This is a genomic window from Akkermansia sp. N21116 (assembly GCF_029854705.2).
Taxonomy (GTDB): Bacteria; Verrucomicrobiota; Verrucomicrobiia; order Verrucomicrobiales; family Akkermansiaceae; genus Akkermansia.
This window is the reverse complement of sequence record NZ_CP139035.1, coordinates 865,071-922,741: the sequence shown is the minus strand read 5'-3', so window position 1 is coordinate 922,741 and position 57,671 is coordinate 865,071. Positions and strand designations below refer to the sequence as shown.

General features: G+C 56.3%; 21 protein-coding genes (2 of these 21 cut by a window edge). 13 read left to right on the top strand and 8 right to left on the bottom strand.

Going from position 1 to position 57,671, the window contains the following annotated elements:
• Positions 1-557: the 3' portion of an AraC family transcriptional regulator gene (locus QET93_RS03400; RefSeq protein WP_280131411.1), read on the top strand. It extends 388 nt beyond the left edge of the window; 557 of the gene's 945 nt are visible here — the last part of the coding sequence; the start codon falls outside the window, past its left edge; its stop codon occupies positions 555-557.
• Between the two features lie 25 nt (positions 558-582).
• Here QET93_RS03400 and QET93_RS03395 read toward each other — a convergent pair whose 3' ends face one another.
• A complete protein-coding gene (locus QET93_RS03395) occupies positions 583-1,605 on the bottom strand; it encodes a LacI family DNA-binding transcriptional regulator (protein WP_280131412.1) in 1,023 nt (340 codons plus the stop codon).
• 567 nt (positions 1,606-2,172) lie between these two features.
• On the opposite strand from QET93_RS03395, the gene QET93_RS03390 reads away from it, so the two are divergent.
• From QET93_RS03390 to QET93_RS03380, 3 genes are all read left to right on the top strand, one after another.
• Entirely contained in the window at positions 2,173-4,434 is a 2,262-nt protein-coding gene (locus QET93_RS03390) for a glycoside hydrolase family 95-like protein (RefSeq protein ID WP_345786068.1), read from the top strand.
• A gap of 125 nt (positions 4,435-4,559) precedes the next feature.
• Positions 4,560-7,799, top strand: a complete 3,240-nt coding sequence (locus QET93_RS03385; protein WP_280131414.1) for an SUMF1/EgtB/PvdO family nonheme iron enzyme — start codon at positions 4,560-4,562, stop codon at positions 7,797-7,799.
• Between the two features lie 30 nt (positions 7,800-7,829).
• Positions 7,830-8,327: an acyl-CoA thioesterase gene (locus QET93_RS03380; protein ID WP_322190103.1), complete on the top strand. Its 498-nt coding sequence runs from the start codon at positions 7,830-7,832 to the stop codon at positions 8,325-8,327.
• A 3-nt stretch (positions 8,328-8,330) separates the two neighbouring features.
• Here QET93_RS03380 and QET93_RS03375 read toward each other — a convergent pair whose 3' ends face one another.
• Positions 8,331-10,667, bottom strand: a complete 2,337-nt coding sequence (locus QET93_RS03375) for a heavy metal translocating P-type ATPase (protein WP_280131415.1) — start codon at positions 10,665-10,667, stop codon at positions 8,331-8,333.
• Positions 10,668-10,740: 73 nt separating this feature from the next.
• Here QET93_RS03375 and QET93_RS03370 point away from each other — a divergent pair, with 73 nt between their 5' ends.
• The 3 genes from QET93_RS03370 (at position 10,741) to QET93_RS03360 (ending at position 14,550) form a co-directional block, all read left to right on the top strand.
• Positions 10,741-10,911, top strand: coding sequence for a hypothetical protein (locus QET93_RS03370; RefSeq protein ID WP_280126896.1), 171 nt, complete (start codon positions 10,741-10,743; stop codon positions 10,909-10,911).
• Positions 10,892-11,887: a D-isomer specific 2-hydroxyacid dehydrogenase family protein gene (locus tag QET93_RS03365; RefSeq protein ID WP_280131416.1), complete on the top strand. Its 996-nt coding sequence runs from the start codon at positions 10,892-10,894 to the stop codon at positions 11,885-11,887. Before QET93_RS03370 ends, QET93_RS03365 begins: the two co-directional genes overlap by 20 nt.
• Before the next feature lie 65 nt (positions 11,888-11,952).
• The gene (locus QET93_RS03360) at positions 11,953-14,550 is read left to right on the top strand and encodes an alpha-galactosidase (RefSeq protein WP_280131417.1); all 2,598 of its coding nucleotides are present in this window, start codon (positions 11,953-11,955) and stop codon (positions 14,548-14,550) included.
• 362 nt (positions 14,551-14,912) lie between these two features.
• On the opposite strand, the gene QET93_RS03355 is transcribed toward QET93_RS03360, so the two are convergent.
• The 6 genes from QET93_RS03355 to QET93_RS03330 form a co-directional block, all read right to left on the bottom strand.
• Complete coding sequence (locus QET93_RS03355; protein WP_322190102.1) at positions 14,913-16,601, bottom strand: trehalase family glycosidase; 1,689 nt, start codon at positions 16,599-16,601, stop codon at positions 14,913-14,915.
• A gap of 209 nt (positions 16,602-16,810) precedes the next feature.
• A complete protein-coding gene (locus QET93_RS03350; protein ID WP_280126892.1) occupies positions 16,811-17,524 on the bottom strand; it encodes a prepilin-type N-terminal cleavage/methylation domain-containing protein in 714 nt (237 codons plus the stop codon).
• Positions 17,525-17,626: 102 nt separating this feature from the next.
• Positions 17,627-17,980 carry an arsenate reductase (glutaredoxin) gene (gene arsC / locus QET93_RS03345; protein WP_280126891.1) on the bottom strand — a complete coding sequence of 118 codons (354 nt, stop codon included), beginning with the start codon at positions 17,978-17,980 and terminating at the stop codon, positions 17,627-17,629.
• 155 nt (positions 17,981-18,135) lie between these two features.
• Positions 18,136-30,090 (bottom strand): hypothetical protein, encoded by an 11,955-nt coding sequence (locus QET93_RS03340; RefSeq protein WP_322190101.1) that lies wholly within the window; start codon positions 30,088-30,090, stop codon positions 18,136-18,138.
• A gap of 548 nt (positions 30,091-30,638) precedes the next feature.
• Positions 30,639-40,586, bottom strand: a complete 9,948-nt coding sequence (locus QET93_RS03335) for a hypothetical protein (protein ID WP_322190100.1) — start codon at positions 40,584-40,586, stop codon at positions 30,639-30,641.
• Positions 40,587-40,894: 308 nt separating this feature from the next.
• On the bottom strand, positions 40,895-50,992 hold the full coding sequence (locus QET93_RS03330; protein ID WP_322190099.1) for an autotransporter-associated beta strand repeat-containing protein: 10,098 nt from the start codon (positions 50,990-50,992) through the stop codon (positions 40,895-40,897).
• A 288-nt stretch (positions 50,993-51,280) separates the two neighbouring features.
• Between QET93_RS03330 and QET93_RS03325 the strand changes: the two genes are divergently transcribed.
• The 6 genes from QET93_RS03325 to QET93_RS03300 all read left to right on the top strand — a co-directional run.
• Positions 51,281-52,141, top strand: a complete 861-nt coding sequence (locus QET93_RS03325) for a rhomboid family intramembrane serine protease (RefSeq protein WP_280131300.1) — start codon at positions 51,281-51,283, stop codon at positions 52,139-52,141.
• 74 nt (positions 52,142-52,215) lie between these two features.
• The gene (locus QET93_RS03320) at positions 52,216-53,736 is read left to right on the top strand and encodes a YifB family Mg chelatase-like AAA ATPase (RefSeq protein WP_280131301.1); all 1,521 of its coding nucleotides are present in this window, start codon (positions 52,216-52,218) and stop codon (positions 53,734-53,736) included.
• 129 nt (positions 53,737-53,865) lie between these two features.
• Entirely contained in the window at positions 53,866-55,299 is a 1,434-nt protein-coding gene (gene leuC, locus QET93_RS03315) for a 3-isopropylmalate dehydratase large subunit (RefSeq protein ID WP_280131302.1), read from the top strand.
• 4 nt (positions 55,300-55,303) lie between these two features.
• Complete coding sequence (gene leuD, locus QET93_RS03310; protein ID WP_280131303.1) at positions 55,304-55,915, top strand: 3-isopropylmalate dehydratase small subunit; 612 nt, start codon at positions 55,304-55,306, stop codon at positions 55,913-55,915.
• Between the two features lie 35 nt (positions 55,916-55,950).
• Positions 55,951-57,078 carry a hypothetical protein gene (locus QET93_RS03305; RefSeq protein ID WP_280131304.1) on the top strand — a complete coding sequence of 376 codons (1,128 nt, stop codon included), beginning with the start codon at positions 55,951-55,953 and terminating at the stop codon, positions 57,076-57,078.
• Between the two features lie 61 nt (positions 57,079-57,139).
• Positions 57,140-57,671, top strand: partial view of a S1C family serine protease gene (locus tag QET93_RS03300; RefSeq protein ID WP_280125143.1) — the 5' portion only. It continues 1,055 nt past the right edge of the window; 532 of the gene's 1,587 nt are visible here — the first part of the coding sequence; the start codon lies at positions 57,140-57,142; its stop codon lies off the right edge, out of view.

The window sequence follows — 57,671 nt, the reverse complement described above, 5'->3', positions numbered from 1 at the left end:
TGCACCACGACAGACTACCTTCCCTCCGTTCCGGCCCGACCGGCCGGGGAATCGGCGTCAGCAAGCTGACCCCGTCATTGCTCAATGCGGTAGAACGGCTTGTGGGCCTTCTGGAGACGCCCGAAGAAATTCCCATCTTCCGGAATTTGATTCAGCGGGAAATCTATTACCGGCTGCTGATGGATGAAGAACAGGGAGCCAGGTTGAGGCAAATTGTCGTGGCGGAAAGCCGCAGCGGCCAGATCGCGCGCGCCATCGACTGGATGAAGGAACATTTCGACCAGCCTCTCCATATCAAGGAGCTGGCAAAACACGCGGGTATGAGCCCCTCGGGATTCCACCAGCACTTTCGCGCACTGACGGCCATCAGTCCGCTCCAGTTCCAGAAGCGCATCAGGCTTAACGAAGCCAGACGGCTGATGCTCCAGGAAAACCTGGACGCGGGAAACGCCGCTTTCCAGGTAGGCTATGAGAGCCCGACCCAATTCAACCGGGAATACAAGCGCATGTTCGGGAAACCTCCCCGTACCGATATCAAAAGCTTGCAGGAAGTGTGAAGGGGAATAGAAGGAATGGAGCGGGTCAGCACTGGGACGATTCCCTGGAAATGAGACGGGTTGTCAACACCCGTTCTTCGGGAACGAACTGGACTTTGGGATTGATCATGCGTTTGAGCAGGAATTCAGCCGCGGTTTTGCCGAGAGCAACGGCATCCTGGAAGACGCCGGTAATGGGAACTCTCGCAATTTCCATTTCCAAGGTACCGGAGAACCCGGCCAAAGCTATTTGCCCCGGGATTTCGATCCCGTGTCCGAGCAGTCCCATTTCAACACCGATCGAGAGGGAATCATTGAAGCAAAGGACCGCCTCCGGCCTTTCCTCGCAGGCAAGGATCTGGTCGGCGGCCCTTTTCCCGGCCGCGATATCGGATCCTCCCCTCATCACCCATTCATCACGGACAGGCAAGCCGCCTTCCTTCATTCCAGTCAGGAAGCCGTTTCGCCTCTCCCTCTCGGCGTAGGAATCCAGGGCGGATCCGACATAGGCGATTTTCCTGTGTCCCTGGTCGAGGAAGTGCTGCGTCAACTTCAAGGCGCTGCCGAAGTCATCCACCATGACGACATCGGCTTTCCAATTGGGGATTTTCCTGTCGACAAACACCAGGGGACAATGGTGCTTCCTGATGGCTTTTGCCGCCGGAAGGCTGTCCCTCAAATGCAGGGGGGACCAGATGATGCCGTCCACCTGCCTTTCGAGCAAGGCGGAGATATCGTGGAATTCCTTGATGAGATTATTGTAGGAGCAACACAGGAAGATGCGGTACCCGTAGGAAGAGAGGACGGTCTCAATGTTTTCCAGAATTTCGGCAAAGATGGTATTGCCCAAATAAGGAAGGATCACACCCACCGTCATGGTCGGCTCTTTGTGACCCGTCTCCTGGGTGCTCCGGTTGGGAACGTAGCCCATGGATAAAGCCAGATTGGTAATGTCACGCTGCAATTGCTCACTGACTCCAGGCAACCCTCGAATGGCTCTGGACACGGTCATCTGTGAAACATTTGCAGCTTTTGCTACATCGCGAAGAGTAATCTTATTGCGCCTCATGAAATCATTCCCTTGGGGAAAAGTTGTGGGTTTACGTTAAAAGAAAAATTATCTAGAATCAAGAAAATACTCTATCTTCAACAATTTCAGTAAGAAAAACGTTACATATCGTTAGATACATACCGGGCAGTCATTCTGCGTAAATGCCATAGAAACGCAAAAATAACTCAATATCAATTGGAAACGATTCACCTCCCTCCGGAGCGATCCGATCCACCCGACTCCCGGTCCGTCTACCGTACGCCTGACGCTACGTCATACGATCGCTTCCCCGGACGGCTGCCTCCCGGATTGTCCGGATATCCGCTCCAAACGAGTGCCCGCATCAGCTTGAGGCAGAGAGAAAATACGTTAAAAACGCGATAAAAAATGCGCGTCCTCCGGATTCCCCCACCCCTTCTTTTGATCTCCCCGGATTGATTGTCAATCGATGACGCATATTCTCCCGCGTCCATGAAACCGGGAGGGGATGAAAAGCCGTCTGAAATACCGGCCGCTCGGCCGACGTATATCCCTTCTATGAAGATTCCCCCATCTCTCGCCGTCCTGGGCCTGTTCGCCGGAAGCATGATTCCTCTGTCTGCCGGAGAAATGCTCCCTACCACGGAATCCGTCCACGACCTTCAATTTCCGGATCTGGCCTCTTCCTGGGATGAGGGCATGCCGCTTGGCAATGCCACGGTCGGGGCCATCATCTGGCAGAAAGGCAATTCCCTGCGTTTCGCACTGGACCGTACCGATCTTTGGGATCTGAGGCCCACGGAGTTCGTCGAGAGCGATATCTTCCGGTTTTCCTGGGTCAGGGAACATGTCCTGAACAATGACTACGGCATTGTCCAACAGAAATTGGACGCTCCCTACAATGCTCTTCCCGGCCCCTCGAAAATCCCCGGGGCCGCCCTCGAATTCGACATCTCCTCGCTGGGCAAGGTCAAACAATCGCACCTTTATCTGAAAGACGCCGTTTGTGAAGTGACCTGGGAAAACGGAACTTCCATGCAAAGCTTCGTCCACGCCACGCGCCCGGTGGGCTGGTTCGCGTTCGACAACGTCCCGGAGGATTTTGTTCCGCGACTCGTCCCCCCCGCCTACCGCAAGGGAGAATCCGCCTCCCATGACAATTCCCACGCCGGGGCCGACCTCGACCGCCTCGGATACAAGCAGGGCCGGGTTGCCGTCACGGGCAACACCGCGGACTACCACCAGCAGGGTTGGGGGGACTTTTCCTATGACGTTTCCATCCGGTGGAAGCGCGAGGGCAAACGCCTGACGGGAGTCTGGGCCGTCACCTCGTCCTTGAGCAAGGACCAGGCCTCGAATCTCTGCCGCCAGGCCATGGCGGAACCCGGCAGTCAGCTGTACGCCACCCACCAGGACTGGTGGAACACGTTCTGGAAAAAATCTTCGGTTTCCCTTCCCGATCCCGTTCTGGAAAAACAGTACTACAACGAAATCTACAAGCTCGGATCGACAACCCGCAGCAACTCCTACCCGATCTCCCTCCAGGCCGTCTGGACTGCCGACAACGGCAAGCTCCCCCCGTGGAAGGGAGACTACCACCACGACCTCAATACCCAGCTCAGCTATTGGCCTTGCTATACGGGCAACTATCTGGACGAAGGGCTCGGCTACCTGAATACGCTCTGGAACCAGAGGCAAACGCACAGGCAATACACGAAACGCTATTTCGAAAAGGACGGTCTGAACGCGCCGGGCGTCTGTACGCTGACCGGCGTCCCCATGGGAGGGTGGGTCCAGTATTCCTGTTCCCCTACGGTTTCGGCGTGGCTCGCCCAGCATTTCTACAAGCACTGGCAGTATTCGCGCGACAAGAAGTTTCTGAAGGAGCGCGCCTACCCTTATCTGAAAGACGTGGCGACATTCCTCGAACAATTTTCCACGGTCGAGAACGGCGTACGCAAGCTCCCTCTGAGCTCCAGCCCGGAAATCCATGACAACAGCATCAATGCCTGGTTCCGCGACACGACGAACTACGACCTTGCCCTGATGCGGTTTGCCTTCAAAGCCAGCGCCGAACTCGCGACAGAACTGGGGTTGAACAACGATGCGGCACACTGGAAAAAACTGGAAGGGCAGCTGCCCTCGTTTGCCGTCGACGACGGGCAGGCTCTCGCTTTCGCCCCCGGAGAACCCTACCGTGGTTCTCACCGCCATTTTTCGCACGCCATGGCCATCCACCCTCTGGGCTTGCTGGATTGGGACCGGGGAGAGCAGGACCGGCAAATCATCCGCAGCACGATTGCCGGACTCGACCAATATGGTCCGGGTGCCTGGTGCGGCTACTCCTACAGCTGGCTCGGCAATATGAAGGCCCGCGCACGCGACGGAGAAGGAGCCGCACGCGCCCTCCGCGATTTTGCACAATGCTTCTGCCTGCGGAATACCTTCCATGCCAACGGCGACCAGACGGGCAGCGGCAAATCCGGCTTCACGTACCGTCCTTTCACGTTGGAAGGCAACTTCGCTTTTGCCGCGGGCGTTCAGGAAATGCTGCTCCAGAGCCACTCCGGTACCGTACGCGTCTTTCCCGCCATCCCCGCTGACTGGAAAGATGTCCGCTTCGGCACCCTGCGCGCCAACGGAGCCTTCCTCGTCTCCGCCGAGCGCCGCCAGGGAGAGGTGGGTCATGTTTCCATCTACTCCGAGCAGGGCGGAAAACTCCGTCTGGAAAATCCCTTCCCCGGGAAAACGCCCGATACACACGGCAAACCCTTCCGGGAAGAAAACGGCATCCTCATCATGAATACCCGGCCGGGAGAAACGATCTCGCTCTCCGCCCCCCCAACCGCCGGCCGCGCAGTCAAATAAGAACACATCCTATTCCATTCCTATACATCATGTCTTCACATTTACTTCTTCGACATAACCGCATTTTCCAAAAATTATGCATTCTGTTCGTTTTCGGATCCATTCATTCAACCGAAGCAGTCCTTGTGAAAGATGATATCCTGCAACGGTTGAACGACTTTGATTCACAGGCCTGCCTCCTCGCCCTGAAGGATCAAAGCCCCCATCCGGATACCTACACCCTACCGCCCGAACTAGCGGCGCAAATGAAAGAATTGGAGCAACTGCGCACTCAGCTCCAGGACATGTCACCCCCCGATAACAATGATGGTGCTATAGCCCGTGCCGCCGAGTTGTTGAAGTCGGTCGACAACGCCTTGTTGTCCAATCCGCTGATTCGAGGGAAAAAAGTCCTCGCTATCAAGCGCCACTTTCCGGGAAGTGCCCGCCAACGTACCGGAGGCGGTCTTGGTCTAGCACCCTCCAACTTCCAAAACAACTCCGAAATCGGTAATCCTGCCAAGGGTTGGGACAACGAATTCGTGTTCTTTGAAATCGGCAACAGGGAAATACGAGAACAAAATGCCTACAAGCCCGCTCCAGGCATGATCATCTCGGATCCGGAGCCGCACTGGTCCGGCGAGAAAGTCATGTTTTCATCCATTGGGACGGAAAACAGATGGCACCTCTTCGAGTTGAATTTCAATGACGAGACAGTCACTCAGCTCACGCCTCCCGAATACAAGGACTTTGATAGTTTCGATGGTTGTTACTCGCCCGATGGTTCTTATATTTTCTGTTCCACGGCCACCTTTCTGGGCCTTCCCTGTACCAATGGAATGAACAAAATGTGCGGACTGTTCTCCTACAATCCAGAAACGAAAAAGTCCAGGCAACTCACATTTGACCAAGACAGCAACTGGAACCCCGTCGTCATGGACAACGGGATGATTCTCTACCAACGGTGGGAATATGCGGATCTTCCCCACTCGAATAGCCGCATACTATTCACGATGAACCCTGATGGGACAAGCCAGCTCGCCTTCTACGGTTCTAACTCTTACTTTCCTACGGCCTTGTTTGGAGCCCGGCCCATACCTGGGAAATCGGGTAAATTAGTCGGTATCGCGGGAGGGCATCATAGCGTCTCACGGGGAGGACAAATGATCGTCTTGGATCCATCGGTCAGCCGCCATGAAGCCGAAGGCGTCATGGCGGAAATCCCCTTCCGTGGTAAAAAGGTCAAACCCGAAGTACGAGATAGATTCCCCGACGGTAAATGGCCTCAATTCTTACATCCTTATCCGCTCAGCGACAAGTATTTCCTTGTATCCATGAAACGTTCTCCTCATGCGTTGTGGGGTATCTATCTCGTGGATGTATTCAACAATATGACTCTTATTGCCCAACAGGAAGATACCGCCATTCTGGAACCCGTCGTCATTGAACGCCGCCCAGCTCCCCCTATTATCCCATCGCGTGTCAACCCAGAGTCCCAAACAGCTTCAGTCTTCCTGCAGGATGTTTACTTTGGCAATGGATTAAAAGGAATCCCGAGAGGAACAGTCAAAAAACTCAGAATCGGCTCCTACAGTTTTTCTCCTTGGAGCCAGGGAGGCCTGCTAGGTACCATTGGGCTGGATGGTCCGTGGGATATCAAACGTATCCTGGGAGAAGTCGATGTCGAACCGGATGGTTCGGCCATGTTCACCGTGCCTGCCAATGAACCTATATTCGTCCAGCCCCTGGATGAAAACGGCAGAGCCCTTCAGATCATGAGAAGCTGGTTCACTGCCATGCCAGGCGAGAATGTCTCCTGCATCGGCTGCCATGAAGAACGCGACGCCGTCGTCAAAGCCAGACAGACTATTTCTGCATTCAAGGCACCTCAGCCCATCCAACCGTTTTACGGCAAGGAACGGGGGTTCAGCTTCATACATGAAATCCAACCTATTTTGGATAAAAAATGTATCTCCTGCCATAACGCAGAGCGTCCCCAACTCCCTTATTTCAAAGGAGATAAAATGTTAACGGACTGGAGTTCCGGTATTTCCGGAAGAGGAGACCACGCTTATTCCGGCAAATTTACGGAATCCTACTACCAGCTCCAACGGTATGTCCGTCGTCCGGGAATTGAAAGCGACATGCACATGCTCACCCCCATGGATGTCCATGCCAGCCAAACGGAGCTCTTCCAAATTCTCGACAAAAACCACCATAACGTTCAATTGAACGATGAAGAACGCCGCAAACTGGCATGCTGGATCGACTTGAACGCTCCCTTCCATGGAAGGAGGTCCGATATCCCTTGCTTCGACAGGGCCAAGCAGGCGTGTAACTTGAAAGCGCGATATGCCCCGCTTTTCCAAGTTAGGCTTCCGGATCTGGAATGGCTCCCGGAACGCCCGGTGAACATCACCCCGGAACTTCCAAAACCGCAAGCCCTCCCAGATACAACCGTTCCCTCCCTTCCAGGCTGGCCCTACTACAAAACAGGTTCCGGGTACAATGCCCAACACCAAATCGCCTTGGGACACATCAGGAAAAGCATCGATATTGCCGACGGAATCGAAATGCACCTTGTCAAAGTTCCGGGGGGGAGCTTCGTCATGGGTAGCTCTCGGCAGCCGGATGAAATGCCCATGAGTGTCCAAACCATTCACAAACCGTTTTGGATCGGCCAATTCGAAGTCACCAATGAACAATTCGCCGCCTTCTGCAGAGATCACGACAGCCGTACGGAACACCGTCACGGTTACCAGTTCGGCAGACTGGGATATCCCCTGAACAAACCGAAGCAACCGGTCGTTCGTGTCTCTTGGCAGGAAGCCTCCGCATTTTGCAAATGGTTGTCGGAAAAAACTGGTTTGAAAGTTTCTCTGCCCACGGAAGCTCAGTGGGAATGGGCATGCCGTGCCGGGAGTGGAATGGCTTATTCCTTCGGAGATCTGGGGGCAGACTTCGGTAAATATGCTAATCTCGGAGATAAACGCCTTCAGGAATTCGCAGCCTGTACAGCACACAAATTCTACGAAAGCACCCGGATTCTGGACAATCCGAATCGCTACGATGACTGGATTCCGCGCGATACAACCATTGACGACGGAGGATTTGTCTCGGAAGATACAGGCCGTTACCGTCCCAATTCATGGGATATCTACGATATGCACGGCAATGTCTGGGAATGGACACGCTCCCAGTACAAACCCTATCCATACAACCATAACGACGGACGTAACGATACAGCAGACGAGACCGCCATGCGCGTCGTGCGCGGCGGTTCCTGGTATGACCGTCCATTTAAAGCAACCTCCAGTTTCCGGCTCCCATACAGAGGATACCAGAAAGTCTTCAACGTCGGCTTCCGTATCCTCATTGAGGAATGACGGGAGTATCTCCTTGACAAGGGGGAGCGGATGGGAGAGACCCATGGACGCGGAAGCTCCCATCCGTCTCCCCACCCGGATACCCCCATTCATTCCATGCACGAAGATATCGAACTTCCCAAAGACCGCATTCCGGCCCTTCGCGTCGAGACCATGCCATCGGACACCAACCAGAACGGCGATGTGTTCGGCGGCTGGATTATGAGCCAGGTCGACCTGGCCGGAGCCAATACGGCCATGCGCTACGCTCTCAGCCGGTTCATCGTCACCCGCGCCATCAGCAGCCTGACCTTCGAAGCTCCCGTCATGGTCGGAGACGTCGTCTCGTTCTATACCGAAATTGTCAAGATCGGACGTACCTCCATCACCGTCAAAGTGGAAGTTTTTGCCGAACGCCTGACAAAACGCTGGAACAACATTGCCAAAATCACTGAGGCAGAATTGGTATACGTCGCACTCGGGCCGGATAAAAAGCCCATTCCCCTGGAGGAATCCCGCGCCAATTTTACCAAATTCTGCCCCTTGTAATCCCTAGGCTTCCCGGTTTTCCGGATGAAACCTGCGCAGCCGCAAAGCATTCAGGATGACCGATACGGAGCTGAGGCACATGGCCGCGGCAGCAATGACCGGCGACATCAGAATCCCCCAGACGGGATAGAGCGCGCCCGCCGCGATCGGAATCCCCAATCCGTTGTACACGAACGCAAACGCCAGATTGGATTTCATGTTTCCGACGGTAGCCGCCGAAAGGTCGAACGCCGTGGAGACGACCTTCAAATTGCCTTTGACCAAAGTTACGGCACAACTTTGCATCGCCACGTCGGCTCCGGTTCCCATGGCAATGCCGACGTCGGCTTCCGCCAGAGCCGGGGCATCATTGACGCCGTCTCCCGCCATGGCGACCACGTAGCCTTTTGCCTTGAGAGATTGCACAAGTTTCTGCTTGCCGGCGGGAGTCATGCCGCCATGGTATTCGACAATTCCCAGCTCACGGGCAATGAACCCGGCGGTAGCCGGAGCATCGCCGGAAGCCATGACAATATGGATGCCGCGTTGTTTCAAGGCGGCCAAGGCATCTTTCGTGGATTCCCTCAATTTGTCGGACAGGGAGAACGCCCCGGCAAGCTTGCCGTCAACAGCGGCAAAAAGGACAACTTCTCCCCTGCCCCTCTCCTGTTCCGTCCATGACGCCAGAGGAAGGACATCGACCTTGCTGTCTTGAAGCATCTCGGCAGAACCCAAGAGAACATCGCGACCCTCCACACGGCCGGATACTCCGCCTCCGGGATGGGACATAAAGCCCTCCACCGGAGAAAACGCCAACTTCCTGTGTTCGGCCTCGCGGACGAAAGCCCTGGCAATCGGGTGTTCACTGTTCCTTTCCAGAGAAGCGCACAAAGCCAGCAAGGCATCTTCTCCATCCTTCTGCAACACATTCATACCGCTCATACCGGGGCGCCCCTCCGTCAGCGTGCCTGTCTTATCAACGACCAGCATGTTCACCTTGCGAAGCGCCTCCAAAGCCGCGGCATCACGGAACAGGATGCCGAGCGAAGCGGCCTTGCCCGATGCCACCATCATCGACATGGGCGTTGCCAGTCCCAATGCACACGGACACGCTACTATCAACACGGCCACGGCATTGATAAACCCGTGCCCCCAACTCGGATACGTACCCCAGATCCCCCAGCTTAAAAACGTCAAGACGGCAATGATCACGACAGCCAGGACAAAATACCGGGCTACCCGGTCCGCGATCCTCTGCATGGGAGCTTTGGAGCGTTGCGCCTGGGCAACCTGGCCGACGATCCTCGACAGCACCGTGTCGCTCCCGACGGCCTCCGCCGTCATTGTGAAGGTGCCGGTCGTATTGAGAGTCGCCCCAATCAAACGGTCTCCGGGCCTTCTCGGCACCGGTATCGGCTCTCCCGTCAGCATGGACTCGTCCACATCGCTCTCCCCGTCCCGCAGAGTCCCGTCCACAGGTACTTTTTCTCCCGGGCACACCCGCAGAATATCTCCCGGATGCACCCCGCCGAGAGGAATATCCTTTTCAGTCCCGTCAGGCAAGACAACCCGGGCCGAAACCGGAGCCAGATTGATCAGGGAACGGATGGCTTCCGCCGTCCGCGCACGGGCCATATTTTCAAGGATCTGCCCCAGAAGGCTCAATGTCATGATAATAGCCGCGGCCTCGAAATACACCGGAATGGTGCCATGGGACATAAAGGTAACCGGAAACCAGCCCGGCGCTACCGTAGCCGCCACGCTGTACAGGAAAGAAACCACCGTTCCAAGGCCGATTAACGTCCACATGTTGGGGTTGCCCGTCCGGACGGAATCCCACCCACGAACCAGCAACGGCCATCCGGCCCACAAAACCACGGGAACGGCCAAAGCCAATTCCACCCAATTCTGAACCGAAGGTCTCATCAAATCGGTCACATGCCCTCCCATCGCCAGTACGGATAATACGACGGTAAACGGCAGGGAACCATAGAACCTCCGCTTAAAATCCGCCAGCTCCGGGTTTTCCTCCTGTTCTCCGGCTGAAGGAATCTCCGGTTCCAATGCCATGCCGCATTTAGGACAGGAACCGGGATGGTCCAGCCGTACCTCGGGATGCATCGGGCAGGTATAAAAAGTCCCTTCCGGTACGGGAACCGTGGAAACCAGCTGGGAATCACCGATATATTGTTCGGGATTTGCTTCGAATTTCTCCAGACAATGCCTGCTGCAGAAATGGTATTCCCTTCCCTTGAAAGATGTTTTCAAGGGAGAATCCGGGGAAACATCCATACCACACACAGGATCCCTGGCGCAACCGCCCGGAGCATCCTCCTGCGGCTTTGAGTGATGGCAAGACATATTCATATTGTGTAGACCACAACGATACCGTATCTGTTACAGCACTGACAAACTACAGACGAATATCTTCGGCATGGTCCGCCTGAAGGAGGAGCTGTTCCCTTTTCAAGAATGGCTTGATCCGGAAAATTGCCAAAGCGTTTTTGGAGAAACCCTTCCCGAAACCGGGGAGATGTTTATTGATGGCCCAGGCATTTCTGTTATATTTCCTCTCAATCATACCTATGAACATAGCCGCTTTTGAAGTCCGGGATGACGAGAGACCCTTCTTCGCCCGATACGGGAACCGGGAGGGGCTGACTCTGCATCTCCACCCTTGTCCTCTCTCCCCTTCCACTCTGGCTCTGGCGGAAGGATGCGAGGGGGTCACGACACTCGGACAAAGCCGGCTGAACCGCTCCCTGCTACAAGAACTCCGGAAGATGAACATCCGTTACGTTTCCTCTCGTACGGTCGGAGTCAATCATATCGATATCCGGGCCGCCGAAGAATTCGGGATCCAGATCAGCCATGCCGAGTATTCGATCCACGGCATTGCCGATTTCACCATTATGCTGATGCTCAACTGCCTGCGTAAGTATAAGCAAGCTCTGTTCCGCGGCAACGTCAACGACTATTCACTCACAGGGCTTCAAGGCCGCGAAATGAGGCATTTGACGGTAGGCGTCATTGGCACCGGTTCCGTCGGGACGGCAGTCATTCACAGCCTGAGCGGATTCGGCTGCCGCATCCTGGCCAGTTCGCGCCACGAGAATCCATCTTTGTCAGGGCTGGCGGAATACGTCCCTCTCGACGACCTGTTCCGCCTAAGCGATATCATTACCCTGCACGTGAGTTTGACGGAAAGCACTCGCCACCTCATCAACCGCGACACTCTTGCCCAGATGAAAGACGGAGTCATTCTCATCAATACGGCCCGCGGTTCCCTGATTGAGGTCAATGCCCTGATTGAAGGCATCGAATCCCAAAAGATCGGAGCCCTGGGCGTAGATGTTTTCGAAAATGAGGAAAGCATTTTCCACCAGGACCGCCGCAGCGACATCATCAGCAACCGCGACATGGCCTACATCCGCCAGTTTCCGAACACCGTCATGACCCAGCACATGGCCTTCTACACTCTGGAAGCTGTCGAGAGCATGGTCCGATGCGGCATCGAAAACATCCTTTCCATGGATGCAGCCGATTGTTCTCCGGAGAATCCTCCTCCCTGCCTCTCCTGAAAGATTCCCTCCCTCATGCCCGTATATGGAAAGAGGCGGAAGATCCGTCACCTCCCATCCTATCCATGAAAAAAACACCTTTCCTCCTGTTCCTTCTTACTTTTAGCCTTACAAGCATCTCCGCGGAAGCCGGAGAGAACGTTCCTCTCTCTTCATTAAATCTCAACATGATGACGGCCGGATTCGGTTCCGTCCGCGCCGACAGGTCCTCCTCCGGAAAACCCATCAGTCTGAAGGGCAAGGAATACAAAGGAGTAGGTACCCATGCCGACAGCAAAATGATCATTGACCTGGGCGGCAGGGGAGAACGCTTTACGGCGCTTGCCGGTGTCGATGACAACGCCGGAGGTCCGGGTACCGTAACCTTCCGCGTCACGGGAGACGGCAAAGTGCTCTTTGATTCCGGCGTCGTCAAAGCAGGTGAAGAACCCCACAAAATCGACGTATCCCTCAAAGGCGTCAACAAGCTGGTACTCGAAGCCCTGGCCGGTCCCGATGGTAAAAATTACGACCATGCCGACTGGGCGGATGCCGTTATTACGATGGAATCCGGCAAACCCGTCGCCATACCTGACGCCACCGTCATCCAGGCCGGTACCGACGATATCGGCATTTCCCTGCTGGTTGACAAGGACAACAACGTTTTCCAGCAACATATCGGCTCGGAAACGGATACGGCAGGCATGTTCCGGCATGGAGCATCCAAAAACCCCGCTTATCCTACGATCAATAGCACAAATGACTTCCAATTCTGGGGGGAACCCGCCCTGCATGCCATCCATGCGGACGGCCACATGTCCACAGCTCTCAAGTTCCAGAAATCCGACACCCGGCAACTCGACGCCAACACGACATTGACTACGGTCACGCTCAAAGACCCCAACTACGAATTTTACGTTAACCTCAATTACAAGAGCCACAAGAAGCTCAATGTCGTCGAGCAATGGACGGAAATCAGCCATCGGGAACCCGGCAACGTGACGCTGACGAATTTTGCATCCGCTGCCATGACGTTCCGTTCCGGGGATTTCCGTCTGACACATTTTGCCGGCGGATGGGCCAACGAGTTCTCCGTGTACGAAACACGGCTGACTCCCGGTTCCAAAGTCATTGAGAACAAATGGGGTATAATCAGTTCCAACGAACGGCAGCAGCACTTCATGCTCGCAATAGATGGTGAAGCTACGGAAACCAGCGGCAAGGTTCTGGCCGCCAGTCTGGCATGGTCGGGCAACTACAAGCTCCAGTTCGAATTAACTACGGACAACAAGCTGGTCGTCACTGCCGGCATGAATCCCTGGGCATCCGCCTATACGCTGGCACCCGGCAGGAAGTTCACAACTCCGCGGCTCATCTACACTTTCAGCGACAAAGGCAAGGGAGAAGCCAGCCGCCGCCTCCACCGCTGGGCTCTCGCCCATGGCCTCCGGGACGGACACACACCCCTGCGCACGATCTTCAACAACTGGGAGGCAACCGGCATGAACACGAGTGACAAAACGATCGTGCCGTTCTTCAAGCCCGCCCACGATCTGGGATTCGAACTTTTCTTGCTGGACGACGGCTGGTTCGGCCTTCCGAACAAGGCCCGTGTGCTCGGCGAATGGGAACCGACCCCCATCATGCATCCGGAGGGCATGTCCGTCCTGATCAACGAAGCGGGCAAGGCCGGTATCGATTTCGGTCTGTGGGTCGAGATGGAGATGGCCAATCCCGAGGCCCGTCTCGTCAAATCGCACCCCGACTGGCTGCTGTGCGAGCCCGATCGTCCGAAACACCTCCAGCGAGGCCAATACGTCCTTGATCTAAGCAATCCGGAAGTTCAACAGTTCTGCATCTCTTCCTTCAACAAGATCATCAAGGACAATCCCGGCATCTCTTTTGTCAAATGGGACTGCAATAGCCCGTTCCACAATCCCTATTCCAAATACCTCGGCAAGAACCAGCAACACCTCTGGATCAATTACACCCTGGGGCTCTATCGCGTCTTCCAGGAAACGGTCAAAGCCAATCCCCGCCTGCAGATGATGCTTTGCTCCGCCGGGGGAGCCCGCTCCGACTACGGCGCGTTGAAATTCTTCCACGAATTCTGGGCCAGCGACAACACCGGTCCCCTGAACCGCGTCCGCATCCAATGGGGATATTCCCATATCTTCCCTGCCAAAGCCGTTGGAGCCCATGTCACCCACTGGGGGAACCAGCCCTTTAAATTCGCTTTTGACGTCGCCATGAGCGGAACGCTCGGCATGGACGCCGATCCGACCAAAATGTCGGACGAAGAAAAGAAGATCACCAAGAGAGCCGTCGCCGCCTACAAGGATAAGTTGCGTCCCGTCGTCCAGTTCGGCGACCTGTACCGCCTTGTCTCCCCCTACGAAACCAACCGGGCATCCCTGATGTACGTCAGCCCGGAAAAACGGGATAAGGCAGTCGTCTTCTTCTATCAGACCAATGACGACCAGGACGGATTGACCGTCAAACTCCAGGGGTTGAATCCGGATGCCAATTACGTGCTGGAAGAAGTCAACATCGACTCTCCCGACAAGGCAGCCTGTGCGGAAAACGGCCAGACGCTCTCCGGCCGCGATTTGATGGAAAAAGGACTTCGTTTCAATTGCAGCAAGAGATTCGACAGTGCCGCCCTTTATCTTCAAGCCCGGTAATCGGTCGCAATTGTTTCCCTCAGGCAAGACAGAGGAACCGGAACCCCCGGTTCCTCTTTTGCTTTGATATCGTTTGTTTCATAACGATCCAATGGCCTCTTCATGAAAAATTCAACTGCTCCTGCTTGCCGAAGTGAGCCGTTTTCCAAGAAATAACCTGGTCTCCAGTCAAGTAGTACACAATTGATATCGGGAAGCGATACTACGAGGCCTATTGCCGCCTGTTCCGGAAAAACAAGGGAACCCCGTAACGTCCCCCCCTCTTCACGATAAAGACAAAACGGCACCAGAGAGACTCCCTATTATCTCTGGTGCCGTATGCTATGACAGGAGGTTGCCCCCCCGGCAAGATGTCCGGTTGATCAATTCAGAACTATTTCCTTGGTTTCCGGAGTAACCGGATACCTGTGTCCATTCACAATCAACGTAAAATTGTCATTGCTGCTGACGAGGATTTTATCATTTCCGTCAAAAACAATATCGGTTACTATATTACCGAATCGTAGATTTTTCAAGCCATGTTTCCCATTTATTTTTTTCAGGCTCCATAAAACCTCGCGGTTGATAGCATCTACATGCCGGAATCCCATGATATTTTCAATAAACAGGGAAATAGGGCCCAATGCAGACCAACCGCAGAAATTGGCACGATAACGGTGCTTGAAATCTCCGGCAGGTTCGTCGGCATCAGGGTGGTAACACTCCCAAATCGAATGAGGAGAAAAATTCTTCCAGGTTCTCAATTGCTGGCGGACGGTATTTTCCGCATTCTTGTCCGCAAGTTCGACATATCCGTAATTTTCCAGGGCTTTTGTTCCCATGTACACCATCGGCAACCAAACGCTCCCTTCCCAATAATTGCCCTGGGGATGGAACTCCGGATCGCTCCGGAGCATGGAAACCCAGGGATATTTGCCCCCGAACACTTCCGGATCCTCCGCCAGCCTGGCCATCCGTTCGGCCTGTTCCGGCGAGGCGACTTTGGCAAGCAACGGCCAGAATGAAGCGGGAGTTTTGACCCGGCACGGCTTCATCGTGGCAATTTCCACATCGTAATAGCAACCATCCTCCTCATCCCAATAAACATCGTTGATCGTTTTTTTCAGATCTTCGTATTTCTGACTCCAAACGGCTGCTTGTTCACTATTTCCCTGGGCTTCAAACAAATCTCGGATACACATGGCTGCCAAAGCCTGTTGGGAAATAGCATCCACCCAGAGGATTTTGTCATAGCCGTCCCTGAGCACTTCATGCTTCAACCGATCCAATTCCCGGTGCTTGGCAGTCCAGTATTCCTTGTCTTCACGGCTACCGGACTTCTCATGCTCGATCTTTTTAAGAATAGCCTCCCGGAAATCGCGCGTTACCATGTAATCATCGGCAGCAATCCTTTCCCCTTTGGAAGAGCGCCCCAAGCCACGGCCACGGGGCGTGTTATCCATTCCGCTCGTCAAACCGGTCCAGGCATGACCGATATGGCCGACATCCGTCACAAGCCTCTTCTGCACGGGAAAACTCTTGCCGTGGGGCAGTGCGTATCCTTTGGGAGTCGTATTAAACCAATCGAAAAATTTCTGCAGGTACTGCTTTTCATTCAATATCCGGTTCAGCCGCTCGCGATCATTGGAAAATCGGAAATAATCGCGCTCTATCCAAGCAAACAAGGGGGGGTTGTCCAACCATTCCACCTTCAGGGGAATTTCTTTCCCGTCGATTATCGGTACGTAAAAATTATCCAGGCTGGACATGCCGGGAAAGTCCTGCGGTGCATACTTGCAGAACAGGGACATGAAACAAGTATCCCAGATGAAAATCGGAGCCGAATGGGCTTCGTCCATGTAGGGCGACGAAGGAAGTCCCTCCGGACCTTTCGTCACGCGGGAATGTGCAATCGTCCACGCTTCATAATACAAATCCACCAAATCGCGTTCCGGAAAAACGGGATGAGGAATCCGGGATTTCCAGTCGCCTCCATCCGTTGCCGACAATGCAACCGTACAGCAGGCAAGCCCTATCGCCGCCACCTTCAACAACTTAGTCGTATTGCCCATTCTCACGAACATATCTCAAAATACGTGCCAAATCAGGTAATCTTTCTAAAAATAACGACTTTTAACGTAAGCGCCGAAAAAAAATCCCTCTGCCTCCCTGATCCATCCCACTTCTCAATCAACGCAAAACCTCCGTTCTTGCCCGAAGGCCGGAACGGAGGTCTTTTTCAGAAAACGGCAGATCATTCCGCCGGACAAGAAACATGAGATCAGTTTTTGTCCTTCAATCCAACGGCAACCTTCTGGAACGTCGGTTCCTCAATCTGCTTGATGGAACCGTCGGCATACAGCACGCAAATGTAGTCGGCATGGCGTTCCGTGACAGGCAGGACATATTCCTTGAAATCGGCATCGGTCCGGATGCTCTTTCTTTCCATAGCCTGGCCATCGGACAGCCATGGAATACCGGACAAGAGCTGGCCTCGGCTGATCTGGATACTGGATGAAGGATTGGAGGGATCCTGGCTGTTATCCGTCCAACTCGTATAGGAAACGGTGTCGGGAGTCGCTTCCACGTAATCGGTACGGGAATAGCGAGCCATATTGCGGTCGGCCGGGCAACGGAACGTTGCAGGCAGGGACGGCGGCACGGCAGCCGAGCTGGGTTGCTGCTCGTAAGCCGTCAGCACATACGGAGCAAGGGCAACCCACCATCCCATGCTCTCATCGTAATTTTCCGTCGTCTCATCGTCATCCATGCCGCTGCAAGGCAGAATGCCATAATGATCCTCGGCATACTGGGTTCCCAGATGCTTGAGTTCATTGAAGTTCGCCATGCACTGGGTACGGTCCGATTTACGCTGGCTTCCCAGAAACACCGTATAAGCAATACTGGCCAAAGATGCCAGAATCGCAATGACGACCAAAAGTTCGATCAAGGTAAATCCTCGGGAAGATTTTCGGGGAGAAAAGGAAATATTCATATTTTAGAATAAACTATCATACGTCTACCGCGATGCAAAGCAGAAATAGGCCGGGGTAAAAACCGTTTTACCGACCTGCTCTTCAACGACCCATTCTGGCTCTCAGGGAAGGATATCACGCAGAGCTTCCATCGGACGGCAAAGACGTACGCCCTTCTCCGTGACGACAATCGGCCTGTTGATCAATTCCGGATGTTCAATCATCACATCAATCAACTGATCGTCAGTCCATTTTTCATCATCCAAATGAAGTTCCTCATAGATATCTTCACCGGTGCGAATGAGACCACGAACGCCAAGACCTGTCGCTTGAATCAATTCCGCCAGTTTTTCATGCGTTGGCGGGGTTTCTTTGTACAAAATGATTTCGGGTTCTTCTCCGGCCTCACGAATCAGCTTCAACGCTTCACGGGACTTGCTGCAGGATGGATTATGGTAAATGGTGATCTTTTTCATGCAAATATTGCCGGGCAGGCACATCCCTCCGTATCACGGAATCGCAAGAAAAGTCCAGACAATCCAGAGGCATCTTAAAACAGTTTGGGGCGACCCCTCGTTGTGTGGAGGAGCCGCCCCGCTGTGTTTCTCTTTTATTGCGTCTTCTGTTCCTATCAGAAGTTGTACCGGTAGCCTATGCTCCCGTTGGCCGAGGTCATCCGGCTCCGCAGGTCCGCGTTGGCTTCCACAAAGATCGTGCCCTGGTCCCCGGTCGGGATGCTCAGTCCCGCACCGAATTGCAGGCCCGTCGTCCCCGCCTTGCTCCCCTTCACTCCACGGCTGAAGCCGGGCACGCCCACGAAGCCCACCTGCGCTTCGTTCCGCGTGTCTCCGAAGTCCTGCGACACCTGCGCCCGCACTTCCGCCAGGGATTCGCGACCGAACAGGTTGCCTCCCGTCAGGCCCATCCAGCGCACTCCCGCCGAGACGGTGCCCGTCGTGGCGTCCATGCCGCCGGCGCGGAGTCCCGCGCTGCCCGCACCCTCTTCCGTGTAGTCGTCCACGCTGCTCTTGAGGATGGAGACGTTGACGAGGGGCTGGAGGATCGCGCTGTTCTCTTCGTTGAGACTGATGTCGTAGGTGCCTTCGTACATCGCTCCCCACACCTGCCCCCCGGGCGTGCCGTGGCCGGTGTAGCTGCCCGAGCCGCAGGGGACGGTGCGGTCGATGTCGCTCTGGCTCCACCCCGCCGTCAGGATGACGTTGTGCCCCCACTTGCCGCTCTGGTAGCGACCGAAGAGGTTCACGTAGTAGACTTCCATGTCTCCGCTGAGGGAGTCGGCCGCCGTCGAGGTGAGTTTCCCGTAGCTCGCCGTCATGGCGAGCCCCGCGGTGAATTTGCTGCTGAGGTTGGCGTCGACCCCGAAGGTGCCTCCCCAGGTGTTGTACTGGTAGCCCGCTTCGTCCCCGTCGGTGTTGAGGCGGTTGTAGGTGCCGGTGGCCTGCAGCCAGGTGTTCCACAGGGGGAGGTCTCCTTCGTAGCTGTACCCGTCGGGCAGCCCCATGGTGGTCATCCGGTTGCGCACCAGGGTCTGCTGGTAGCGGTAGTCGGCCTGCAGCGAGCCCAGGAGGCTCGTTACCGTGCTGCCCGCGGCGGCGGCCATGGTGCGGCTGGCTCCGGCACGGTCGTGGGCCTTGATGGAGGCGTCCACGGCGTTGAGGAGGGCGGCGAGGGTGCTGTCCCTGTCGGTGGTCTGCGGGTTGACGGTGACCAGGGCGTTGTCCATGAGGGCTCCGCCGCTGCGGGCCGTCTCGCTCTGCGCCTGGTGGACGTAGAAGCCGTTGCGGTTGGCGGCGGTGGTGAGGATCATGGTGCCCTCGACGGTTTCGACGCGGGACTGCGACGGGTCGAAGTATTTGCCGAAGAGTTCGTCGAAGACGAGGTTGATGCCTCCCTGCTGGCTGACTTTGGAGGCCAGGGCGATTTGCAGGGGCATGGTGCCGTGGATGACTTCCTGGCCGTCTCCGGCCGCGAGGCGGACGGTGGCTCCCTCGGCGATGTCGAGGGTTTCCCTGCCTCCGGTGGTGACGAGGGGGCTCGTGGAGGAGAGGCTGCCGGAGGCTTCGGTGTTGAGGATGAAGCCGAGGGTGGAGTCTCCGCTGACGGTGCCTCCCCGGCGCAGGGTGAGGGTGTTGTTGGTCCCGTCCCCGTTGCCAGCGATGAGGGTGGCCGTGGAGCCGCCCGTGAGGGTGAGGCCGGAGTAGGTGGCGTCCCCGGAGGTGTAGTCGAGGGTGAGGGAGCCCCCTCCGGAGGCGGCGAGGGCGGCCGCCTTGCTGCCGGTGCCCGCGAGGGTGAGGGAGGCGTCCCTGCCGGAGGCGGCGAGGGTGCCGCCGAAGTCGGCGAGGGTGCCGGCGTAGGAGGCTTTCCCGGTGAGGGTGAGGCTTCCTTCCCCGGCGAGGGTGCCCAGGCCGTTCCAGGCGGTGAGGGTGGCGGAGGTGTCCGGGGTGTCGAGGACGAGGCGGGTGGCTTCCCCGGTGACCAGGGCGATGCCGTCGAGGGCTCCCGCGGCGGTGAAGGTGGTGGTGCCCGCCCCGAGTTCGAGGATGCCCGATCCTGCCGCGCCGCCGAGGGCCTTGACGGTGCCGGCGATGGCGGCGCCGGAGGCGAGTTTCAGGGTGGAGTCTCCGCCCAGGAGGATGGAGCCGGAGGCTTCGTCCAGGGCGCCGGCTTCGAGGACGGACTTGGCGCCGGTGAGGGCGAGGGTACCGTCCCGGCCGACAGCAAGGGTGCCGACGGCGGCCGAGGCTCCCTGTCCGGAGAGGGTGAAGGTGGCGGCTTGCGCGTCTCCGTCGCCGACGGTGAGGGAGGCGATGGAGTGGGCGGCTCCGACGCGGGTCAGGGCGATGCCGCCTTCTTCGACGGTGAGGCTGCCGCCGAGGGTGGCGGTGCCCCCGATGGTGAGGGTGGCTTCCCCGGTTTTGGAGAGGGCGGTGTGTTCCCCGGCGGTGAGGTTGCCGGCGAGGACGGAGTCGACGAGTTCCCCGTCCTTGTCGCGGTCGTTGTAGAAGCGGACGCGGGCGGTGCCCGTCCCGTCGCTGTCGATGGCGAGGGTGGTTCCCTTCTGTCCGCTGAGGTATTTGACGGTGAGGGGTTCCGAGTCGCTGCCGGGCAGGGTGATGCTCATGTCCCTGTTGACGTAGACGGCGCGGTAGTCGACGAGGTCGTCGTACCCGGTGATGTTACCTTCCTTGGAGGCCTGCCAGACGGAGAGGTTGCCGCTGACGACGATGGAGCCGGAGGCGGAGTCGACGGACTCGAGTTTCAGCCCCCAGGTGCGCAGGAGGGGATCGAATTTGATCTGTCCGGCGGTGAGGTTGAGGGCGCCGTTGGTGAGGGTGAGGCTGATGGTGTTGGAGGCTTCTTCGGGTTCGGCGTAGTCGGGCAGGAGTTCGTCCTTGCCGTACATGATGGCGAGCTTGTCGAGGAAGTACTGGCTGAGTTCGTCGTCGGAGCGCAGGACCATGACGGAGTCCCCGGCCATGGTGACGGAGTTGGCGTCCGGGGTTCCTTCCCCGAAGTTGAGGACGGTGGCGCCGGCGCCTTCCGTGGCTCCGGTGGAACCGTGGCGGAAGATGGTGTTGGCGACTCCGAGTCCGATGTCGGCGGTGTCGAGGGAGACGGCTCCCTGTCCGATGCCGTTGACGACGTAGCCGGAGGCGAGGGTGGCTTCCTTGAGGGAGGAGGCCGTGAGGCCGCCCAGGTCGATGTCGCCGTACTGCGAGGTGGTGTCGGCGCTGACGCGTCCGGTCCAGTTGGAGGCGCCGGTGAGGCTGCCCCCGGAGATGGCGATGGAGTTGGTTCCGGCCAGGCCGTTGAGTCCGAACGTGCCTCCGGCGACGGAGAAGAGGACGCCGCCCAGGTCGGCGGTGTCGGTCACGTCGAGGGAGACGCTGCCGGCGCCGTCGGCTCCTCCCGTGAGACGGACGGTGAAGTCGCCGTCGAGGGTGCCTGCCAGCGAGCCGGAGCCGAAGCTGAGGGTCTGCCCGGCGATGCCTTTGACGGCGGCATCGGAGAGGACGTTGAGTCCGGCCAGGGCGATGGCCTTGGAGGCGTCGCTTCCGAGGTCGAAGAGGGTGGCGGTGCCGGATGCGTCGGCGGTGCCGAGGGTGAGGTTGACCGTGTCGGCGAAGGAGGCTCCGGAGGCGTCGAAGGAGGCGTTTTCGAGGGTCAGGGCCGAGGTGTTGCCGGCAATGTCGGACGAGGCGATCGTTCCGGCCAGCAGGACGGTACCTCCGCCGGTGACGCGGGCCTGTCCGTCGCCTTCGGTCGAGAGGGTGATGGCTCCGGCCAGGGTGTTGGGGGAACCTTCTCCTCCGTCGGCAAGGACGAGGCCCGAGCCGTTGCCCAGTTCCAGGGCCGTGGAGAGCGTTCCGGCCGTGCCGATGGCGAGGACGGCTCCGGATCCGATGGAAACCGTGCCGTAGCCGGTGGAGCCGGTTTCGTCGGCGATGCCGCCGATCATGGAGTTCACCGTTACTTCCGCATCGTCGGCGATGCGGAGGGTGTGGGCGGAGCCGACGTTGACGGCGCCGTAGGTGTGTCCGTCGGTGAGGGTCAGCGTGCCGGCGTCATTGTCGTCGCGGGCGACGTTGACCGTGTCGGCGAGATCGTAGAGTCCGGTGACGTTGGCCGTGCCGGCGAAGTCCTGGTCGAGGACGAGTTCCCCGGCTCCGTACTTGTTGAGGACGAGGGAGGTGTCGGAGGCGAGGTCGGCGGAAAGTTTTCCGACGGTGGCCGAAGCCCCTTCGGAGACGGCCAGGTTGAGGCCGGAGCCGTCCTTGACGCTCATGGCGGCGGAGACGTCGGCGAGGCCGGAGGTTCCGTATTCCAGGACGCCTCCTTCAAAGGAGATGCTTTCCGGCGTGCCCATGGCGGCATCCGACGTGACTTTGACGGTACCCTTCTGCAGGGAAATGCGCTTGATGGCATTGGACGCCCCATCGGCCTTGGCATTCTCGAGGACGGTCGTACCGATGCCGGTCATGGCAAGTTCGTCCGTGGCAATCGAACCGTCTCCCGTGAAGGTGTAGGTCGTATTGGTGTCTACCATCATGAAGATGGGGGCAACTCCTTCGCCGTCTACGTTGACGGTCCGGTCGGTTTCTCCGATGGAGGGGGAGCCGAAGTAAACGACCTTGCCTGTGTTGGTGCCGCTCGTATCCCCGGAAACGGGAATCCAGTTGGAGGCAGACGGATCCCATGTGGCGACGGAGGCACCATCCCATACCCAGGCTTTGTCCGTATCGACGAAGGCGACGAGGGCGAGGGTCGTCATGCCGCCGGACGAGGCGGTGTCCAGCTTGAAGGAGTAGACGTTGGAAACGTCGTTCCAGTTCATGACGGAGCTGTCGTCCGCGTAGGCGTTGCCGGCGAGGATCTGCTCCGGCGTCAGGCTGCCCTGGGTGGCATAGGTGGCGAGGGTGTAATTGCCCGTGGTGAGCTGCGAGAGGTAGGTGCGGGAAACGTCGATGGTGAGGTTCCCGGAAGAGGCCGTCGACGTCAGCGTGCCGGTGATGGCCAGCGAGGCCGTGGACGGGGACGTAATCAGGCTGTCCAGTCGCAGCGAGCCGCCGAGAGCCAGGTTGCCCGCCACGGTGGCCCGGGCGCCCCTGCCCAGCGTCATCGTGCTGCGGACGATCAGGTTGTCGCTCGCGGCGAAGGTGTTGTAGGAGGAGAGGGAGAGGTTGTCGACGCTCAGGGCTCCGGTCAGGGACGTGGTTTTCACGCTGGCGGAAGCTGCTCCGGCCACGTTGACGGAGAGGTCGCCGATGGACGACGCGTTGCCGCCCGCCAGGGAACCGCCTGTGAGGACGACTTTGTTGGCGAGGGTTTTTCCGTTGACGTCCAAGGCGCCGGTGCCCGACACGTCAATGTCGCTGTTCCCCAGGGCCGTGTTCGACCCGGCGCGCAGCGTGCCGCCCGAGACCGAGACGGCGCCGATAAAGGCGGAATTGGCATAAGAAAGCGTCTGGGTGCCTCCTGTAACGCTCAGGGAACCGTTGCCGGAGAGTTCGCCGGAGAGTTCCTTGTCGGCGCCGGAAAGTTCCAGGGCATCCTGATCGGTTGCCAGGGAGATGGAACCGGCACCGAATCCTCCGGAAAGGACGAGTTTCGTGCCTGTCGCGTCTCCGGCCTTTCCGACCGAGACGCTGCCGGCAATGGCATTCGATTCGTTGGAGAGGGTGTAGGTCTGTCCGCCCGTGAAGTTGATGGACGAACCGGCGGCGGCGGTGACCGCCGTTCCCTGCGTGATGTCGGAGGTATTGGCGTAAGTCAGAGTAGAGCCGGCAGCCGTCAGGTTGATGGCGCCCTTCCAGACGCCGGCACCCGACAGGATGATGCCGCCGGCGTTGATGTCCAGATCCGCCTGTGACGTATTGGCTCCGCTCAGAGTCAATGTCCCGCTGCCGTTCTTCAACAGGCCGATATCGCGGCCGGATGATGCCGTCATGAAAATGCCAGAGTAGATTTCATCCCGCGTCTGTGTCACGGAAAGGAAACGCTGGGAAGCCCGGTCGGTTTCAGGAGTCCCATAATCGCCTCGGAATTCTCCGGCCCCGGAAAGATTGCCGACAGTCAAGGCATTCGTTTTGGCTTCCGCCAGGGTCGCCCCCGTGAAAAGCCGGTTGATGATCACTTTAGCCCCTTCATCCATAACCAGGTCCGGCGTTCCCGTAAACAGGGAATGTTCTCCGGCAGCCGTCGAAGCATTAGTCCCGAAAATGAGATAGTTGTTCCCCGTACCTGCGATATTTAGTGTACCGGAGAAATCGTGTCCCAGAGAAGAAATGAACAAATTCGATCCGTTGACCACCATGTTCAAAGTCCCAGTCCCGCTCAATGAACCGCTGTTGTAATCCCCGTTTCCTGTCAGTGTTAACGCGGCATTGCTGCCGACCTTGTAACTGACTCCGTTTCGAAGATCCGTTGCAGCTTTGGTGCTGTCCAGCAATTCCAGAAGGCCGCTGCCGGTCACGGCAAGCGTAGCCCCTGTAAAGTCACCCTTGAACTGAAGCGTCTGACCGGTACCAAGCGCCTGGGTCAACGACCCTGCCGCGGCCGTAGTTCCGGCATCGACTTTGAGGATGGAATTGCTTCCCAGCGTAAACCGGTTATTCAGCGTCCCCTGGTCGCCAGACCACAGAAGAGTTGCCGTGGCACTGTCGGCAATATTGATCGAAGTCAGGGAATCCAGCCCTTCGGAAACAAAACCCAGGGTAGAACCGTCATTCAGGGTCAGCGTCCCCGTTCCCAGGGCACCGGCCGTATTGGCAACCAGTTTGGCGGATCCGACGGAAATGGCTCCGTTCCATCCGGTATTGGCCAGATTCATCGTCAGGCTTCCGCCCGTTAGCGACAGGGAACCGCTCCCGGAAATGGTTCCGTTCGTCCCGGCATTGAAGGTATAGTCCCCTCCCGTTACTTCCATGGAACGGGGCTTGACCGTTCCTACGATCGATACCGTTTTCTCGGCGGCAGCATCGGTAAAGACGACTTTGTCGTTGCTGTAGAACTGATTGTCGTCGCTTCCCTCGGCGATCCAGGGAGTCAGGCCGCCCTTCGTCTGCCATGTATTGCTGTCGGAATCCCCGGCCCATGTCAGTGTGACGTCTGTCTTGTCGTAAACGAGCTGGAGCAGATTGTCGGCTCCCAGACGATAGTCGATTTTGTCGCGGGAATCCTCGTCGATCGACATCCCGGTGATGGAAATCCTGGACTTATCCAACCCACCGGTCAGCGTGAACATATTGTAGGTATAGCTCCCGGAGCCTCGGGAAGCCAATGCGGAAATATCGAAGACAACACCTGATCCAAGAGTGATGCTGCCACCGTCCGAAACGGCATATTGCAGCGTGTCCGTATCATCCAGGACGACGATGCTGCCGCCGTCCAATGACAACGTCCCCGTCAACGAACCATTGGAGGCCGATGTCGTCGTCAAGGTGGAACCGGCGATCAACGACGGGAAACTCAATTTGCCGCCGTCAAGATTGAACCGGGTACCCGAACCTACCACGGGAAGAGTCGTCCCTTCTTCTGCTCCGGCAACCGCTTTGCCATTGACCGTCAGCTGTCCGTCCTGCGCCGTGAAGGTACCGTTGAACGCGGTCAAATCGCCGTTTAATATCTGGGTCCCCGTTCCCGTTTTGACCAAATTCACACCTGCCTCAATACTGCCGGCATAGGTCATGCTGTCCGTTCCATTGTAATGGACAATCAATGAGGCGGAATCCAATCCCGATTTGTTCACGATCCCGGAATTAAATGCCGAAGTCAAACCGGCAATGGTCGTTTCGGCAACACCCAGGGCAAGCCTGGTGCCATCATGATCGAGAGAAATCACAGCATTTTGAGCTGCAAATTCATGACCCAAAACAAGATAAAGTACTTTATGAATATTGCCTCCCGTAACTCCTCCATCCCCATTACTCAGGTGAATTGTTCCCGTAAAACGATTGCTTTCAATAGCATCGGCACCGTTGATTTCCAATCTATTTTGATCATTAGGAGAGCTATCCGAAGCACCTGCTTGCCGTTCGACAAGAAGATTTCCGGCACCATTCAATTGGGAAAGAATCAGAGGCTTGCCCCAGTTATTCAAGTTGATCTTCGCCTGGTCCCCCTCCTCAGCCGTCTGCTCAATCGTCAATCCGCGATTGATCCTATTGTTGGCGGCACCCATCGTCATGGTACCTCCTTCCTGAAGGGTAAAGGCCGTATCAATGTTATTCAGACGATTATCTCCACCTGCTTCATCCGGAAGAGTGATCACAAGAGTAGCACCGGAAGAAACAACCGCTCGTTCACCCAGTCTAAACACCGTATCCAAAGGCATGGAAGCATGATCATTCGTCGTATTCTGCCAGGTTAATGTACCGGACAGAACATTGACCGTTTCCACATCAATATCCGTATCGACAAGTTTCAGTGTCGTACTGGACTCGATCGTACCCAATCCGTTTCCGACAATATTGCCTTCAAACGTAAATGACGAGCTGGAAGGTCCTGTAAATGCGAGTTCGGAATCTCTATTCAGGGTAATAGTCGCTGACGCCGAACCGACAGGTCGGGCATTTGCACCACTTTTCGATGTAAGTTTAGCTCCTTCGCTAATTGTGATATTGCCATGGTACTGTCCATTGGGGCCAGTCAGAATGACTTCTCCTCCACCCGCAATCGTTAAATTGGCCGTACCGGCAGTACCTGTTAAAGTTCCGTTGATAGTGATCGTTCCGACTCCTCCCAGATAACCGTTGTAATCGTCACCCTGTCCAGTCGTGTCCGGTGTATATTTGTCCGTATTGAGCGTAACAGAACCTCCGATAAGCATATTTTTGACTCCAGTCCAGGAATCCACGGTATTCAGAATACCAAGAGTACCTCCATTCAGAGTCAATACAAAAGAACCGTCATTGGCAGTTGTTTTACCAATTCCATCCGCACCAATATTGATTGTACCGCCCTCGTTGAGGATAACGGACACCCCTCCTCCGGGATCACGCTTGTAAGCTAAATCAAGCCCCTTGATATTCAGAACACCACCATTATCAACATTGACCTTTGCTTTGTCGCTTGTCGAGGAAACCGCACTGAAATGGGCTGACAGGGCATTCATTTCTCCTGCCAAATTTATGATGGAAGAAGCATCCCAGTGCCCCACGATAAGAGAGCCCTCTCCACTCGTCCCGTCGACAGAACCCGTGATATTCAACACGCTGCCGGACTTGATGTTCATAGTTGTGGCATTTGCACCGCCATCAGCACCAACAAAACTAACTGTATTCAAAACGCCGATGCTCCCGTTATCGTCCCCCAGAGTAAAAAACTTGTTGTTGCCTGCCAGTCTTAGTTCTTTCAGCGACAAGGAAGAATTGTTCTTCAAAACAAGATTTGTGTCATTCGTAAGAGACAATGCAGTAGAAGTATACGACAACTCTGCCTTTGTCGTATCAGTTCCCAAAGTCAATGTCGTGCCATTAAAATTCAATCTCGTCAATGTGGTCGTTCCCGATTGGATCGTTGTATTTTGAGACAGAACAAGTGCTCCGGATCCTGTAATCTGCCCGATTGTAGACGCCGTATTCAACGTCAGCGTTCCTAAACCAAACAGGGAAAGCTGTTTCACTGCGAGACTGCCGGCAGTCTCTCCATCCTTGATCCCATAAGCGGAGGAAGAGGCAAAAGTCAGCGTATCCGCAGAAAGAGCCGCTCCGTTCAGGATGATTTCATCCGTCGTCGCCCCATCGGCATCACCGTTGATCAGAAGGGAATTCATCGAATATTCCGGCTGGGACAGGGTAACGGAACCTCCGTTCCGATAATAGTATTTGTCGGCACCGGACACACTGTCATTCACCAAAAGGTCAATTTCGGAGAAGGAGACATTATTCCCTGTATAACCGCTTGCCGTATACAGCTTGTCGCCAGAAGATGCAATTACAGCTGACTGGATGATACTCTGAGTTGTCCCCGTAGCAGATAGAGACAATGTGCTGATATCAGCATCTCCCAAATTAATATTGAGTAAACCTCCTGATCCAACAACAGAGAATTTACCTAAATCAAGACTCCCACCCCCAGCAAGTGAAATGGAAGTTCCGCCGGAAACAACCGTATTGCCAAGAGAAGCGCTATTTGCATCAATAACCAGTATCCCCCCCGTTTGCATTTGAACCATCACATCGGCGGAAGAGAGCTGATCCGAATACTGGACCTTGGTTCCGATGCCAAGAGTACCTTCCGTAATCGTACCGAGCTGCAGACCTTGCGAAGAAGTCGCTCCACTCAGAATCAGCGTTCCCTCTTCAAGATTGATCGTCCCGGTAAACGCAGTCATATCGCCGGAAAGAGCCTGTTCTCCTGTCCCCTGTTTGAAAATTGAAATGCCAGCACCGAAACTGCCTGTATAAGTGAGCGGGGCCGCCCCGGAATAGTCAATAGTGAGATTGGAAGAGGCGGAGGCTAAACCGGGAAGGACTTCAACCCTGGCAGTTGTCCGCGGTGATTCCAAACCGGCAACTACAACCTCATCCGCCCCAAGGAAAAGACCAGAATACACAGCTTGCAACGATATTTTGGCTTTTTGGGCTGCAAATTGATGATTAAGCGACAAATAAGTATATTTAGCTCCGTCATCTGGACTATTGATGATGATTTCTCCCGTAAACCGATTGGCTTCATTATCATCAACTCCATCAATCGCAAAGGTCGACTGAGTAAAGAGTCCTGGATCGGAATTAAATCCATTAAGACGGTTGATATACAGAGTTCCGGAACCATTCAACTTGGAAGTTGTAATACCTCGCATGTATCCCGGTACACTGATGGTTGCTGCATCGCCGACCACCTCCGTCGTTTCCGTAATCGTAATTCCGTTTGTATAAGTGGCATTAAACTTATTGCCATTGACTACACCATGAGACAATGTCCCCCCCTCGGAAAGATTGATGGTTGTCCCAATGAGGCGAGAGGCAGCCTTGTCATCAGGAAGCAGCACCGACAAAGTACCTCCCGAACCAATATTCACGGTATTACCAAAGAGATAGGGTTGTGTGGCTGCCGAAGAGGCACCATCCCAAATAATCGTACCGGAAAGGATATTGACGGTCTCTACATCGGATTGATTCTTGACACTTAACGTCCCTGCACCAGATTTGATCAATGTGTGTCCTACTCCGGTTATGCCATCCGTATGCGATAGCGTCGCCGTTGCTCCGCTATCGACATAAATCGTTGCATCAGCAGCCAATGCAACTGCCCCAGTAAGGGTCATTGTCTTACTGATGCGCATTGCGGCGGCAATATTGTCGAACATGCCTGCCCCGGATAAGTTGAAATTCATTCCCCAATTTCCGTCATCGGCAATCGACAGGAAAGTCTGGGCTCCATCCTTGACCGCAATCGTGGCATTGGTATTAAAGCCTATTTTTCCGTTATTCGCAGTATTTAATTGGAAGCGCCCGCTGCGTATTTCATAGGTTCCTGTGAACCTGTTACCACTAAAATTAGCAGCATTGGGAATAGCGTTTACAACAAAGTTTCCTCCCAGCAGAGTAGCCGTCCCGATATCAATGGCAATCGTCCCTCCACCATAAAGCCATTTGCTGGCCGCAAAATTTCCATTGGTTTTGATCACCAGTTCAGAACCACTTTTGATATTGATCGTATTGAAACCCTGATTGGTACTATTCAGCGTCAATGAGGATCCGGACTCCAACGTAATATTGTTAACCCCGGACAGGGCATTGAGAATGAGTGAACCGTCAAGAATCTTCAAATTATTTGAATTCCCGGTCAATGCTCCCGTAAAGGTAAAAGGACTTGTTCCGGTGATTGTAAAGCTCGTCTCTCCGGTCAGGGCAGATGCCTGATCCTCTGACAAACCTCCCTCCAGGGTCATTGGCCCCGAATAATCCTCCGCTTGGGTCGAGAGCGCCGTACCCAGAGAAAAACCTGCAACCAAGCAACTCACGGCAAGTGTCCCGGAAGTCACGGTTCTGAAATAGGAAGCAACAGGGGCAACCGAGAGAAGGGCCGCCCTCAACAGGAGAGGAAGTCTGAGTTTCATGGCAAAAAAGAAAATATCTTATTCTCTGATAGCAGTTTAACAAACCGCTATCAAGAAAAAACTATCTGGCCCTACTGGCTTAACGTACATTAATACAATAAGTATTTTTGCGACAATATATTTTATATAAAAAAATTATTATCAATTACTTACAAACGGATCTAGCGGTTTGTTAAACCGTCTTATTCCAAGTATCAAAGAATAGTCCATACATGGGATTTTTTATCAGTTTATCTAACGTTTCGTAACAAGCCTTTGAACACCAGTTTCTGAATTTTTCTCTCCCCTCGATCGCAAAAGAATGGTTATAATATACTTATTATAAGTTTATTGAGAACACATCCCACATAATCAAAAAAACACCAAAGATTAATTGGTCAAAAAATAATTCCAAACGATATTTCAAATTCCAGAAAAGAAAATTCAGACAATTTTATCTCCTGCTTTTCCCAATAAATCTGACGTAGCGCCAAAAACTGGGGGCGACCCCTCGTTATGTAGAGGAGCCGCCCCGCTGTGTTTCTCTTTTATTGCGTCTTCTGTTCCTATCAGAAGTTGTACCGGTAGCCTATGCTCCCGTTGGCCGAGGTCATCCGGCTCCGCAGGTCCGCGTTGGCTTCCACAAAGATCGTGCCCTGGTCCCCGGTCGGGATGCTCAGTCCCGCACCGAATTGCAGGCCCGTCGTCCCCGCCTTGCTCCCCTTCACTCCACGGCTGAAGCCGGGCACGCCCACGAAGCCCACCTGCGCTTCGTTCCGCGTGTCTCCGAAGTCCTGCGACACCTGCGCCCGCACTTCCGCCAGGGATTCGCGACCGAACAGGTTGCCTCCCGTCAGGCCCATCCAGCGCACTCCCGCCGAGACGGTGCCCGTCGTGGCGTCCATGCCGCCGGCGCGGAGTCCCGCGCTGCCCGCACCCTCTTCCGTGTAGTCGTCCACGCTGCTCTTGAGGATGGAGACGTTGACGAGGGGCTGGAGGATCGCGCTGTTCTCTTCGTTGAGACTGATGTCGTAGGTGCCTTCGTACATCGCTCCCCACACCTGCCCCCCGGGCGTGCCGTGGCCGGTGTAGCTGCCCGAGCCGCAGGGGACGGTGCGGTCGATGTCGCTCTGGCTCCACCCCGCCGTCAGGATGACGTTGTGCCCCCACTTGCCGCTCTGGTAGCGACCGAAGAGGTTCACGTAGTAGACTTCCATGTCTCCGCTGAGGGAGTCGGCCGCCGTCGAGGTGAGTTTCCCGTAGCTCGCCGTCATGGCGAGCCCCGCGGTGAATTTGCTGCTGAGGTTGGCGTCGACCCCGAAGGTGCCTCCCCAGGTGTTGTACTGGTAGCCCGCTTCGTCCCCGTCGGTGTTGAGGCGGTTGTAGGTGCCGGTGGCCTGCAGCCAGGTGTTCCACAGGGGGAGGTCTCCTTCGTAGCTGTACCCGTCGGGCAGCCCCATGGTGGTCATCCGGTTGCGCACCAGGGTCTGCTGGTAGCGGTAGTCGGCCTGCAGCGAGCCCAGGAGGCTCGTTACCGTGCTGCCCGCGGCGGCGGCCATGGTGCGGCTGGCTCCGGCACGGTCGTGGGCCTTGATGGAGGCGTCCACGGCGTTGAGGAGGGCGGCGAGGGTGCTGTCCCTGTCGGTGGTCTGCGGGTTGACGGTGACCAGGGCGTTGTCCATGAGGGCTCCGCCGCTGCGGGCCGTCTCGCTCTGCGCCTGGTGGACGTAGAAGCCGTTGCGGTTGGCGGCGGTGGTGAGGATCATGGTGCCCTCGACGGTTTCGACGCGGGACTGCGACGGGTCGAAGTATTTGCCGAAGAGTTCGTCGAAGACGAGGTTGATGCCTCCCTGCTGGCTGACTTTGGAGGCCAGGGCGATTTGCAGGGGCATGGTGCCGTGGATGACTTCCTGGCCGTCTCCGGCCGCGAGGCGGACGGTGGCTCCCTCGGCGATGTCGAGGGTTTCCCTGCCTCCGGTGGTGACGAGGGGGCTCGTGGAGGAGAGGCTGCCGGAGGCTTCGGTGTTGAGGATGAAGCCGAGGGTGGAGTCTCCGCTGACGGTGCCTCCCCGGCGCAGGGTGAGGGTGTTGTTGGTCCCGTCCCCGTTGCCAGCGATGAGGGTGGCCGTGGAGCCGCCCGTGAGGGTGAGGCCGGAGTAGGTGGCGTCCCCGGAGGTGTAGTCGAGGGTGAGGGAGCCCCCTCCGGAGGCGGCGAGGGCGGCCGCCTTGCTGCCGGTGCCCGCGAGGGTGAGGGAGGCGTCCCTGCCGGAGGCGGCGAGGGTGCCGCCGAAGTCGGCGAGGGTGCCGGCGTAGGAGGCTTTCCCGGTGAGGGTGAGGCTTCCTTCCCCGGCGAGGGTGCCCAGGCCGTTCCAGGCGGTGAGGGTGGCGGAGGTGTCCGGGGTGTCGAGGACGAGGCGGGTGGCTTCCCCGGTGACCAGGGCGATGCCGTCGAGGGCTCCCGCGGCGGTGAAGGTGGTGGTGCCCGCCCCGAGTTCGAGGATGCCCGATCCCGCCGCGCCGCCGAGGGCCTTGACGGTGCCGGCGATGGCGGCGCCGGAGACGAGTTTCAGGGTGGAGTCTCCGCCCAGGAGGATGGAGCCGGAGGCTTCGTCCAGGGCGCCGGCTTCGAGGACGGACTTGGCGCCTGTGAGGGCAAGGGTACCGTCCCGGCCGATGGAGAGGGCGGCGATGGAGTGGGCGGCTCCGACGCGGGTCAGGGCGATGCCGCCTTCTTCGACGGTGAGGCTGCCGCCGAGGGTGGCGGTGCCCCCGATGGTGAGGGTGGCTTCCCCGGTTTTGGAGAGGGCGGTGTGTTCCCCGGCGGTGAGGTTGCCGGCGAGGACGGAGTCGACGAGTTCCCCGTCCTTGTCGCGGTCGTTGTAGAAGCGGACGCGGGCGGTGCCCGTCCCGTCGCTGTCGATGGCGAGGGTGGTTCCCTTCTGTCCGCTGAGGTATTTGACGGTGAGGGGTTCCGAGTCGCTGCCGGGCAGGGTGATGCTCATGTCCCTGTTGACGTAGACGGCGCGGTAGTCGACGAGGTCGTCGTACCCGGTGACGTTACCTTCCTTGGAGGCTTGCCAGACGGAAAGGTTGCCGTTGGCGATGATGGATCCTCCCTCAATTCCGGCTATCTTCAGTCCCCAGATTTTGAGGAGAGGATCGAAGTCGACACGGCTTGCGTCGAAGTCGAGAATACCGTTGGTGATCGTGAAGAGGAGACTGTTGACTTTATCCCCCGGTTCGGCGTAATCGGGCAGGAGTTCGTCCTTGTCGAAGGAGAAGGAGAAGTTCTCCAATACATTATCCTTGAGATCGTCGCCCAAGGAAATAATCATCCTGGTTCCGTCCCGCAGGGAAATGGCGTCTCCGTCTTCGGCTCCGTCCGGGGTCGTTCCGAACTTGAGGACGGCAATACCGTCGCCAGTCAGGGAACCTGTTGAGGGCTTGTAGGTAAGAGTGTTCGGAGTATCCAGCGTGAGCCTGGCGGTGGCGAGGGCTACAGTACCGTGACCGATGTCGGAAACTGTTGTTCCGGCTCCGGTCGTCACATGGGTGAGAGCACTGGCCTTGAGCCCTCCCAGGACGATGTCGGAAGCTCCGGCCGAAGTATCGACAGTGACTTCGCTCCCGCCGTCCCAGTTGGAAGCCTGGGCGAGAGTTCCTGACGTAACGGTGATGGCGTTTTGGAGGGACAGGTTGCCGAGGTCCAGCGTCCCTCCGGAGACGAGGAAGGAAATGCCGCTTTCGGCAGAGAATCCGTCTTGAAGGATGACAGAGGCACCCGGAAGGGCGTCGTCACCCGCAACGTTAACGGTAAAACCTCCCAAAAGGGATCCTTTCAGTTCGGCATCGACCAGTTCCAACTTCTGCCCTTCGATACCGGAAACAGATGAGGCTTCGTTTGCCGTAAGGCCGGCAATGCGCAAGGACTTGTCCTCGTCGGTGCCCAGGTCGATTGCAGCGGCGTCCGTTCCGTTGCCGAGGATCAGATGGACGCTGTCTTCCACGGTACCTGCAGAAAAGTCGAACGTTCCGTCGTCGAGCAGCAAATTGTCGGAGAACGTGATGGAACGCAGGGCGGGAGAGACTCCGCGGATCGTACCCGAAAGCGCAACCAGAGAACCGTTGGCATGGATGGCAGCCTGCCCATCGGATGTCTTAACAGAGATATCTCCGGAGAGAGTATTTTCACCGCCGGCCAGACTGAGGGAGGAACCGTCACACAGTTCCAGTTTGTTGGTCAGGGCTCCGTCCGAGGCAAGGACGAGTGTCTTGCCGTTCCGGAGGAGGACGGAACCTGTCCCCAGAGTCGGAACGTCCAGGGTGACGGTATCGTCCGTTTGCCCGTCGATGATGAGAGTGTCGAGGGCGTCGACTTCCACCGAATGGTAGGCCGCCCCCTGGAGGGTCAGGGAACCTCCGGAGTCCGAGCGCCGGATACGGATGCCCGCTTCTTCCGTCGAGGCGTCGGTGATGTGGATGCTTCCGGCGAAGTTCTGCGTGAGCGACAGGTTGCCGGCTCCGGATTTTTCCAGAAGGAGATCGGTCTTGCCGGTCAAATCGTCGGAAAGACCGGAAAGGGCAATATCGACATCCTGCGAGACGGCCAGTTTGAGGTCTTTGCCGTTGTTGACGGCAAACCGGGAGGAAACGTCAGTGGAACCGGCACCGAATTCCAGCGTTCCGTCATTGAAGAAAATCGTTCCTCCGTTGCCCAGAGCTGCGGCATTCTGCATGACGAGGGTCCCCTTAGTCAGGGTAATGTCTCCGGTGAAGGTATTGGCATTCCGGAAGACGGCGATCCCCGTGCCGGCCATCATCAGAGAAGTAGGTTTGGTGTTGCCGTTGCCTGTATAGTCGGAGATGGCACCACCAGTGAAGGTGTAGGCGGCATTCGACTGAATCTGGACAAAGATGGGGTTGACTCCGGATTCGTCAATTTGCACGGTTTGATCCTGAGGAGTTTCCGCGCCGAAGAAGACGGCTTTGCCTTCGGGGCCGGTATCCTTGTCCTTCCATTCCAGGGCGGAGCCGTTCGACCATGTACCGGAAGGAACGCCGATCCATTGCCATGCCTTGTTGTTGTCAATGCTGGCGTGAAGGAAGAGGCTGGTACGATCATCGGAAAGGGCCAGTTCGAATTGATACACGTCAGAGATTTCGCTCCAAAGAGTTCCGTCCAGTGAGGTACCGGCCTCGAATTGGCTGAGATCAAGTCCTCCCGTAGCGCTCAGAATCGTGTAGTTGCCTTCGCTAATCTGGTTCGACATGAAGTCGTCTCCCAAATTGATGGAAACGGGAGAGTCTCCGGTAACGGCGAGGGTGCCGATGACCGCAATGGAAGCATCGTCGCGCGTCAGGTTAAGGGCTGTCAGGTTGAGGGAAGTGCCTCCCGTCAGCGTCAATGTACCGGTCGTAGAGAGCAAGGCTCCGCGGCCCATAGTCATGTTGCCGCGCGATGTCAGATTGGCGGACGACACCGTGACGCCGGAATCAATAGCCAGAGAGGCAGCGGAGAGCGACCCCGCCATGGAGAAGTTCTTGCTAACCACGACATCTCCGACCGACGAATTGTCCGTCCCGGTCATGATGCCGCCCGAGACAACGATACGGTTGGCAAGCGACTTGCCGTTGATGTCCAGCGTACCTCCCGTAAGGGTGATATCATTGGCACCCAGGCCCGTATCCGAACCGGCACGGAGAGTACCGCCCGTGATGGACACCGTTCCACCGAAAAGCGAAGCACCGTCATTCCCGCCGGAAATGACCGTTTCGCCGCCGTTGACCACAATGGAGCCGCTACCGCACAAGTCGGCAGCCCCCATATTGCCTGTCAGGACAAGAGATGAATTTTCATCAAGCTGCAAAGTACCGCCAAACGAAGCGCTGTTCCCCGTCAGGGAAAGTTTCCTGCCGGCGGCAACTTCCAATGTGCCGGCGCTGCCATCGTAGCCGGAAAGGGCACCGCCGTAGGAAGAACCGTTTGCAGCCATTCCATTCATGAGGATCACCGCTTCTCCTCCAATCGACAGACCGGATGCCTTCACATCACTTCCAGAATTGAACTCCAGCGTCCCCTGCTGCACGGTCACGGAACCCGTTGCGTCGTAAGATCCGGTAATTTTCAAATACCCGTCACCCTGCTTGATGAAGTTGTGATTACCTGCCGCATTGGCATCTACGTTGTTTTTAATTGTTCCCGATACGAGGAGATCGACGGCCGATGCCCCATCCGCAATGTTAAATACAGTATCATTCTGGCGAAGCCCGATAGCAGTAGTGATTTCCGCTTGCCGGTCCGACGCTTCCGTCACAACGCTGGCCCCATTTCCAAACAGATCAAAGCCTGCAGTTCCGGTCACAGTGCCTCCTTTCAGAGTCAGAAGCAACTTGAAAAACGTTTGTCGTGCGTCTACCTGAACTCGGCCTTGTTCCTCCACCCGGATACCGGATGTATTCAACGCATTATTGGAATTCCAGCCGGTCACATCTACGGCCGCCATCAGGAGAGTACCGTTGATGACAGAAATGTCACCCTTGAACGCTCCTCCTCCGCTTCCTCCTCCCGACAATTTCAGAGTTCCTCCCGCTTTTTCCGTTGTCCCCACCGCGATTGTTCCGGACAAACGCCCGGCGGCATTCAGCGTCAGAGTACCATCCCCAAGTTTAGTGATATGGGCAGCATGAGCCGCCGACGTTCCGAATGTAACCTCATCGCTTTCTCCGGCAACACCCAGGGAAATAGCGGCATCCTCTTCCCAGGCAAGACGTGAAGAAATATCCTCCCCATTTCCGGCAAGCCATGTCAGGACAGCCCCATCGTGCAGAGTAATCCGGCCTGTTCCCAGGGATTGTTCTCCAAATTTCAATTCACTGTCCGTAACGTCGATGGCGCCATCCCATCCGGCATTGGCAAGGTTCATGGTGAGACTGCCTCCGGTCATTGTCAGAGCGCTGCTGCCCGCAATAGTTCCGTCCGTACCGGCATTGAAGATGTAATCTCCACCTGTCACACTCATGCTCTGGGGTTTGACTGTTCCCGTAATCGTTACCGTGGTATTGCCGTCTGTTTCCGCAAAGACAATTCTGTCCCCGGTATGAAAGCTCGTGTCAACTGAAGCATCATCCGCCTTCCACGAAGAAGCATCGTTTTTGGTTTCCCAAAGGCTGCCGCTTCCATTCCATGTCAGGGTAACGGTTTCAGCCTTCGTCAATGCCATGGTAACGATATTTCCGGAAGACGTATCCGTGCCAAACGTCAAAGAATCGCGGGATGAACTGTCGACGATTAAGCCTACCGTCTCAATATCGTTCAATGTCAACGAAACAGGAGCATTGTCGCTCTGGAACAATTTGAATTCGTAGGGAGTCGCTCTCGCCTCCAAAGACGCGAGATCCGTCAAATCGAGAACAAGCTTCGTACCGTCCCCCGCACCCAGGGTCAAATCCCCATGAATGACATATTGCGGAGCACTTGTATCGTTCAGAACGACCACCGTTCCTCCGGCAAGTGTCATATTTCCTGTCAAAGAACCAGCGGACACACCCGTCGTCGAAAGGGTTGATCCGGCTAAAAGATCGAAAGAGGCCCGCAGCTCACCGCCACTCAGTTTATAAGAGGCGAGACCATTACTCAGATTCCTTGCTTCGCTCAGATCCAAAATTCCATTCCCGGCTTCCCATGTGCCGTTGAAGGAGGACATGTCACCGCTAAATGTCTGGGACCCCGCACCTACTTTGATCACATTCACATTGGCGCCGACCGAGCCGCCGAACACATGGTCATCCCCGTTGCCGACCGTCAAGTCGATACCTGATGTCTGGTCGCTTGTAATTTGCCCGCCTTTCCCTTCAAAGCCTCCGACGCTCATGTTTTTTTGCACGATGATCTGCACGGGATTGGGGGTGACGTTTTCGTCGATGACGCTGCTATCGCCTCCGCTCGTTTTACTAATACCAACGGTTTTGATAATTCCTCCAAAGACGCCATCGGCAGAATCCAGATAAAGTCGGGTACGATAGGCTTTTTGGTTTTCATCCCAGTCGCTTGCGAGCAATTCCAAAGTACCCGTAAATCCGGACGTACTTCCCTGGAGAGTCAGATTGCGGAAACCATCAGTTTGGCCTTGTGTTTCCGGGACGTCAAAACGGAAGGTTCCGGCTCCCTTTAAAGTTGACTCCGTACCAAAAGTCAGGTGATGTTTCCACAGTGACGTCGTGCGGAACATAGCTCCTTCCTTGATTTCGATGGTTCCCGAGTCGAATGTTTTATTGTTGCTGATATAAAGCTTCCGTGTCCCATCGTTGATCACCAGCGTTGCACCGGCGGCAACGGTAGAAGACTGGTTCAACTCGCCGGTTCCTCCCAATACCAGCTTGCCCCCATCCACAACTAATTTCCCACTACCCGTATAGTTGGTCAGGGTCAAATCACCGGAGGAAACAGTCATGGAACCATTGAAAGCGCTCAAATCGCCGGACAACGTCAATGCGTCTGTTCCTGTTTTGTTCAAATTCAGATTGTTGCCGATGCTGCCGGCATAACTACCGGACTGAATCGCCAAGGTATTGCCAGCAGTAGCACTCGTTATTTTTCCGGCGGGATCAGTCCCGGACAATCCGATGACGGAAGCGTTTGCCGTATTGATATACAGTTCTCCCTTTCCTCCAATTTCCACAGACGCTTTGGACATTGCGTCCGCACTCAATTCCAGAGTAATCTCTTTACCACTGGAGGTTGCGATTTGCCATAATCCTGAAAAATCATTTTCAGGATTATACAGACTAAATTTCTCACTAGCCCAGTTATCATATATTTGAACTTTGCCCTGCCCGGAAATCTTTCCTGTGAATCTCGTTTCCTTGGGACCACCCCAATACCCCATGAGATTGATAGATTCTGTGTCATTCCCATTCATCAAGATATCTCCGGAAAAGATCAAAGGCCTACCGTCTTCTTTGCGGAACGTACTACCGGCATCAAGAATAAACTTATTACCGAAAGTATTTGATCCGGCAGTTTTATGGTTGATCCTGAACGTAGCTCCCTTTGTAACATGGATCGTCATACCATCTTTCCCAAGAGTGAGGTTCGAATCCATATCCGCACCACTGTAATTGAAAAAATATTCCGCAGGGGCACCCAAAGTCAAAGTCCCACTGAAATCCTTCAAAAACTCATGCACCCCGGGAAGAGTATCTTTGTTAAATCCCATGGCTGTCGCCAAAACAAGTTCGCCATTCCCTGAAAAGGAATCTACTTTCAGAGCATCAGAGAAACTCTGATTGATGGATACGGTTCCCCCCTGTTCAATGGTGAGTGAGGTAGCCTTGAAAGTACCCACATTTGCAACACTTACGGAACCACCCGATGAAATAGTTACTGATTGAGCATCGAAAGTAGCATTACTTCCAATCCATATATTTCTTCCATCCCCTACTGTCGTATCTCCCGAAACATTGAGAGTACCTCCCGTTAAATTCACGGAAAGAGGAAGATACGATAAATCCGAAATCTCGTATGTGCCGGTTCCCGACAAGACCAATGTGCCACTTGACGTAACGGTGGTTCCATCAAATTTGATCGTGCTTGACGGCCCCGTCACAAACGCAGCCGGTCCCGTCATATTAAGCGTTCCTCCGGAAAGAATCAATTTCCCGGATTGAAGGATAACGCCGTCCGATACGACCGTCCCGGACAAAGTCAATGTCGATCCGCCTGCGTCTGCCTTGAGAACGGCTCCATTCCCCGCTCCTCCCCAGGCAAGAGTACCGGCTGTACCATCCGTCTCAGACCATAGAGCATCGGACCACGCCCCCCCCGTGGAATCAAGCGTCCGATACAAATAAGTTCCCTCATATGTATCGACAACCTGTATCCCCGCAATCGTCCCTCGCCCAGAGCTAAGTACATTAGAAATGGAAATATTGCCCCCGATAATGTCATCGATCTGCAGGACATTGGTTCCCAATGTCAAAGTTCCTTGATTGGCACCGCGATTTCCCCAAGCTTCGGTTCCCTCGGCCATTGCTCCGTCTTTATAAGTCCAGTTGGTTCCATTGACATTCATGGCGGTGAACTTCCCTCCGTCGCCGGACATGATTAAGTAGAGTGTCGAGGACAAATAAGGAACTCCGGCTATGGACACGGAGTAGGAATTCCCTGCCGATGCATCAATATAGCTTGAGAGAAGCTTGTCTGTCTGAGTTGTCGTCCGACCGGGATGCCAGTCATTGACCGCCCGAGTCGATGTGACGGTAATTCCGCTCATCTCCTGCCCCAGATTATTTAGAGTCACACCGTAAGCTTTGTTGGCTTCCGTCGGTGAAATATTATTCCAGTATTTCGCTGCTGTTTCCACTCCTTCCATGCCTACCAAGTCGTCACCGCTCAAAGTAGCACCTCCAATGGAATAAAAATTGATACTGAAACCATTGGCAGTGTCAGCAGAGAGAGAAACATGAGAATAGCAAGCCATAACGGCCGCTGCCAACAGGAGAGGTAGTCTGAGTTTCATCGCAAAAGAGAATACGGTAATATTTTTCTCTTTCGTAGCAGTTTGGCAATCCGTTATGAGCAACAATAAATCGTTTATTATAAATAGTTAATAATACAATAACAAAAAGAATAAACACTTATTGTAGAAACATACATTGAGGCTATTTTCTGCGAGAAATTTGGCCTTGATAACGGATTGCCAAACCGCCATATCTCCTTGTCTTGCAAAAGGATGGATTATAAATTCTTCTACCTCCACATAGAAAGAGCCCGCCTCTCCCTTTCGGGAAAGACGGACTCCTGTTTTTCTTGTCTTCCGACTTCCTATCAGAAGTTGTACCGGTAACCCAGCGAGCCGCTCGCCCAGGTCGCTCCGCTGCGGAGTTCCGTGTTCGCCTCCGCAAAGATTGTGCCGTTCACTCCTACGGGAACGCTCAGCCCCGCTCCGAACTGGACCCCTGTCATCCCCGCCTTCGCTCCTTCCACCTCGCGGCGGATGCCGGGGTTGCCCTGCAAGCCTACCTGGCCGCTCGCACGGTCGTCTCCCATGTCCTGCACTACTTGCACCCGCAACTCGCCCAGCGCCTCCCGTCCGAAGACGTTGCTCCCTACAAGGCCCAGGTAGCGAAGACCCGCCGTCACGCTCCCCGTCGTCGCGTCCAGGTCGCTGACGTCCAATCCCGCGTTCCCCGCTCCGCTCTCGCGGTAGTCGTCCATGCCGACGTGTACCAGCGAGGCTCCGAACAGGGGCTGGAGGATCTTCGTCCCTTCGTCGTTGAGCTTGATGTCGCAGGTCGCTTCGTAGAGGACTCCCCAGCCTGTCCCGTCGCTTGTCCCGTGGCCGGTGTAGCTGTCCGTTCCGAAGTTCACCGTCCGGTCGACGCTCGCGTCGTAGCGGCTCCCGGTGACGATGAGTGAGTGGCCCCACTTGCGTCCCTGGTACTTCCCGAACAGGCTGATGTAGGTCCCGTCCAGGTCTCCGCTGAGGCGGTCGGCTCCGTCGCTGCTCAGGTCCCCGTAGTTCGCGCTGAAGGCTGCCCCGAGGGTTACGGTGCTGCTGACGTTCACGTCGGCTCCCACCGTGCCTCCCCAGTTGACCAGTTTGTAGCCGGCGTAGTCGCCGCTCGCGTCGAGCCGGTTGTAGCTCCCCGTCCCCTGCAGCCAGAAGTTGTAGTACGGCAGGGTGTTCTCGTAGGTGTAGTCGTTGTTGTTGAGCCCCATGCCGGCTACGCGGTTGCGCAGCATGCTCTGCTGGTAGGCGAGGTCGCTCTTCGCCGCGGCCAGGATGCCCGTGACGGTGCTGCCCGCGACGGCGGCCAGCTTGCGGCTCGCTCCGCTGCGGTTGCCCGCCTTGACGTCGTCCATGATGCTTGAGAGGACGCGGTCGAGGCTGGTGCCGGATTCCTGCAGGCCCGCCTGCCAGATGAGGTCGGCACCGGCTCTGGCGACTCCGCTCCGGGCAACTTCTTCGAGGAGGTTGCCGGAGCTCACCGAGAGGTCGGCGAGCAGGCGGCGCCCGTCGTCGCTGACGTGCAGGTTGGCTCCCGTGTAGAAGAGGCCGAGGCTCTGTTCCATGTTGACCGTCCAGGTGGTCAGGCTGCTGCCGAAGCCCAGCGTGTTGCCGGAGGCGTCGAGGAAGCCGTCGTGGGCGGCCATGAGTTCGAGGGAGTCGGTGTCGGATGGTTTCCAGCTCCCGTCGCGGCTGCCGTTGACGAGGTTGAGGGTGACGCCGTCGCCCAGGGCGATGTGTCCGTCCGCGTCGATCGAGGCGATCGGGTTGGGCAGGACGAGGTCGAGGGTGGAGCCGGATTGCAGGTCGACGTTGCCGGCGCAGGAGAGGATGCCGGGGCGGATTTCTCCGCTGCTTTCCCCGCCGCGCAGGTCGAGGCGGCTCCCGCCTGTGACGGTCAGGCTGTTGACGAGGGTGTCTTCCGCCAGACGCAGGGCGGCGTTCCCGTTTCCTGTACCGACCGTGACCCGGTCGTAGCTGCCGGAGGGGGCGGCGAGGACGAGGGTGCCTTCACGCACGGCGAGGCTGAGGTCTTTCGAGGCTACGCCGAGGGTCTGGGTGCCCAGGCCTTCCTTGGCGAGGGTGCCCCGGCCTTCGAAGGCGATGCTGAGGTTCGAGTCGCGGTCGCTCTTCACGGTCAGGGTGCTGCCCGTTCCGTTGAAGCGCACGATGCCCGCTCCCGTCAGCAGGCCGACGGTGACGTCGTTGCCGCCGGCCACGTCGAGGACGGAGCCCGATTGGAGTTCGAGCGTCGAGTTGCCCGAAAAGTCGCCTCCGTCCACCAGGCGCAGCGTCCCGTAAGCCATCGAGAAGGTGCCGTCCCCGGTGATGTGGGTGGCCAGGTCCATCGTGTCGCTTCCGGTGACCACCAGGCGGGAGTCCACTCCGCGCAGTTCCAGGGTGCCTCCCTGCCCGTACACGCCCTTCACCAGGGTTTCCCCTCCGATGACGGTCAGGCCGTCTCCGGTGCCGGCGGTGAGGCTTTCGAGGCTGTTATGCCCGTTGAGGACGAGGGTGCCTTCCCGCGTTTCGATGCCGCCGTCGATGGTCACGTCGCCGTTGATGGTCAGCGATCCCTTGCCCGTCTTGACGAAGTCGACGATGCCCGCCTTGAGGTTGCCTTCGTAAACGGTGTCGAGGTTGCGACCTTCGTAGCTGCCGTTGACCAGTTCGACACGGGCGACGCTGTCGGTGCCGAGGTTGTTTTCGAACTCGAGGGTGTAGCGTTCCCCGGTGGCGGAGTTGAGGCCACCCGAGAGGTTTTCGACGTGCAGGCCAAGGGTTGACGCGTCGCCGGGGGCTCCGCTCATGACGACGTTGAGGTCGGCGTTGATCATCACCATCTTGTAGGCGTCGAAGTAGACGTAGTGGGTGGTGGATGGATCTTGCGAAGTCGCTTCTTTGGTCAGATCAACCCGATGTTGTGCATTTCCGTCGAGGGCTGCGTCGGTGGCGTAGTAGATTTCCCCGCCGGCGGTGACGGCCAGGCGGCCCGCGTCGAGGTTGGCCTGCAGGGCGTCGGCATCCAGGTTGCGCTGGACGGCATAGCCGAGGTATTCCAGGACGGGGTTGAAGCGGATGGAGCTGAGCCATGCGTGGGCCGCGTCGCTAATGCCGTTGGCGGTGCGCGTCAGCGGATCGGTGACGGCGAGGGCTCCGTCGGTGAGCTGGAGGAGGATGGTGGTGCCTTCCGCCCGGAGGTCGTGGAGTTCTTCCAGCAGGCCGTCGGTGAGGTTGATCTGCATGTCGCCGAGGTAGACTTGGTGGGATGTCCCCGGCGTCTCGAAGGAGATGAGCGATTGAGCGCTGCCGGAGCTGCCGCCGATGAGGGCGTTGCCGCTGCCGGCGGTCAGGAGAACGTTGGGGGTAGAAACGCCGCCTTCGTCTGTGGCGCCGGAAATGGAGATATTGCCCGTGAGCCCGGTGATGGAACTGCCGTAGTCGAGACCGCCGGAGGAGGCCCCTGCGCCAAGATGGATGCTGGTGAGGGCGCTGCCGTTGAGGCCGCCCAGGACGACGGGTGTCGCCTGGCCGGTGAGTTCGACCGTGACTCCGCCTGCGGGGGCGTAGTTCGAGGCTCCGGACAGGGCGCCGCCCCGTACCGTCAGAGAGGATCCGGAGGAGGCCATGCCGTTCAATTCGAGAGTACCGCCCGAGACGGTAACATGGGATGTGCCGAGGCTGGCTCCGTCGACAAGTTCGAGACGGCCTTCTTTCAGCGCGATCTCGCCGGAGACGGTATTGCCGCCGTTGCCGAGGACGAGGGTGCCTCCCCCTTGCTTGGTCAAGAGGCCGGAGCCGTTCAGGACTCCGCCCAGGGTTACAGTCTGTCCGTCGCCGAGGCTGACGAGCGTTCCGTTCTCGCCCGTGCCCGAAAGGGTCATGTCGTGGGAGGCTGTCCAGCCCGAGCTGCCTGTGGCCGCGGTGAGAGTTCCGTTGCCTAAAGTGACTGTGCCTTGCGAGTCAGAGAGGACATCATCTGTCGCAACCCCGGAAGCATTGCCCAGCGTCAGCGTACCGCCGGCGAGGGTGAGGCCGGAGTCGGAGTTGACGGAGATGGTCCCATCAACGGCAAGTTCTCCGTTGGAAAGCAGCTTGAGTTCGGCTCCATCGGAAAGGATCAGACCGGAGGCCGACATCGTGCCGGAAAGTCCCAGGGATTTGTCGGTAGCCATCGAACCGACGGCGCTGACGGTGAGAGCATCGGCCTTCAACGTACCGCCGAAGGTGTCCCCTTCGTTGAGGAGGTTCAGAACGAGAGTGCCGGAAGTTTTTTCAAGGGTACCCGCCACGCCGGAGAGCTTCCCGGAGAGGGTGACGGAAGTTTGCGAAGCGGCGTTGTAAAGTGCAAGGACGGCATCGGCTCCCACCGTAAGATCCCCGGCAAGGATGTCTCCGGAGCCCAGCTCCGTCACTTGCACCCGGCCGTCTCCCTGGATGTCCAGGGCATACGGGGCGAGACTTCCGCCGACCGTCAGCACGCTGGAGGCATCTTCCGTCTTCAGCCGGATGGCCGAGTCTTCGTCCGCGCGGAAGGCGTTGGCAAAGGACACTTCACCCTTCGCCGACAGAGTCCCTCCCTGGAACAGGAGTTCCCCCTTGCCCAGAGAGCCGTATTCAATATTGCCGGAACCGTCCGTGACGCTGCCGGAACGCACGAGAATCGTCCCGCCCTGCAAGAGGGTGCCGCCCGTGTAGGTATTGCGCAAATCGGAGCCTATCGTCAGGTTTCCTTCTCCCGACTTCGTCAGCACGCCGTTTACCGTCCCGTTGTCGGAAATTCCGGCAGACGTATCGCCGTTGAACACGTAGTCCTTGCCGGTATCGTTGTTCACCGTCACCGACCAGGGTTTCACCGTTCCGATGATCGTGATATTGCGATTCACCGCCGCGTTCGAGAACAAAAGTTTCTGCGCATCCGGCCCTGTCGCGAATTCGCTATCGTGGCTCCACTGAGTCTTAGTGCCTCCGGTCGCGTCGCTCCATTCGACCGAGGTACCGTAGCCGTCGGCTCCGCTCGCCCAGACCCATTCCCCGATCCGCGCCAGCTGCAGGTAAAGAGTCGGCGTACCGCCTTCCGACGCACTGATCAGCTTGTAGTAATAGGCATCCGTCGATACGGACTCATGCGACCACGTAAAGGTTTCCGGCAACGGCGCCGACTGGGAAAGCAGGGCGTAGTCGCCCGCATGGCCCGATTCCGTCTGCTGGAAGTTCTCCAGCACCAGGGAATCCAGAGAATTGCATGCCCCCGTCAACTGGACATACGGGGAATTGTCCCTCGTGAGCATGTCGGAAAGGTCCAGCGTCAGCGTGCCGCCAGTCGTCAGGCTCGCGCCCTTGAGCGTCGCTCCCGCCGAGACCCTTACGTCCTTCAGGACGGCGGAGGCGTCCGACAAGGTCAGTGTTCCCGACTTGGCATGCACCGCTCCGGCGTAGCCCGCCGAGGTTCCCGACAGCGTCGAATCTCCCGAAAAGACCAGCGCGTTGGACAGGGACTGGCTGTTGAGGTCGATTTTCGCCCCTTCCGCCAGGATTTCGTTGGACGCAGCCCCGAAGGCCGTGGAGGAGGCCGCCTTGAGCGTTCCCCCCGTCACCTTGATGCTGCCGGAGAGCGAGGCGTTGCCTCCGCCCAGCTCCAGTACGCCCGAACCCGACTTCACCAGGTTCACGGACGCCACGCCCGATTTGTTGGAAAGATTTCCCGACAGGGTGATGTCCCCACCCGTCGTGTCGATCGTCGTCGCATCGGAGCCCGTCGCCGAAAGCACGGCGACATGGGTCGTGCTCCACGCAGCCGACGACTTGAGCGTACCGCCGCCCAGTTCCAGCGTCCCCGCCGAACCGGTGATCCCCGAAGCTCCCACCGTCAATTCTCCGCCGGTCAAGGCCAGCGCGGACGCCGACGTCCCGAGCGAGATTCCTCCCGCCGAAACCGAGCCGTTGGACAAATTCAAGGAACCGCCATCCAGCGCCAGCATATTGCCGACGGATACCGTGCCGGATTGTGCGTCCGTACCGACCGTTACCGCAACGTTCGCCCCCAGGTTCAGGGAAGCCCCCGCGAGAGCACCCGTCAGCGACAAGGCACGGGACGAACCCTTACCGGCAAGCTCCAGAGTACCCGCCGTCGCCTCCAGACGACCGGACAGTGACGCATCGGCATCCAGCTCGACAAGGAGGGTACCCGCCGCTTTCGACAGCGTGCCGGCGATCGCATCCAGAGTCCCGTTCGAGGCGTTATGCCGCACGGTCACCGACCCCGAATCATCATCATTAGCCAGGCGGAGAGTCGCTCCCTCAAGGACGGACAAAGCCCCGTCCAGCACATTGCCGGAGGCCAGGCCGCCGAGCACCACCGTGCCCTTGGCTCCGGCCTGTCCGACCGTTATGTTATTGGAATTGGTATCTCCGGCAAACTGCAGCCCGGACAAAGTCATCGTCTTGCCGTCCGCCGCAGCCACCTGGATCTTCTTGCCGGAATTGGCCATAACCGTATGACCGGCAAGCTCCAGCGTATCCGTCGCCACCAGCGTCCCTCCATTGAACAACACCGTTCCGCCGTTGCCCAGGGAACTTCCCTTGCCGATCTTCAGCGTCCCGGCCGTCAACGTCGTGCCGCCCGTATAGGTGCTCTCGCCGGTCAGCTCCTGGCTCCCGGTCCCGTTCATCTCCAACGACAGCTTGCCGGAACCAAGACCCGTCATGTTGCCGTCCTGAATGATCCCCGAGAAGGAGTAATCCTTATCCGGAGTCAGCGTCAGCTTATAGGTCTTTCCTGCTGTGGATTCCTTGTACGTCGACACCCAGCCATCTCCCGAAAGCCCCTTGATGGAAGCGCTGTCCGCCTGGACATTCAAGGCGGAATTGCCATTCAGTGTCACTGACGAACGGGCTAGAGCATTGGCGTTGCCTAAAACAAGCTGGCTGCCGTAAACCTTGCCGGGTTCGCTTTTCGTATCCACGATGGAGACATCACCCGAGTAATCGGCATTGTCACCCGTCAGGAACACGAAGTAGTCCCAGCCACCCTTGGCTTCTTCCTTGCCATGGCCTGGATTAGTCCCACCCCATGTCGTATCGCGCAGGGAATTGATGATTTTGAATTCACCTTCTCCCTGGAGATTTTCAACACTGATCGTATGTTGCGCTAAACCACCAATCTGAAGGGCAGCTCCCTTGGAAATCGATACCGGACCGGAAAGAAGAACTTCTTCCTTGGAATGATAAATGGTATTGGTTCCGGAAAGAACCGCAATTTCATGAGACAGCGTTGCGCCATCTTCATCAATCAGAGTCAGCTGGGCCGTGCCGCTCTTGGAATCGAACGTAATCTTGCCATTCGCCAAAGCATCCGCATTTCCCATCACAACGATACCGCCCAGAATATCCGTTCCGCCTTTATAATCGCTGGATTTATTAATTTGCAGAGTCCCGGTTCCGGCCTTGATCAACTTGCCGACACCATCGAACCCATGATTCATCGTAATGGTATAGACGCCCGTATCAAACGTCGTTCCATTGGTACTCATCAAGTGGATTTTGACATCGGCGTTGTTAAATCCGCTTGCCGCTCCATTACTACTATTGGATGTCGACCAATTCGCTGAAGCGCGTACTGTGCCATCTCCCAATTGAATATTCGTAGCTTCATAAAGCCCGGATGTCACGGTTCCACTCTGAGGACCTCCCGTGAACTGATCCCGGATATTTTTGATACCATCGCCGCCTATCACCAACAAATTGTCCTTACCGGAATATCCATTGGAGGGATCTCCCATAATCAAGGCATTATTCTTGCGGTCGTTATTGCCATTACCATTAGATTTATCAAAATCCAGCCCTTTGACATACATCTCCCCATCAACTAAATTGATCACAGAATACCCATCTTTCCCAAACTTTAAAACACCATCACTTAGATTAAAACTACTCCCTCCCTGGATATTGATGGTCGTATGCGAATTCCCCCAGCCCCAGACATTCAATTGGACAGTTCCAGCACTGGTCAGATTCAGAGCCGACTTTGTGGTAAGATTCAAATCCTGAATGGCTCCATTCGCACTCACAGACCATGTCCCGCTATGAGTCATGGTCGTATTGTCCAGATTGACATACGTTCTCCCCGTAGCATTAAATGCACCATTGGAAGTTACCGTCGTATTTTTGAAATTAATCGTACCGGACGACGCGGAAAAGCCATCTTTTCCAAAGGCGATTGCCTGATTGATATCGGTTCCGTCAAATGTAGTCGTACCAGCAGAATGAACGTATTTACCGCAAGAGAACGATGTCGATTTGATCGTCAAATTCCCCCCATCAGTTCTGGAAAGCTGTCCCGTGCCGGAAATCGTCCCGTAATAGGTTGAAGAGGAATTACCGTACAGACGAATGGAACCTCCTCCTTCCACTACTTCAATATCATTGTAAATTTGATAATTGGTGCTCCCTGTCGTTACTACTCCGCCCCCATTCAAGACGATTTTGGGAGAATTGGTATCATCCGCCTCGGTCTTGAGAATATTGAGGGAATCGTCCCAGGTAAAAATCCCGGACATCAATTCGAGAGTCCCCTTAAAATCGGCGCCTACCTTCACCGTAGTTTTATCCGCCCCGCTGGCAAGTGTACCTACACCCCATATTTGGAGCGTTCCGGAGCCATCCACTTCCTGATGGTCGAACGTTGTGAATTTGGAACTGGAAGAACCAACCTGCAAAACCCCTTGATCACCCAAAGTAATTTGACCAAGGTCGCTATTGGTCGGAAGAACCAAAATCCCATCAGTAACGGTGGTGTTGCCTCCCGTTCGAACCATGGTTCCGGCACCAAATGTCACATCAGCTCCGCCTCCGACAACAATATCAAACTCCCCACCCAGAGACCCCGCACCTCCAAACGCATATTCACCACCGGTAAACGACACCTTACCGGGCGACAAAGCTCCAACGACACTTACATTGCCTGCATGTTCGGAACCGAACGTCACATTGTCTCCGTCGAAATAGACATCACTGGTAGAAGTCCCCGTTTTGACCCATCCGTTTCCGATGGCTTCCCACACGCCGGCAGAGCCTCCGTTCCAAGTTATATCACCGGCAGCAAGATATTCGAGATTCGCCACCGTGATCGTTCCATTGCCATAGACAAAATCAGCCTGGGCTCTCTTGGTAAAGACAATGTTCCAATGAGATTTATCTCCCTCAAAATTATGCCCGTCTACTTGAACCACCGTAACGGCAGAGCCTCCCGTCGCATAATCGCCGCCCAATTTCAAGGTCGTTACGGAAGTACCGTCATATGAGATCCCGGATGCTTTCAAGGGATCGGACGTCGAAAGCGATATCGCCGTATCATTCGCCAGACTTAATGTTCCTTTGATATCCAAAGCAACAGTCGAAAGAAGATTCGTCGAGGCTGCCATGGTCACTCCTCCATTGCCCAGTGCCGATACATTCGAAATTTCCAGCATCCCGGCAGAAATAGTCGTACCTCCCGAATAGGTATTCTCACCACTCAGCACCAACGTGCCTTTCCCGACTTTGATGATCCCGCCAGCCGAGCTGCCGTCATTGACGATCTGGGCTCCTATGGTAATGACCTTGCCGTCGCCCACGGTCGTCGATTCCGAAGCAACAGTCGCCCCCGTATCAACGGTCAGATTGCCACCGAGATTGATAATCGACGGATCCGTTTGATTCGGAGCATCCGCACTTGCACTTCCTCTCGTATTTAACATGAGCCCCTCCCATGTCCAATCGGAATCCATAACCCCCAAGGTTCCGCCACTGAAATGGATACTCGTTTGGCGCGACTGCGTTAACCCGCCCGAACCAATATTCAAACGACCCGAGGTCATTCTGAAATAATTATGTATCTCTCCATCCGCCCCCGTCCCGGCCGTAAAGCCAGTTGTACCCGGAAGATCCCACCGATCACCTCGTCCGACAAATAATTTTTTTAAATTTGCCGTCCCCCCCTCAATCGTAATTGTAGAATCCCGGTTAATGAGAGCCCTGTCTGGGCCACCCAGAAACAGCCACGTATCACCGGAAACATTCAACTCGCCACCGGCTTTCAACGATAAAATTGTCTGACTCCTCCAGTCTCCCAGCTTCACCGTCGTCGCACTCATGGTTCCGCTGATATTGATATTGATGACATTATTGGTTCCAGAGGTAGTAAATGTCTGAGCCAAAAATGTTGAAGTAGACTCCAAGGTCAACGTCGATTCCGTAATGGCAGCACTCGCACTCGTCGAAGAGTTTCCAAGAGTATAATTAGCGTCTGCAGCTCCAAGCGTTTCCCCGGCAGCCACGGTAACTGTACCGGTTACGGCAGAACTAGTGCAGACACAAAAAGAAGACATGCAGGCCATGACAACGGCCTTCAGAGAAAGGGGAAGTCGAAGTTTCATAGAGAAAAAGAAGTAGAATTTCATTCTCTATATCGAATCTCAAATCCGCTAGCAAGTAAAAAAACGCATTGATCATCCAAACGTTACTCAACGATATCCATAAAAACGACACAGAAAAACAATATTATTATATACTGATAATAAATGAATTATATCAACATCAAGCGGATTTGAGAACCGTTCATTTCAGCCTAATTATAATCAAACGTGTATAAAATTATTTTTCTCTTTTCCGGAGACAGAGGGAACACTTGTCACCCTCCCCCTCACCGATATACTAAAAACATCATGAGCATTCTCGACAGAGACTGGATGCATTCTTCCGCCAAAACCGGGAGTCCGGGCAGCATTGATATCGTCAAAGGACTGGTTATCATCAATACCGTTGTCTTTCTGATCGGCTTCTTCCTCAGGGGAGACGGTCATACCGATTTTCTGGAGATTTGGGGCTGTTACAGTGTTTACACCGTCTTCGACATGGGACAGATATGGAGACTGATCACTTACCAGTTCCTCCATGCGAATCTGGGACATATCGTTCTGAACATGGTGGCATTGTGGTTTTTCGGGCGGCCTGTCGAACGCATTTTCGGTCCGGGTAAATTTTTAATTTTTTACCTGTCATGCGGTGTGGCGGCAGCCCTGTTTTCCTCCGTCCTCGGGTATTTCGGCCTCTGGGACGCAGGAACCCCGGGAGGAATAGAAAACGCATGGAAGTACATCCCGATGGTAGGAGCTTCCGGTTCGATTTACGGAGCCATTGCCGCATGTGCCGTTCTGTTTCCTGATGCCAGGGTACAACTGCTCTTTCCGCCGGTCGACATGAGCGTCCGAACCTTCTCTCTGGCTATCCTGGGCATCGCCCTTGCAGTGATAGTCATGGATTGGAACAACGCAGGAGGAGAAGCCGGTCATATGGGAGGAATACTCATGGGATTCGCCATCATGGGAATCCGTAAACTGTTGCACCGTTCTCCCGTAAACAACGGGTCATATGCCGGACAAGAACCTCGAGCCTCGCGAATGCAATCCCCTTCCCGGGAGGAAATCGATGCCATTCTGGACAAAATCGGCCGACAAGGACTCGACAGCCTCACGGAACACGAGCGCAACGTTTTGAAGCAGGCTTCCCAAAGCAAAAAATACTAGTCCATTCGCGAGGATACAAGATTCCGCAAGGAAATAATTTTGATTCGCTTCGGAAAACTGTATATTGCCGCCGTATGACAGCGAGACTCTATTCGGCATCCATCTGCGGCATCGACGGAGTGGAAGTAGAGGTCGAGGCGGATATCCGCCCCGCACCGGAACCCCATATTCTCATTGTGGGCCTGCCGGACACAGCCGTCAAGGAAAGTACTCAGCGCGTGGAGTCCGCCATCACCAACAGCGGACTGAATCTGCCGCTCGGAACCATCGTTATCAACCTGGCTCCAGCCGACCTGAAGAAACAAGGCCCCGGTTTCGACCTGCCCATCGCCATGGGAATCCTGACCTGCGCCACGAACGCAAACTGGGAAACCGAGGCATGGGCCATCGTCGGCGAACTGGCGCTGGACGGCTCCGTCCGGCCTGTCAAGGGAGTTCTGCCACTCGTCATCGAAGCCCGCAACCGCGGGAAGAAAAACATCGTCGTCCCCCAGTCAAACGGCATGGAAGCCGCAGCCGTCCAAGGAATTGCCGTCTACCCAGTCGAAACTCTGAAAGAAGCCTGGAGGCTCGTCTCCGGAGAGCTCATGCCACGGCCTGCCATCTGTCCTCCCACAACCTTTGAGGCAGAGTACGATGTGGATTTCTCCGAGGTCAAAGGCCAGGCCTATGCGCGCCGCGCCCTAGAAATAGCCGCTGCCGGAGGCCATAACATCCTCATAAGCGGCAGCCCGGGATCCGGAAAATCCATGCTTGCCCACCGCATCCCAACCATTCTCCCTCCATTGACAGACGAAGAGGCTCTGGAAACCAGCAAAATACACTCCGTCTGCGGCTTGTTGAAGAGGGATGCCGGACTGATGCGTACGCGTCCCTTCCGAGCGCCCCACCATACCATTTCCGATGCGGGCTTGATGGGAGGAGGCTCCAGCATTGCCCCGGGGGAAATATCCCTGTCCCACAACGGCGTCCTCTTTCTGGACGAACTACCCGAATTCCGACGTCAAACGCTGGAAACCCTCCGCCAACCCCTGGAAGCCGGGGAAATCATCATCTCCCGAGCTTCGGGCACCATGACCTTTCCCGCGCGTTTCATGCTCGTGGCGGCGATGAACCCTTGCCCCTGCGGCTATCAGGGAGACCGACGGCATGCCTGCAAATGCAGCCCAGCCCTGGTGGAAAAATACCGGAAGAAAATCTCAGGGCCTTTGCTGGACCGTTTCGATATGATCGTGGAAGTCCCGGCAGTCGAGCCGTCCACCCTCGTCTCGGCCCCAGCCGGAGAACCATCTGCCGGTATCCGGTCCCGTGTAACAGCCGTCCGGGAACTCCAGCACCGACGCTACTCCGGCACCCGTTTCCGGACGAATGCGGACATCTCCGGCAAAACGCTCCAGGCCCACTGCCGTCCCACTCCGGCAGCCACCGGCATCCTGACTCAGGCCATCGAACAACTGGGGCTTTCCGCCCGTGCCCACGACCGCATCCTCAAAGTTGCCAGAACTATCGCCGACCTGGCCGGCAGCGGTTCCATCACCGAGGAACACATCTACGAGGCCATCCAGTTCCGCGCCTTCGAAAACCGCCTCCGTTAACCCCGCCCGACCCAAGGCGCCAATCCCTTTATCCGCCTCCGTACAAGGACAGGTAAGACACAAAGTCTCCATAAATTACACCCTTGCACCTTGACGAAGTTCCCCCTGAAGTAGATGCTGGTTCTAGCTATGGGAAAAACGCTTTTCCAAAAAATATGGGATGCGCACTCCGTCTGCACACTGCCGGACGGACGGACGCAATTGTTCATCGCGACGCACCTGCTGCATGAGGTAACGTCGCCGCAGGCGTTTGGCATGGTCCGGGATCTTGGTCTCAAAGTCGCCTATCCGGACCGTACGTTCGCCACCGTGGATCACATCATTCCCACGGACAACCAGCAGGAACCTTTCGCCGATTCCCTTGCCGATGCCATGATTCGCGAACTACGCAAAAATTGTGCGGAAAACGGCATCCGTTTCTTCGATCTTCCCACCGGCAACCAAGGTATCGTCCACATGGTCGGCCCAGAACTGGGCATCACCCAGCCCGGCATGACGATCGTCTGCGGGGATTCCCATACCGCCACCCACGGAGCCTTTGGGTCCATCGCCATGGGCATCGGCACAACCCAGGTACGTGACGTACTCGCCACGCAGAGCCTTGCCATGAGTCCGTTGAAGGTTCGCCGCATCAATGTCAACGGGCAGCTTGCTCCCGGCGTCACCGCCAAGGATGTAGCCCTGTACCTCATCGGGTTGCTCGGAGCCAAGGGAGGTCTGGGCTTTGCCCACGAGTACGGCGGTTCCGTCATCGACGCCATGAGCATGGACGAGCGCATGACGCTCTGCAACATGGCCATCGAAGGAGCCGCACGCTGCGGTTACGTCAATCCTGACGAAACGACTTTCGAATACATCAAGGGACGCTTGTTTGCCCCGCAAGGCGCCGACTGGAACAAGGCCGTCGCCCGCTGGAAAAGCTTTGCATCCGACGCCGATGCCATTTACGACGAAGTGCTCGAAATTGATGGAGCCTCCATCGAACCTACCGTGACCTGGGGCATTTCCCCGGATCAAAGTATCAGCATCAACGGCACAATTCCTTCCCCCGACCAGGCGCGCAATGAAGACGAACGCAAAATGACCCGGCAGGCGCTGGAATACATGCGTTTCACCAGCGGCAATCCGATCAAGGGGCAGGAAATCCAGGTTTGCTTCATCGGTTCATGCACCAACGGACGCATTTCCGACTTCCGCAAAGTCGCCGGTCTCATCAAGGGGCGTAAAGTCGCTTCCGGAGTAAGAGCCATTGCCGTGCCGGGTTCCCAAATGACGGCGCGCCAGTGCGATGAAGAAGGCATTTCCGCCATCTTCCGAGAGGCCGGATTCGAATGGCGCCTGCCCGGGTGCTCCATGTGCCTGGCCATGAATCCCGACAAACTCGTTGGAGACCAGATTTGCGCCAGTTCCTCCAACCGCAATTTCAAAGGACGTCAGGGCAGTCCCACGGGCCGCACGATTCTGATGAGTCCCGCCATGGTCGCAGCGGCCGCCCTGACGGGCCGGATCTCCGACGCACGGGAAGTCTTCTCCGGAACCCAAAACCAATCCAATCTTTCCTAAAGCCATGCCACTCACACCAGTCATCCGCATCAGCGGTACCTGCGTCCCCGTTCCTGGAGCTGATATGGATACGGACCGCATCATTCCATCCCGCTTCCTCAAGTGCATCACCTTCGATGAACTTGCCGGCACCATGTTCTGGGATGAACGCTTCAATGCTGATAACACCAGCAAGAACCACCCCATCGACGATCCCCGTTTCGCCGGCGCTTCCATCATCATCGGTGGCGTTAATTTCGGCTGCGGTTCGTCGCGGGAGCACGCTCCGCAAGCCATCAAACGTTCCGGAATCAAAGCCATCATCGCCGGTTCCTTCGCCGAAATCTTCTTCGGCAACAGCACCGGCATCGGCCTCCCATGCGTCTGCGCCACACCGGAAAACCTCTCTGCTATCAACAAGGCCATTGAGAAAGATCCCTCTCTCGTCGTCACCGTCGATCTGGAATCCATGACGGTTTCCTGGCACGGAGGTTCAATCCCCGTCACGATGCCGGCCGAACCGCGCGAAGCTCTGACGACCGGTCGTTGGGACGCCATTGCAGGCTTACTCGTCAATGCCGAACTCATCGCAGCCAAGGATGCCGAACTACCTTCACCCGGGGCACGGCATTCCTAACTCAACCAACTTCCTATCCCCCAGATCCCACCCCTATGATTTTTCGTCTTTCCGAATTCGTCCAACACGGCAAAATCGACAACAGTACCAAAGGCACCGTCCTGCTGGAACTGTGGCTCAAGGGGTGTGATCTACCCGTACGGTTCCAGCTCGAGGGCGATTGCTTGAGGGATCTGGCCGGCTGCGTCGCCGAGTTCTCCCTCCCAAACGCCCGGAACACTCCGGAACAACTGTCCAGATTCGACTTTTTTTCATCCTTGGAAGAAGGTCTCGTCGGCGATTTGACCGCCTCCCGGCGCATTGTATCCCCGTTCAACAGCAAAACACTGAGTAACCAGCTCTATCTGGAATGGTTTTCCAGAAGGCACGGCATGTTCCTGTTGGAAGTGGACGAATTCAAAATTAAAACCTCCCTCCCGGACTGGATCATGACCAAAGAGGACGAACAAGCCCAGGTCATGTGCAACCAGCAAACATTGCGGGATTATGTCGCCTCATGGATCGACCAGTATTCCCACCACCAGGAAGATACGGATCCCCTCCCGGACAGCCGCTGGGATATCCGCCTTCGCGAGGCAGAAGCCTCCGCCGTCGCTTTTCAGGAAATACACCGCAAGTACAAAACGGAACTCTTTGCCGATACGCGCGAAGCATTCGTCATGGGATGGGACGACACTCTGGGAGAACTGGCCGCTTCCGATGAAAACGGTACGGTTGTTTCCAGCCGGATCTCCGGCGGATTGACCCTGTTCGACATTCTCGACGAAGACGAAGCCATCGACGCCCAACTGGGCATGTCGCATCCGTTGTTCCAGCAAATCATGAAGTTGTCCGAAGCCGCCCAGCGTCTTTTTGCCTCGGCCATCTCCCAGGAACAGGCCTATCCGAATTCTTTGAATCCGGACATTGCCACCATTTTCTCGGTTCTCCGGTACGTCACTCCCAACACACTCTCCTGCATTCTCCAGATCAATGACGGCAATGCCGACTGCCTGCTTCTATCCCAGAAACTTTCCCGCTGTGCGGAACGCGTCGCCCAGGCCATCAATACCATGCCGAAACTCGACATTCGCGGAGGAAAACGCATGAGCCAGCAGCTGGAAACCTTGCATCAGGACATTGTTGCCTTGATGCTCAGCCTCTCCAAACAAGGTAAAAGATAACTCCACGCCGGAAGAACCGGCATTGCACCGACGACGCTCCCTACCCCTCCATTAGACCGTCATGAACAAGATACTGTACCGCCTCTTGCTGCCGTGCATCCTGATAGGCCTTTCGCCGGCCCAGGATGCCATCGACGCTCCATCCGTCTCCGAATACGGAGTTGAGAAACTCATGTCCGGCCTAATCCCGACTTCCGGAGAACAATACAAAGGCATTGTTAAAGTCGAAGTCGATACGCTCAATCCCGACTATTCCATGCCTTGGCAACCAGGAGACTACCGCGGAGGCATCGGTACGGCCTTCCTCATCGGCAAACGGACCTTCCTCACCAATGCGCACGTTGTCAGTAACGCCGAACGCATCAATATTTCCCAATACGGTTCCTCCCGGAAAATTCCAGCCCGGGTCAAATACGTCGCCCACGACTCCGATCTCGCGCTGCTGGAAGTCGCTGAAAAAGACTTTGCACCCTTTGCGGAACTCCCCTATCTGGAACTCAGCAAGGAATTGCCGAAATTGGAAGACGAAGTCCGCGCCATCGGCTATCCGATCGGGGGCAGCCGCCTTTCGGTCACCCGCGGGGTCGTCTCCC

Bases quoted from the DNA above. Each gene is read 5' to 3' on its own strand.
- leuD (WP_280131303.1), top strand. From the start codon at position 55,304: ATGCCACTCACACCAGTCATCCGCATCAGCGGTACCTGCGTCCCCGTT.
- QET93_RS03305 (WP_280131304.1), top strand. From the start codon at position 55,951: ATGATTTTTCGTCTTTCCGAATTCGTCCAACACGGCAAAATCGACAAC.
- QET93_RS03375 (WP_280131415.1), bottom strand. From the start codon at position 10,667: ATGTCTTGCCATCACTCAAAGCCGCAGGAGGATGCTCCGGGCGGTTGC.
- QET93_RS03370 (WP_280126896.1), top strand. From the start codon at position 10,741: ATGGTCCGCCTGAAGGAGGAGCTGTTCCCTTTTCAAGAATGGCTTGAT.
- QET93_RS03365 (WP_280131416.1), top strand. From the start codon at position 10,892: ATGAACATAGCCGCTTTTGAAGTCCGGGATGACGAGAGACCCTTCTTC.
- QET93_RS03395 (WP_280131412.1), bottom strand. From the start codon at position 1,605: ATGAGGCGCAATAAGATTACTCTTCGCGATGTAGCAAAAGCTGCAAAT.
- QET93_RS03350 (WP_280126892.1), bottom strand. From the start codon at position 17,524: ATGAATATTTCCTTTTCTCCCCGAAAATCTTCCCGAGGATTTACCTTG.
- QET93_RS03320 (WP_280131301.1), top strand. From the start codon at position 52,216: ATGACAGCGAGACTCTATTCGGCATCCATCTGCGGCATCGACGGAGTG.
- QET93_RS03325 (WP_280131300.1), top strand. From the start codon at position 51,281: ATGAGCATTCTCGACAGAGACTGGATGCATTCTTCCGCCAAAACCGGG.
- QET93_RS03360 (WP_280131417.1), top strand. From the start codon at position 11,953: ATGAAAAAAACACCTTTCCTCCTGTTCCTTCTTACTTTTAGCCTTACA.
- QET93_RS03330 (WP_322190099.1), bottom strand. From the start codon at position 50,992: ATGAAACTTCGACTTCCCCTTTCTCTGAAGGCCGTTGTCATGGCCTGC.
- QET93_RS03390 (WP_345786068.1), top strand. From the start codon at position 2,173: ATGATTCCTCTGTCTGCCGGAGAAATGCTCCCTACCACGGAATCCGTC.
- arsC (WP_280126891.1), bottom strand. From the start codon at position 17,980: ATGAAAAAGATCACCATTTACCATAATCCATCCTGCAGCAAGTCCCGT.
- QET93_RS03355 (WP_322190102.1), bottom strand. From the start codon at position 16,601: ATGGGCAATACGACTAAGTTGTTGAAGGTGGCGGCGATAGGGCTTGCC.
- QET93_RS03335 (WP_322190100.1), bottom strand. From the start codon at position 40,586: ATGAAACTCAGACTACCTCTCCTGTTGGCAGCGGCCGTTATGGCTTGC.
- leuC (WP_280131302.1), top strand. From the start codon at position 53,866: ATGGGAAAAACGCTTTTCCAAAAAATATGGGATGCGCACTCCGTCTGC.
- QET93_RS03380 (WP_322190103.1), top strand. From the start codon at position 7,830: ATGGGAGAGACCCATGGACGCGGAAGCTCCCATCCGTCTCCCCACCCG.
- QET93_RS03340 (WP_322190101.1), bottom strand. From the start codon at position 30,090: ATGAAACTCAGACTTCCTCTCCTGTTGAGGGCGGCCCTTCTCTCGGTT.